A 57,671-nucleotide genomic window follows, 5' to 3' on the forward strand; every position below is an offset into this window, starting at 1 on the left:
ACCGTTAGTCGCTTCTTTTAACATTTGATGGTACTGATCGATGGAAACACCAAGAGACTCGGCCACCTCAATGTCTTTCACATCACGACCAAGTGAAGACTCTAATTGAGATATTCTTTCAGCAACCATTCTAGAATTTCTATGGACCGACCTCGGTGTCCAATCGCCTCTTCGCATTTCATCAAGCATAGAACCCCTAATTCGAATACCCGCATAGGTTTCAAAACTAGCGCCTTTGCTATGATCAAAGTTTTTCGAAGCTTCGATTAGACCTATCATGCCAGCCTGAATCAAATCATCAACCAAAACACTATCAGGCAGTCGAGCTGCTAAATGGTGAGCAATCCTTTTTACCAATACAGAATGTTTTTCCACTACATTCGATAGTGTTTGTTGAGCTTCGTAGGCAGTTGCTACTTTATTGTTCAACAGAGACCTCTTAGTTGACCAGTTGCTCTAAAAAAAATTCCAAGTTACCCGACGCATGTGATGGCGTGGGCCACTTATTGATTTTAGCAGCCAACGTTTTAAACGCTACTGCTGAAGGAGAACGAGGAAATGCATCTACGATCGCTTTTTGACGTCGCACTGCTTTTCTTAAATTATCGTCAAATGGAATAATAGCTGTTAATTCCAAAGTTACATCTAAAAACCTATCTGTAACCATAGTCAATTTTTTGAATAAGTCCTGCCCTTCTTTAATTGTCCTTACCATATTGGCAACAACTTTAAAGCGGCTAACACCATGATCTCGATTCAAAATTTTAATTAAAGCGTAAGCATCAGTAATTGATGTAGGTTCGTCACATACAACGCAGAGAACTTCATGAGAAGCCCTAGAGAAAGATAACACCATGTCTGATATGCCGGCAGCTGTATCGACAATAAATACATCTACAGGTGTTCTCATTTCGCTAAACGCTCTAATGAGACCAGCATGTTGAGCCGGGGATAATTCAACCATATCAATAGAACCTGACGTTGCAGGCACTATTTTTATTCCACTTGGACCTTCTACCAGAATATCGTCTAGCTCGGCTTCACCTGACAACACATGGGAGAGGTTTTTGTGAACACGTAAGCCCAACATAACATCACAATTTGCTAAACCTAAGTCAGCATCAAGTACAAGTACGTTAAGTCCTGTTTGCGCCAAAGCAATTGCTGTATTTAGCGATACGCTGGTTTTACCCACTCCGCCCTTTCCACCTGTCACCGCAATAACTTTTGTTTTTTTGGCCATCGACATATTTCGTAAACCACTAGCTTGATCGGAAGTAATATTTTTAATCATACATGCCCACTGCTTTTGGCACTACCTTATTATTTTTATGAGAAACTTTTTCTTTAAGTTCAAATAGCTGATTAGCTTTTTGCACAATTTTCTGTGCATTTGCAACCCTTATGTCCTCAGGGACCCGTTGACCGTTGGTTAAATAACCAATTGGCAAACGATTATGGATTGCAACACTAATTAACTCACCTAAGCTTAAAGACTCATCTATTTTAGTAAAGATACAGCCAGACAGTGGAATTGTTTTAAAATGTTGCACACTTTCGTGCAAAACACTCATTTGAGACGTTGCAGAAAGTACTAAATAATTCTTAATATTAACTCTTGATTTTGTTAATAAATGATTCAAACGTTCCGTCAATTTAATATCTCTTTGACTCATGCCGGCTGTATCTATTAACAATAGCTTTTTATCTCGTAATTGGTAGATAGCTTCTGAAAGTTCTTCAGTATTTTTTGCTTGCTTTAGTGGGCAACCCAAAATTTTTGCATACGTACCAAGTTGCTCAAGAGCTCCAATTCTGAACGTGTCGGTCGTTATAAGACCAACTTTGTCAGCACCATGAATTTGTGCAAATCGCGCTGCTAACTTAGCAATCGTCGTTGTTTTACCGACGCCGGTAGGACCAACAAGAGAATAAACACCACCACGTTTAATGATTTCATTATCTGTTGTGTTTAGCTGCTCGGTTAGTAATTCAAGCATTTTAGGCCAAGCTTGCTGAGCTTCTAAGTCATCACTAATAAAGTGAGATAGATGTTCTGCTACTTTTGAAGACAACCCCATGTTATTTAATTTTTTAATTAACATAGATTTTACCGGTGTTTTACGATCTGCATCTTGTAACATTAGCGCTGAAACTTGATGTTTCAGTAATTCTTTAATTGAATTCATTTCGCTTTTTAAGTCAGATAATTGCTGATCAAATTGCCCCTGCACTACATTAGAATTTGAATGAACTTGTGCTTGCGTTTGTTGGTTAACATCATTGTTAAAAGATGGATTAACGTTCAGTGGCGAACTGTGAATTTCTTGTGATTGGTCTTGTACGGTATTGCGAGCACGGTTTAACCATTGTTCAAACTCTGATTCTGCTTGCTGGGATAATGCTTGTGTTGCCAGCTCTGACTTTTGTTGGTTAGACAAATCAGTGCCTTGAGATAACCTTGCTGGTGTTTGAGCCTGCTGTTGAAAGTGAGGCTGAGATTGTATTGAAGGTTGGGCTGGCTGGTAAGTATCAGGCTTACCAGCGTTATCAGCCCTTTGACGCTTAAGTAACTCTTCAAGTGAACTCGCGATTTTAGCTGCACCTTCTGCATTCGGGCCATCGAATCGACTAGTAGAATCAGTACTGTTAGGCATCTGAGCAGTCGTAGTAGCTGTCGACGGAACGGCAGGCTTAGCGTCGGCATCAATCGCAGCGACGATTTCAACACCGGTAGCGGTTTTTTTATTCGACATAATTACAGCATCAGGACCTAGCTCTTCTTTCACTTGAGTAAGTGCCGTTCTCATATCTTTTGCAAAATAACGCTTAATTTTCACTTTAAACCTCCGTCAAACAGCTCTAACCAACTGAACTGACAATCTTAATTTGTTTTTCTTCCGGTATTTCTTGATAAGACAAGATAACCATGCCTGGTAAGCTATGTTTAACAAAACGTGATAACACACTTCGTAACATTCCCGAGGTCAATAAAATTGACGGCTCACCTGATAATTCTTGAGTCCTGTGGGCGTCTGCAAGAGATGTTTGAATTCGCTCTGCAAGACCAGGTTCAATGCCAGCGCCTTCATTTCCAGCTGACTGCAGGGACTGTTGCAACATCTGTTCCAACTCAGGCGCCAAGGTTATGACAGGGATTTCATTAGTCGAACCGGCGATATCTTGAACGATAAATCTTCTTAGTGAAATTCGGCATGCTGCTGTTAAAACATCAGGATCTTGGCTCTTAGGTGCGTATTCAACCAAGGTTTGGATGATTGAGCGCATATCGCGAATCGTCACGTTTTCGCTTAAAAGGTTTTGCAGTACCTTGGTTAATACCGACAACGACAACATCTCTGGAACCAAACCATCGACTAATTTTGGATAGTTTTTCTGGATCATTTCTAAAAGATTCTGTGTTTCTTCGTGGCCTAATAATTGAGCTGCGTTATTAGTTAACAGTTGGCTTATATGCGTAGCAACTACAGTTGCAGCGTCAACCACTGTGTAGCCTAAGCTCTGAGCTTTGTCTCTATTAGTGTTTTCAATCCACACGGCTTCTAGACCAAAGGCTGGATCCACCGTTTCAATACCTTCGACTTTTCCAAACACTTGCCCTGGGTTAATTGCCAAGTCACGGTCATGACGAATTTCCGCTTCCCCTATCGTTACGCCCATTAACGTGATTCTATAAACATTCGGATCTAAGTCTAAATTATCGCGAATATGAACGGCCGGAACTAAAAAGCCAAATTCTTGACTCAGCTTACGACGCACACCTTTAATTCTTGATAACAACTCACCACCTTGGCCCTTGTCTACTAACGGGATAAGACGGTAGCCAACTTCTAAGCCGATAGTGTCAACATGATTAACGTCATCCCAGCTTACATCTTTGTTTTCAGCGGCTTCATGAGGTGATTCAAGTGGCGTTTCTGATTCGGCTTTTTCAGCTTGTTTGGCGGCTTCTGTCGCTTTTTTATTCACAAAATAAGCGGTCGCAACTAACATTGCACCAAAACCTAAAAAGGTAAGATGCGGCATGCCAGGCACTAATCCCATAGATAACAACACCCCGCCTGCAACATAAAGAACTTTTTCTGTACCAAGCTGAGTTGAGAATTGCTGCCCCATTTCTTGGTCAGTATTTTGACGAGTAACGACAATAGCAGTACCGATTGATAATAACAGACCTGGTATTTGAGCAACCAAACCATCACCAATCGTTAAAATTGTATAAATCTCTACCGCTTCGCCAAACAACAAGTCATGCTGGATCATACCGATGAATAAACCACCGATAATGTTAATGAAAAGAATAATGATACCTGCAATCGCATCACCTTTAACAAACTTTGACGCACCATCCATTGAGCCGTAGAAGTCTGCTTCTTTGCCTATTTCTTCTCGTCGCGCCTTTGCTTGTTCTGGGGTGATAAAGCCTGCATTTAAGTCGGCATCTATCGCCATTTGTTTACCTGGCATTGCGTCTAAGGTAAAACGCGCAGTAACCTCAGAAATACGACCTGCACCTTTGGTAACTACAACAAAGTTTATAATAACCAGAATAGCGAACACTACTAAACCAACGGCATAGTTTCCGCCGATTACGACACTACCAAAAGCTTCTATAACTTTACCTGCGGCATCACCACCCTGGTGGCCTTCTAACAAGACAATTCGAGTTGAAGCGACGTTCAAAGCAAGTCGTAATACAGTCGCGATTAATATAACCGAGGGAAAAGCACCAAAATCAAGTGGTTTAAGGGTGTAGACAGTAACGAGCAGAATTACGAGAGCTAACGCGATATTAAACGAGAATAAGATGTCGAGCATCAAAGCTGGTAGCGGTAATATTACCATAGCCAACGCCGCCAAAATAAAAATCGGCGCACCTAAACCATTAATATATTTAGTATTTTCTTTATTAAAAAGCTGATTAAATTTTGCAGTTAATTCCATCACAACAACCAAAAAACACCTAAGTTATAGTGCTTTCAGCAATGTTTAGGCCAAATTGTATGTCAACAAAATGACTGAGTGTTAATAACGCAATTCAGGTGGGATATCTGGATTTTGATCAATTGGTTGCGGTTTGCTGCCTTTACCCTGTTCATACATGTCTAATTGATAAACGTAGGCAAGCACTTGCGCCACAGCTACAAATAGTTGTTCTGGTATTTCTTGGTTAATATCAGTGGTGTAATAAATAGAACGCGTTAGCATTGGTGTTTCAATCATTGGCACTTCACGTTCTTTTGCTATTTTTCTAATATGCATGGCTATTAAGTCTGCGCCTTTTGCAACAACAAACGGTGCATTTGATTTTTCTGTATCGTACTTAATAGCAACAGAATAGTGCGTTGGGTTTGTTACTACGACATCAGCCGTAGGTACTTCAGCCATCATACGGCGTTGCGATATTTCCCGTTGGGTTTGACGGATTCGACCTTTTATTTCAGGGTTACCCTCAGTACTTTTGTATTCGTCTTTGATTTCTTGTTTGGTCATTTTTAATTGCTTGTTGTGATTCCACTTTTGAAACGGTACATCAACAATAGAAATAACAATTGTAGAACAACACAAGCCTAAAAATATCCATGCTAACAGTTCACTGGCATCGTACGTGTTTCCTGGCAAGTCTTCTAAACTCAAATACAATATATCGAGCAAAAAAGTATTAATGAGTAAAATTGCCACAGACGCTACAACAGCAACTTTTAATATCGACTTTATTAACTCAACAGCTGCTTGCGGACCAAACATGCGCTTAAAGCCTTTTAATGGCGACATCTTAGAGAGCTTGGGAGCCATAGCTTCCCAACTAAAATTAATGCCCCCCAACAGACTATTTGAAACAAATGCCGCAACTAAAATAAGTGCAAATATACCAACTAGTGGCCCAGCAATATGCATGATCACATCGCCAAATACGGTAAACATCTTAGTTGGATCAAAAGCATCGTCTCTGTCTAACGAAAATTGGCTAGACATAACTTCAAGTAGCTTTTTCCCCAGCGTGTCACCAAACATCAACATAGCCGCAGCACTTGCCACCAGCACACCTGTTGTACCTAGCTCTTTAGAACGCGCAATTTGACCTTTTTTTCGAGCGTCTTCGAGACGCTTGGCCGTGGGTTCTTCTGTTTTTTCTTGATCTGATTCTTCTGCCATATTGCTCTACTTTAACAGCCAATCAAGGTACACATCATTTCAATAGACCGCTGCCAATTTTTATCAAAATGAAAGACAAAATTCTCTAATGTTAACCACATTACAATCAAACCAGACATCATGGTGAATGGGAAACCAATTGAAAATATATTAAGTTGCGGCGCAGCACGAGTCATAATGCCAAAACTTAAATTGATCACCAGCATAGCGATTAAAGGCGCTAATGCCAGTATTAATGCAGCTGCAAACATCCAGCCGCCAAATAACACCAAATCATAGAATTTACCTGTAGCAAACCAAACATCTGAAATGGGTAACACGTAGAAACTCTTAACAACCATTTGCATCATGGCTAAATGACCATCAATGGACCAAAACATTAAAGTAGATAGTATCAAATAGAATTGACCAACGGCGGGAACACTCAAACCGTTTGTAGGGTCAACCATAGATGCAAAACCTAAACCTGACTGCATCGCGATTGCTTGACCCGCAACAACAAAAACCTGGAGAAACACGACGGAAACAAATCCAATTGCACTACCAATCATGATTTGTTGAAAAACTCTAATGCCCATTTCAAATGAAAATAAATTTGTAAACGTAGACGGAGGCAACACTGGCATTACCATGATCGTAAACGCGACTGCATAAGCGGTTTTTATTGGACCAGGTATTGTCTTACCACCAATGGCTATCATTATCATCATCATGGCTGAGATACGAGCAAATGGGAGCAGTAAGTCTGCCTGGTATTGCATGATTTGTTGCAGCAAGGCATCCATGATGTTGGTTAGCCTATAATCGACGGTATTCGTTCAACGAGTTGCCAAGTAAAGTCCATAATCATCGCCGTTATCCAATGCCCAGCCATCATCAAGGCAAGCAAAGTAACAATAAGTCGTGGCAAAAAACTAAGCGTTTGTTCATTGATTGATGTAGCAGCCTGAAATACCGCCACGATCAAACCAACAATTAAACCTGGTACAACCATTATGGCGACCAAAATAATGATTAACCAAAGAGCTTCCCTAAGAATGTCTACAAATACTTCAGGTGTCATAAGTATTCCCCCTAAGTTCCAAGACCAAAGCTTTTTGCCAAGGTGCCCATAACTAAGGTCCAGCCATCTACTAAAACAAACATCATGAGCTTAAATGGTAACGACACTATCATTGGCGATAGCATCATCATACCCATCGCCATCAGTACCGATGCAACAACTAAGTCTATTATCAAAAATGGTATAAAAAACATAAAGCCTATTTGAAAGGCCGTTTTTAATTCAGATGTTACAAAAGAAGGAATAATTACCGTTAAAGGTAGATCATCGGGGCTATCAACTTCTGTGTAACCGGCAATTTCAGCAAAGGTTTCAAGGTCAGATATTCGAGTTTGAGCTAACATAAACTCTCGCATTGGCACTTTAGCTATATCATAGGCCTGTAATGAGGTAATTTCTTCGTTAAGGTAAGGTTCTACTGCATTTTGGTGGATTTCATCAAATACCGGCGCCATGATAAAAAAGCTCAGAAATAAAGACATGCCGACAAGCAACTGACTGTTTGGTGTTTGCTGCAAGCCTAAGGCTTGACGAAGAATAGCTAAAACAACAATGATACGAGTAAATGAGGTCATTAACATGACGATGGCAGGGATAAAACTCAACGCCGTCATCATAGCTAAGACTTGCAAAGTTATGCTGTACTCTTTGCTACCGTCGGGGTTGTCAGTGACGGTCACAGCAGAAATTGCCCCACTATCAGCCATTACATCTGGTACAAACGCCAATAGAAAGATAACAAAAATTGAGGCGAATACTTTCATAGACTCTGCAGGTCCTTTAAATAATTAGTTTTTTTTAGCTTTTGGAAGTCCATTGTTCAGCAATTCAGTTAATTTGTTAAGTAATTTATTATCGGGAACCGAAAAGCTAGTTGGCGTTATATTTTCATCGAGCTTAAATAAAGTGTTCACACTATTAGGTGTAACCCCAATAGCATACTGTTGATTTTGAATTTCAATAATGACAATACGCTCTCTTCCGCCCAGTGATAGGCTGGTAATCGTTTTCATGTGATTACTTTGATGAGGCGTTAGATTAAACTTTTTAGCAACCCAAGCCGTTAGATAGATAACAACAACAATGGCTATTAATGCCATTAACATAGGAAGCAAGGCACCGTCAGTGGGCGAACTTAAGTTTGGATTAGAGGCCACGGAGGACTTACCTGTGGTAGCTGCGGTGGCAGACCAACAACTACTAACAAGCAGTCCCGTTAGGACTTTATTAGCGGAGCTTTTTAATTCTTTCAATTTGGCTGATCACATCTGTTAAACGAATACCAAATTTATCATTGACCACAACCACTTCACCATGTGCGATTAGCGTACCATTTACTAGTACATCTAGCGGCTCACCGGCAACGCGATCAAGCTCAACAACAGAGCCTTGGTTTAGCTGTAATAAATTACGAATGCTGATTTTACTGCGACCCACTTCCATCGAAATGTTTACAGGAATATCAAGTATCGTTTCTAATTTACCCGACTCTTCTTCATTCAATTTACCACTTGTATCGGTAAGCTCATCGAGTTCGGCAGGCTGAACATCATCACCTTCAGCTTCAGCTAACGCTGCTGCCCATTCGTCCATAGTATCTTGGTCTTCACTCATAACTTATGCCCTTGTGTTTTTCTGCTACCACTTAAAGCTCTAAATCGTCTTCAAGTGCTAATAATTCTGAGTCGTCATCTAAGCGACGGCCACCTTTAGTCAATACGTTCATTTCTGACTTAGCCGATTCTGGTCGTTTTATTTTTTCTGCAATTTGCAGTGCTACATTATCTCTACAGCGACCTAACTTAGCGCGATAGGTTGGTAACTCTTCAATGAATACGGTAATGAACTCTGGCATTTCAATAGGAATAATATCGCCATCTTTAAGATCCATTACTTGATGAAGAGGCAGTTGCATTTCGAGTAATTGCGTATGCAAGTCAACATGAACATCCATTATTTCATCGCGCAGCGCTTTACTCCAACGATAATCAGTATCTTCACGGTCACTTTGAACACCAGCATCGAGTAATTCTCTAATCGGCTCTAACATTGAATATGGTAAAGCAACATGGAAGTCACCGCCGCCACCATCTAGCTCAATATGAAACGAGCTAATGACAATAACTTCTGTTGGCGACACTATGTTTGCCATTGCCGGGTTTACTTCTGAATCCAAATATTCAAAAGATACATCCATTACTGGGGACCAGGCTTCTTTATAATCTTCAAAAATCAACTTGAGGAGCATTTGTATAATACGACGCTCGGTAGGCGTAAATTCGCGTCCTTCAATTTTTGCATGGTAACGACCATCACCACCAAAGAAGTTGTCCACTAAAATGAAGACAAGTCGCGCCTCCATTGTAATTAACCCAGTTCCCTTTAAAGGACGAAAACGAACCATATTTAAGCTTGTTGGTACAAATAGCGTATGTATGTACTCACCAAACTTGATCATTTGTACACCATTTATTGACACTTCTGCAGTGCGGCGCATCATGTTGAACAGACTGATTCGCATATGTCGAGCAAAGCGTTCGTTAACCAACTCAAGTGTTGGCATACGACCTCGGACAATTCTATCTTGCGAAGAAAAGTCATAGTCGGACATGCCACGGCCACCGCCGCTATCCTCATCTATCTCTTCTTCTTCAACGTCATCGACACCGTGGAGTAGCGCGTCAATTTCGTCTTGTGACAGTAAATCAGTCATAGTTTTCTCTTAATTAAATTAGCTTTGTTTCGCTATTGCATAACAAAACCGGTGAATAATACTTCTTCAACAATTTTTGAACCGGCAACATCAATAACAGACTTCTGCACTTCTTGTGCCGCTTTTAACTTTAATGCATCTTTTCCGGCAGCCGTAGCAAGTGCATCAGCATTGCCTGTACTAAATGCTTTTAGTAACGCACCTTCAATTAATGGAATATGCTTTTGGGCAAGTTCTTCATTATTGTCGCCACGTACCATTAACTGAACTTTTATTTGAACAAGTCTATCTCGCGATGTGCCCGGTACGTTAAACGTGAATGGACGAGGCATAGTGACATATTTTGCCGTTCCTACTTCAACAGGTTTCTCTTCTTTTGGCGTACCTTCAGTTTGCTCGGTTGCAGCTTCATCAACAGGGGCATCATCCCCACCTAACAGAAAAAAAGCAGCTGCAGCGCCAACAACTATCACAACAACAGCAATAATGATTAATTTCATTTTGCCGCCTTTACCACCTTCCTCTTCTAGCGTTAACTCTTCGTTTTCATCTGCCATTGTTAAGTTCCAACTGTAATTGTTTCCGACCTTTATATGTTATTGTCGATTGCCTGTTTTAGCAAACAATATGCTTGTCACAGTCAAAATTACACAAATAAATTTCGCTAATCGATGTATTTACATACAACAAAAGTTCTAATACCTAATTATGCGTAGTAGTCCACCTTCCAAGGTGAGGCGATATTGTAATTCTGTTGGTTAGTTTTATCGTCGGATACGTCTTCTTCACCGTCAGAACCTGCGCTATTGGCTTGACCTAATTCTGCTGATTGAGCGTCCGTTTCGGTGTCATTTTGGCCATTGGAGTTGTCTTTTTTTACATTACTATCCGCTAATTGCATGCCTTGTTGTTCAAGGAGCTCTCGTAACCTAGGTATACTATTTTCCAGTGCATCTTTAGCTTGTTGGTTAGACACAACAAAACTCACCGACGCTTGCTCGGTTCCTAAGCTTAATTTGATTTGCATGCTTCCAAGTTCAGGTGGGTCAAGTCGAATATCAATAGACTTCATATTTCTCGCCATCATTAAGCCAACTTGTTGCTGAATATTGGATGCTAATTCTTGTTTGTTAAATAAGATATTCTCTTTGATCATTAATTCGCTTTTAGCTTGCGCAACGCTCTCTAACTTTGGTGCCTGAAGTGTTTTATCGAGCTGTACACCTAACACATCTACCAGGTCAGCTTTTGCTCTTACGTCAGTAACTTGTGACGAAACCAAACTAGGTTCGCTAGCTGCGATCATTTTTGAAAAGCGAGACTGTTCAAAGTCTAATTCATTAAGCTGCCCTAATTCGCTAGCCACTGATAAAGCTTGTAATTGATTTGGATCCGCTTGAAGTTGTGCAAAACTTGCATTAATTGCGTGGCCATTAGTAAATTGAGCGCTGGTTGCTGTATTTAATAATGCATTAACCTGGCTTGCTTTAAATGGTGTATTAATTGCAGTTTGCAATGCCCCTTTTGTAACACTGTCAGGTGCGATATTCATCGTCATTACTGCAGCTTGTTGCAATTGCTCTTGATCTAGTGATGTATTTAAATTAGTTACATTAACGCCATCTAATAAAGCCTGCGCCTTTGCAATAAGTGCTGCGTCCATGGCTTTTTGATCTTTTAACGTAGCACCCATAACTGTACTTGGTTGAAGCTCGGTTGTGTCTGTATCTGTATCTGCGTTGTTTTGGTTATCAGATTTAACTTGCGACATTAAGTTGTTTAACCAATTTAATGGTTGCATAGTTTCACTTTCAACTTCGCCTTGGTCCGTCGACTTTGATAGTGTTTCATTGCCTAAAATAAGCTTCTTTAAAAAGTCTCCTAACCGATCTTGTGCCGAGTTAAATTCAAGACCTTGGGCTGTGTCATTGACGCTCTGTGGAGTCTTTAATTCAGTACTCTCAAAAATAGCGTCTGTCGCCTCTAGTGTGGTTTTATCAATTTGGTTTGATGTATCTTCGCTATTAATAATGTCAGAGAAACGGGCAAGTAATTGCTTAAGTTGTAGTTGTAGATCCTGTGATAACTGTTCGATATCAGGTAATGCTTGCAATTGTTTAACTAGGGTTGCGAGCTCAGAATTACTTGATTGAGTAAGCAACTTATCAAACAACTCAGAGTCTTTAGCAACTAATGGATCAGATGTTGATTGAGAAGCTTCGTCGCCAGTCCCTTGAATCAAAGAATTCAATAGCTGATTTAGTTTTTGTACAAGCTCTTTGCCAGAATATTTAGTAGCCAATTCCTGTAAAACTTCATTTGCTTTTTCGTCTTTTTGTAACGATGACATTGCTACCGTAAGCTTATCTTTGTCACCTTCATTTAAGTGTTTTTTGCTATTTGACGAACGAGTCTCACCAGGCTCGATGCCCGAATTCGCTCGCTTATCATTATCTGCAATATTTCGATCTTTGTTTGCTGTAACTTTGTCATTATTTGAATAGTCGGTTTTAGCGTTAGCTGAGACATCATTGTCCCGTGAGTTTCGATCTCTCACATTCTCAACTTGATTCTGCTCTCTTTTATAAGCTTGATGTTCTTCTAATTGGCGTTGCTTTTGCCGCCTATTAATTGCCACCATGGCACTATCAAAATCTTGCCTCGTATCGTTAGATTTAGACTCATACTGATTTCTTTTAACACTCACGTCTCGCTCTACAGGCTTTGTAGGTAAAGGCTCTGGTAAAATTCTGTGTTGTTGTAGCATGATTGCTCCTAACCAATATTCGGCATCAAAGTCACTTAATTATTGATTTACTATTCAAGGATCGTTCCAATCTGGAAGAAAGCCATTTTATTTAATTGAACATGAGGGTGGTAAAGGAAGTGCTAAATCGCCAACTTACGGCGTATATATTGCTGAGATGCGAACTCATCTGACTGATTTTGTTCGTACTTATCAATACGCTGCTGTCTTTCTAGGGCTTTTTTTGTAAGTAAAGTATCTACGGCTTTTACTTTATTTTTTTGCGCAAACCATTCTTGTTTACGTTGTTCAACCACTTGCTTTGCGATATCTACAACGTTCGCTTGCGCGCTAATGCCTTGGTCTAATTGCACTATAAAGCGCTGATAATGTTGATAGCTAGCGCCACCAATACCCGTTACACCTCGTTCTTGCATACGCTTCAAATAATCTAATTTATAAGATTGTACTTCTCGAAGTTTAGCTTCATTCGATTGCAAGTAAGACTGAGCCGACTGCATCGCTGTTATAGCTTGCTGTTCTTTATCAGATTCTATTTTTTTTAAAACTAAAAGTTGGTTATCGTCTTTGCTCATACATAAACTCCATTATGGCATTTCATTAGTTAGCGCTTGAAGCTGCATTAACGATTGATCATAAGGATATATATCAGACATTTTTTGCTGTAAATAAGCATCTATGACGGGCTTGAGTTGAATTGCTTTATCAACAACTGGATTGCTACCAGATGCATAAGCCCCGATTGAAATGAGATCTTTATTTTGCTCGTAAGCTGATAGGTATTTTTTAAAGCGAAGCGCCATTTGCAAATGTTCAGGTGATGTTACCTGTGGCATCACACGGCTTATGGATTTAGTTACATCTATTGCCGGATAGTGCCCTGCATCGGCTAAGTCTCGAGACAACACAATATGACCATCTAAAATCGCACGAGAGGCGTCGGCAATCGGATCTTGTAGATCATCTCCCTCTGATAACACAGTATAAAATGCCGTTATTGAACCTTGTCCGTCACCGCCGTTACCTGCTCGCTCTACCAATGCCGGTAACTTGGCAAATACCGATGCCGGGTAACCTTTTGTTGCAGGTGGCTCACCAATTGCCAAAGCAATTTCTCGCTGGGCTTGAGCATATCGAGTGATTGAGTCGATAAGCAGTAGTACATTTAAACCCTGATCTCTAAAGTACTCAGCCACCTGAGTTGCAGTTTCACAACCCTTTAACCGACGAATAGGTGCCATATCCGCAGGTGCAGCGACAACGACGGCTCTTTGCCTGCCTTCTTCACCTAAAATTTCATCAATGAATTCTTTTACTTCTCGACCACGCTCGCCTATCAAACCGACGACCACTACATCAGCAGTTGTCCCCTTTGTCATCATGCCTAGCAATACGGACTTACCTACACCAGAGCCTGCAAATAAACCCATACGCTGGCCTTGACCAACCGTCAAAATACCATTAATTGCTTTTACTCCGACATCGATAGAAGATTTAATCGGTCGTCTGGATAATGGGTTAATTGGCTTAGATTTATGATTTGCATCTGCATCAGCTTCTATTGGGCCTAAACCGTCAAGTGGCTGACCTGCCGGATCTATAACACGTCCAAGCAACGATAAAGACAATGGTAACTTTTGACTGCGACTGGATGTAGTAACTCGACCTCGTGGGACGATGCCTTCAACTTGGTCTGTTGGCATTAAGAATATTTTATCGTTTTCAAAACCGACAACCTCCGCGTCCACTTCGCCAGTCATCGTCTGAATTCGACAATGTCCGCCTAATGGCACGGATACGCCAACCGCTTCGAGTGTTAAACCATTAACCTTAGTTAATCGTCCTGATACCTCAGGGACCGCATCTTTAACACGTCGCTGGGCTTTAATGATTTTCTCTGAAAGTGATGTCATTATGAGTCCTGCTGTGGATCAATTGCATCTGCGTTGTCAGAATCATTTTGCTTTTGCTGTTCGGCCTGATGTGTTGGCTCTGTTTCTGGAATATTTGTATCAAGGTTGTTTTCATCTAAACTTACGGCCTGACCCACAGATGGACCTTTGTTCGTTTCAGATTGCAAGCCCATGTCTTCAATAAAATCATCGAACGTCTGTTTAATGCGTTGTTCCAGTGTTCGATCTATCAAAGAGTTCGGGGTTGCAACAATCACATCACCAATGTTGAAATGTGCTTCAGGCTTAAGAATCCACTTTTGTTCTGCTAACTCGGCTTCTGAATACTGCTCTTGAATCAACGCTAAATCATCCGGATGCATGTGTATTTCAGCAAATTCGGTATTAAAAGGTAAAGCTGCAACAGATTCGTGTAACGCCGCTAAAAGGCTGTCTTTGTTCGACTTGATTTCGGTTCTAAGTACTGACTCGGCGAGCATGACAGCCAAATTTAATAATTGCTGTTCAGTAGACTTATCAACACGCTCAATTGGATTATATAACTGCTGAAGTAAACTTTCCCAACGAGCTAACTGCTGTTTAATATCTTCTGAACCCTCTTCTTTACCCGCTTCAAAACCGTCTTTATGACCTAATTCAAGACCTTCCTCTTTACCTTGAGCCAAGCCTTCTTCATAACCTTTTTCTATACCTGCCTGACGCCCTTCTGCAAATCCCTCTTCAAACGCTTGTTGGCGAATGGTTTCAATTTCAGCCGCAGTAAGTTGTGGCACTTCTTCTGCTTCAGGTTCAATTAATTGAGGCTTAGCTTTATATAGCTCCTCAATAGGTACGCCTAAAAAATTTGTTTTACCTACCACGGTTGCTTTTTTTGACGCACTAACATCAGGCGCGGCCCATTCCTCAAGGATTTCTAACATTTCTCGAGTTGGCGTTATCGGTTTATTAGTCAATTTTTCAGTCACAATTTACTCACTTAGACTTTTTAAAATGAAGACTTACAAGAAGTCTTCACCACCACCACCGCCTAACATAATTTCACCCGCGTCTGCTAAACGACGAGCGATAGCTAAGATTTCTTTCTGCGCTGTTTCAACTTCCGAAACTCGAATTGGTGGCATCGCCTCCAAATCATCTGCCATCATATCGGCAGCACGTTTCGACATGTTCTTTAAGATCTTCTCTTTTAATGCGTCGTCCGCACCTTTAATTGCTTTCATTAATGAGTCTTGTTGTACTTCACGAAGTATTGCCTGAATCGCTCGGTCATCTACATCAATTAAGTTATCAAATACAAACATAAGATCTTGAATTTGTTGTGCCATTTCTTCGTCATGCTCACGCATAGCATCCATCAATTGACCTTCGATATTGGTATCTAAGAAGTTCATGATTTCTGCTGCCGCTTTTAAGCCGCCCATTTTCGCTGCTTGAGCACCTGCTTGTCCGGCAAACTGTTTCTCCATGATTTCATTTAATTCTTGAAGTGCTGCTGGTTGAACTTCTTCAAGGTTGGCAATTCGCATAGTTAAATCAATTCGAACCTTGTCAGAGAATTGACTCAATATCTCCGCCGATTGATCTGGTGCTAAATAAGCCAAAACAATGGTTTGGATTTGAGGGTGTTCGTTTCGAATAATGTTCGCAACTTGCTTGGAGTCCATCCACTTTAAGGAATCAAGACCTTTCGCTCCGCCACCTAAGATTATTTGATCTAGAAGCGTTGCAGCTTTATCTTCACCTAATGCGGCAGTTAACGCTTTCTTAATAAAGTCTTCAGATTGGAAGCCAATCGTACTGTAATCCTGAATTTGTTCGATAAACAAACTATGAACGGCGGATATCTTGTCTTGGCTTAAATCATCTAGCTGCGCCATTGCGATACCCACTTTTTGTACCTGTTTAGGTTCTAAGTGTTTAAGTATCTGTGCGGCGTCTTCTTCTGATAAGCTTAATAAAAGGATGGCGGCTTTCTCAACGCCTTCAAGCTTCTCTACATCAAACGCCGGTTTACCAGCTGGTTTTGTGTTTTCTGCTGCTACGACATCATTCATCTTCTAATAACCACCCTTTAACTACTTGCGACGACAATTCTGGTTCATTTGCTACTAATGCTCTAACTGCTTTCAGCAAGTCTTCATCACCATGTAAGTCTGGTAATTGTAGCGTTCCGTCGGCCGCAAAGCCTATGTCTTTCTCATCAAATTCTGTATTAAGCATATCTAATGCTTCATCACCTAAGTCTACACCACCGAGAGCATCTTCTTCATATTTATCGGTTGTATCTTCTGGACTAATCAACTTGTTCAATAATGGACGAACTAAGAAGATAATAAGAACAATGATAACAAGCATAGCCGCAACCGTTTTTATCATTGGCTGGAACCACTCTTGTAAATAAATAGGCACATCTTCTGTTGACAGTGCATCGACCTTATTAAATGGAATTGTTACTACCTCAAGCGTATCACCGCGGTTTAGGTCAAAGCCGATACCGCCTTGCAGTAATCGACGAATGTTAACCAGTGCCTGTTGTGAACGAGGCGTTTTTTGAATCGTACCGTCTTCTGCTGTTGTAACAATGTAATCGACAGCAACCGATACGCTCAGTCTACGTACCACGCCTGTTTGATTTTGCTTGTGGCTAATTGTCTGATCTAATTCGTAATTTCTTGTTTGTTCTTTGTGAGAACGGCCAGTTGCACCACGATTTCTCGCATTACCAGCTTCTTCTGGAATATCAGACTCTAATGGTGGCTGATTTGATAATGCACCTGGAATGCCAACAGGCCCGCTACCAGTTTGGTTTTCTTCAATCAAAAATTCACTTCTAATCGCTGGTAAGTCAGGGTTGTAAGTTTTTTGTGTTTCTTGAACCTGCGTGAAGTCCATTGTTACATCAACCTGCGCGGTATAGTTTTCCATCCCGATGACAGGAGATAAAATTGAATTGATTTTTTGTAAGTATTCATCTTCACGTTTTTGCTCAATTTCAAATTGTTTACGTGAAAGAGCAGAAAGTGAATTTTGTGAACCAGAGTTTAGTAGACGTCCATTTTGGTCGGTCACTGTGACACGCGATGTAGATAAACCTTGAACCGCTGATGCAACTATATCCACGATACTGTCTATTTCTTCGGTCTTTAACATGCGTCCGCGCTGTAAAGTTACAACAACGGTGGCCGAAGGCTGTTTAGTGTGACGAGCAAAGATGTTTTCTTTTGGTATTGCCAGTAACACTCGAGCACGTCCTACTGAGTTTAGCTCTTCAATCGTTCTCGCCAATTGCTGCTCTCGGCTATGCTTAAGTCGCTCTGTTTCCATACGCTGACTAACACCAAACCCAGTGTCTTGCATTAAAATTTCAGAACCTTCTGACGGCGCTTGAGAAAGACCACCACGGGCCAAAGACAATTTAATATCTTGATAAGCATCAGCTGGCACTAAAATAGTATTTTGCTCTAATTTATATTCAACTTTTTGAGCATCAAGGAAATCTAGTGTTTCGATAAGTTGTTCAGTATTAAACTGACCAAGCGGGCGAAGCTCAGGCTCTCGAGACCACATAAAAATGAAAATCGTAATCGCAATACAAATTACTAACGCTAATATCAACGCACCTTGGCGTAATAAGTCGGCGCTTGATGCTGCGCTTAAAAAACCAGACTTTTGCTCTTCAACGTTATCCATATCGCCGTTTAGCGATACCATATCGTTAGAGACATCTTGTCCTGGTGTTGTCATTTGAGTAGTTAGTTCGTCTGCCACGTTAAACCCTTAATTCTATATTTAACTGCTGAATAAAGCCTAAACAGGCATGCTCATTATTGTTTTGTAGGCTTCAACAAGTTTGTTACGAACTTGAACCGTTGCTTCAAAAGCAATGCCTGCTTTTTGCGATGCAATCATTGTTTCAGCAAGAGAAACTGAGCGGTCGCCCATTTCTAATCGATTTTTTAACTCGCCCGATGTTTTTTGTAAGTCATTAACGTTATTAACGGCTTGCTCTAATAGCTCACCAAAATTAGCTGACGACGGGTTATTGACTTTTTGCGCCTGAGCAAAAGGATTGATCTCATTATTTGGACGAATTGTTTGGCTTGACGCTTGTGACGCCATGCTTTGTAACTCTGCATATAAGTTGTTAGCTTGAATGTTCATTATCGAGTCCTCTATTCAGGAGCATTTCTTTACTGAACTAGATAAAGCACGAATAATGCCAATTTATTATTATTAAAAATCAACAACTTAAATATTGTTTTGACGAGGATTCTATAGCTAGATAGTGACGGAGTTTTGACTATCACTGTTTTTTAGTGATTTTATGGCCTGATATCAAAGCATAAATTGAGACTACAACGTAAAAAAGCCCGCTAAACATTCATCATGTTAAGTAGCGGGCAAACTTAGATAGTCGGTTACGCAGGTACTTCAATACCTTGCTCACGCATTTTTGCAAGTTTGTAGCGTAAGGTTCTAGGACTAATGCCTAACTTTTCAGCTACGTCTTTTCGTTTACCATGGCAGGCTTGCAATGCATCAAGAATAATTCGGTTCTCTTGATCGCGGATTTCCATTTTGAAGTCGCCACTGTCGTCAATTTGAGTTGTCGCCTGAATATTGGCTGCAATGTTATCAACAGCAAACTCTTCCACAAGTATATGCTCAGCTTCAATGGTATTGGCTGTACAAAGAATAAGTGCTCGTTGAATCACATTATCCAGCTCGCGAACATTACCAGGCCAATTATGTTGCATTAATTTATGCATAGCTCCGGCCCCAATTACCGGAATTTCTCTACCGGTTTCAATGCAGTAACGACTTAAAAGATGTTCTGCGATTGGTAGTAAGTCATCTTTGCGGGCGCTAAGTGGTAGCCACTTAATCGGAAATACGTTTAGGCGATAAAATAAATCTTCTCTAAACTTTCCTTCTTTAACGGCCGTCGCTAAATCTCGATTTGATGTTGCAAGCACTCGCACATCGAGTTTTACCGTTTTACGGCTGCCCAAACGTTCCACTTCACGCTCTTGTAAAACTCGAAGAAGTTTAGCCTGAAGGTTCAAGTCCATTTCAGTAATTTCATCGAGCAAAATAGTACCGTGTTGCGCTTGTTCAAACTTTCCAGGGCAAGCTTGTATTGCGCCGGTAAAGGCACCTTTTTCATAACCAAACAATGTTGCTTCAAGCATATTATCCGGAATAGCCGCACAGTTTATCGCAATAAAATCATGCTCTGAACGTGGCGATTGGTCATGTATATATCGCGCCATCACTTCTTTACCAGAGCCGCTAGGACCCGTGATCATTACCGATGCATCTGAAGCTGCAACTTTTGCGGCCAACTTTAAAAGCTCAATACTCTTTTTATCTGCCACAACTGGATCATGTCTATCGGTCTGTTTGACCGGAGCATAGCGACCGACCATATTTAACAGTACTTCTGGCGCAAATGGTTTAGCCATATAGTCGATAGCACCATATTTCATCGCTTCAACAGCATGGTCAATAGTTGCGTAAGCCGTCATCAATAAAAATGGTGTATTAGGGTATAGTTTTTTAACCGACTTCAATAAGTCTAAACCTGATAACCCGCCCATTTGAACGTCTGAAACGATTAAATCAATGACAGTTTCTTTTAGTTTTACCAAAGCTGTTTCCGCCGACTCGGCTTCCACAACAGAGTAACCTGCGATAGAGAGTGTATCGACTAACGCTTCTCGTAAACCTGAGTCGTCTTCAACAACTAATATTTGTGACTGGTTCATGCGATAACCTCCTGAGATACAGTTTCAACTGAATGCATTTCGTTTTGTGGTGCTAGTTTAATTGGCAAATAAATAGAGAATACGGCTCCGCCTGATAGTTTATTCTTCACAGCCACTTTGCCTTGATGAGCTTGCGCTACTGTTTTCACAACAGATAAGCCTAAACCGGTGCCCTGAGAGCGAGTTGTATAAAACGGCTCAAATATTTTATCAATTAAGCTAGCATCAATTCCTGGACCGTTGTCTTCAACAGAAATACATACTTGATTTGGGTTGTTTTCTACTCGACGCGCAGCTAAGTGAATATGAACGCCTTCCCCGACGACCTGTACAGCATTGTGAACTAAATTGGTAATAGCGCTGGCAAGACTTGTTTTATTAGCAAGCAATAAAATATCTGGCTCAGGTAATTCAACCGTCATTGTACCTACTGGCTGCACCATAGCTTCAGAGCTTTGATGAACATTAGTTAGTAGTTGTTGCAATGAGACTTGCTCTAGCACTTGATTTTCACCACTCTTAGCAAACATCAACATATCGTTAACCTGCTTCTCAAGGTCGGAAAGTCGAGATGACAATTTATTGACGAAGTTACTGCGCTGTTCTGATTTTAATCGATTGTTTGCTAAATTTGCCGAGTACAACATAGCGGCTGATAAAGGTGTACGTATTTGGTGCGCTAAACTTGCGACCATTCGTCCTAAGGCAGAAACGCGCTGTAAATGGCTGATACGTTCTTGTAATTGTCTGGTTTCCGTTAAGTCGGTCATTACAATAAGTTGGCCCGACTTAAGTGGCATAATTTCTAATTTAACGCGACGGCCATTAACTAAAGATACTTCGTGACCATCATCTTCGCGAGGTTTAAATGAACGCGCTATAACAGTACGCCATTTCTCGCCTTCGAGAGGTTCACCTAAAAGGGCTATTGCAAACTTATTCGCTTGTTGAACCATACCTTTATTGTCTAAAACGACGACACCATTTGGTAACACATCAACTAGGTGACTTAGATCGTCGTTTTGCTGGCGAAGTTCTTCGATTTGTTGTGTTGTTAACTTGTCAGTTGGTTTAGCCGCTGACACGTTTGGAGAATTAGCCGCCTCAGGCTCGGCAAAGCTGCGAAATTTAGACGTAAATGATGCTAATTTAATATTGGCATCGATAACGCGCTGCTCTGTAATTGCTGTAGATAATCTGGCTGACATAATACTGCCTCACTTGTGTTAATACACAGTGAATCAAACAACTATTATGCCAACTTTTTATCCTTTAAATTTCAATAACTTATAGTGCATTTTCGCAATAAAAATGGATTTACAATTTTTTGACAAAGATTATTCATCTTTATTTAAATCGTACTTTCTCATTTTTTCTACTAGTGTGGTGCGTCGCAGGGATAATTGCTCTGCAGCACGAGATACAACGTAATCACAGCTTTGCAGCGCCTGCTCAATAAGGTTCACTTCCAACTCTGCTAAAAACTCTTTCAGGTCAATACCCTCTTCTGGAAGCATCACTGTGGTTGGATCCGCTAATGAGGTTGCAGACATTACAAAGTCATCAGAATCGTCTTCATCTGATTCATCGTTAAACGCAAAAATATCATTTAATGCCTGACGTTCCATAATTTCATCTGGATACTCAGGAACAAATGGTGCTTCGTCGGTATAGCAGTATCTCTGCGGTAAGTCGTGCACATCAACCATTTGATTTGGAAACATAATTAATAAACGTTCAACTAAATTACCTAACTCGCGAACATTCCCTGGCCAAGCGTGTTGCTTTAAAGACTCTAATGCACGTTCGGTAAGGTTAAAACGGGCTTGATGCTGTTTTTCAAAACGAGCAATAAACTCTTGTATAAGTACTTCTAAGTCATCACGTCTGTCTTTTAATGATGGTGATTCAATTGGGAATACATTTAGTCTGTAGTACAAGTCTTCTCTAAACCGGTTTTCCTCGATCATCGTTTCCAAATTACGATGAGTCGCCGCAATAATTCTAACGTCAGCCTTAATAGGTTTGTTCCCACCGACTCTTTCGTAGGTGCGCTCTTGTATCACTCGCAGTAACTTAACTTGCATCTGCAGTGGCATATCACCTATTTCATCTAGAAATAATGTACCGCCTTGAGCTAATTCAAAACGACCTTTACGAGAGCTAATTGCTCCAGTAAACGCGCCTTTTTCATGACCAAACAATTCACTTTCAAGTAATTCACCTGGTATCGCACCACAGTTAACCGGAACGAATGGACCCTTAGCACGATTAGACAGCAAGTGAACATTTCTTGCGATGACTTCTTTACCAGTTCCTGAGTCGCCCAGGATAAGTACGTTGGCCTCTTTTTCAGCAACCTGTTTTATCAAAAAACGAATCGTTTGCATGGCATTTGTTTGGCCAATTAAACCATCAAACATGGAGCCGTCAGTTGAAGCATTTCTTTTTGGAATTAAACGCTTATATTCTTGGCAATCTCGAATTTGTTGAATAACGACTGGATATGCCAGTGGCTCGCTTAATAGGCCAATGACATTTTTCTTATCGAATAAGTATTTAAGTGTGTCGCCTAAGACGAGGAATGGCACCGCTGGCTGGGAGGCAACAATGCGCTCATGATCGCCTGATGATAAGGCACCTAAAACACAAGCTAAAACTGATTCTTCAGGCTGGCAGGCGTCTGATAAATTACTTTCCGTGACAAGCTCACAAGGTTCGCCAATAAAGTTGAGTAAGTTCGCAATCAATTGCGCCCTTTTCTCATTCTCATCGAGGATAATAATTTTACCTAGTCCGCCTTTCGCGACACTGTACTGTTCTTTAGCCATGTTCTATGAATACTATCTTATTGATTTTATACATTGATTGTAACCGTGAAGATCGGACTTGCAAGCACTTCCGACAATAAATTGACGAAAGCACTCGTTTTGACTAATTTTTGACAGGCTAACAGTAGTATTTAGTAATTAACGCCATGCCCATCAAGTAACTCAAGCAATCCCGCTTCATCTAATACAGGAACATTCAAATCTTGTGCCTTTGTGAGTTTTGAACCTGCTTTTTCACCGGCAACAAGATAATCTGTTTTAGCTGACACACTACCAGCAACTTTAGCTCCTAAACCTGTCAGAAGTGCTTTTGCATCATTTCGGCTTACTACGCTCAATGAGCCAGTGATTACATAGGTCAAGCCTGCTAACGGTTGTTCATCTTCAGATTTTTTCTCGATGTTAGGCCAGTTTACGCCAGCGGTTTTAAGTTTATCGATAATGTCGAGGTTATGTTGTTCTCTGAAAAACGAAAATACATGTTGAGCAACAATATTGCCCACATCATTTACTTCAATTAACTCTTCAACACTTGCCGATTGTATTGCCTCTAACGTTAAAAAGTATGCCGCTAAGTTAGCTGCGGTGGCTTCACCGACTTCCCGGATTCCTAAAGAGTAAATAAACTTAGGTAAACTCGTTACTTTAGATGTTTCTAAAGCGTCAATAAGATTTGCAGCTGACTTTGGTCCCATTCGTTCAAGACTTTCAATTTGGGATTGTTCTAAATCGAATAAATCAGCAGGTGATTGAATTAGATCTGCGTCTACAAGTTGATCAACAATTTTGTCACCCAAACCGTCGATATCAAACGCCTTCCGAGACGCAAAATGTTTGATGGCTTGTTTACGTTGCGCACCACACACTAAGCCCCCCGTACAACGAGTTACCGCTTCGCCTTCCAGTTTTTCGACATGTGATTGACAAACCGGACACTCATTAGGAAACGTGATCGTTTGCGCATTGTCCGGTCTTCTATCTAAAACAACGCCTGCCACTTGTGGAATAACGTCACCGGCACGTCGAATAATGACGGTATCACCAATTTTTATCCCCAAGCGCTCAATTTCTTCACTATTATGTAATGTCGCATTTGATACTGTGACACCACCAACAAAAACCGGTTCAAGCTTAGCGACTGGAGTAATTGCACCTGTGCGTCCGACTTGAAATTCAACATCATTTAAAACGGTAAGCTCTTCTTGAGCGGGAAATTTATAAGCAATGGCCCAACGCGGCGCTCTCGCCACAAAACCCAGTTGTTCTTGTAAGTCGATACTATTTACTTTAAGAACGGTACCATCAATTTCATAATTTAAACTGCTACGCTTTTCTTGGATATCTTGGTAAAAGTCGAGTACACCGTCGACACCTGTAACGACGGTTACTTCAGGACAAAGCGGTAGCCCCCAAGAATTAACTAGTTTCAGTCGTTCATAATGGGTCTGTGGCAAGTTTATTTCATCGCTTACAACACCTAAGCTATATGCATAAAAACCCAATGGTCGAGACGCTGTAATTTTTGAATCTAATTGACGTAAACTACCCGCTGCGCCATTTCTAGGGTTAACCATAGGTTTAGTATTTTCTTTGAGCGCTTTTTCGTTATACGCGTTAAAGCCATCTAGCCATAAAAATACCTCACCACGCACTTCTACACGCTTCGGAATGGCCTCCCCAGATAAACGCAGTGGAATTGATTTTATCGTCTTTACATTGGCCGTAATATTCTCGCCAACGCTACCATCGCCCCGTGTTGCAGCTTGAGTTAAAACACCATCAACATAAAGTAAGCTAACCGCTAATCCATCTAACTTTGGCTCACAGCAAAACTCTAATTCATCTATCGATTTAACACGTTCACTGATACGTTTGTTAAACGCGACAAACTCTTCCTCTACCATCGCATTATCAAGCGACAGCATAGGTACTTCGTGGCTAACTTGTTCAAATTTATCTAGCGCTTTTCCGCCCACTTTTTGCGTTGGTGAGTCTGCAAGTTTCAGTTCAGGGTTGGACTGTTCAAGCGCTTGCAACTCCCTAAATACGCGATCATATTCAGCGTCAGGAATCGTTGGTTGGTCTAAAACATAATATTCATGGTTATATTTGTGGAGTAGATTGGCTAATGCAGAAATCTGCTCTTTAATGTCACTAGATAAAGTCATATTAGATATCGTTTTTTTTTAATTAGAGCTATTTTATAGGTATTTAATGCTATTTTTAAATTTAATTAAAACACTTTATTTTTATACTGATATTTTATGCACAAAAGAGGTGATTTTTATGCAGTTTTATGTCATTTTACGCTTGTACTTTTTTAGAAACATTTGTTTACATTAGGACTTTTTAGACAGCCTATGCGAATTCTTATAATCCTTATTTTCTTTCTCTCGATTGGCAAGGTGCTAGCAGAACCTTCAAATGAAGTGGAGTTTAAGAAACAATTGGACGTAATGGCTGTGGATTACGCATCAACGCCAAAACAACAATTAGAGCAATTAGAAGCTTTAATTTTATTAGCCGAAGCCGAAGACTGGCGTCATTCAGAAATACGAGCTCAAGTTTATAAAGCCGAGTTATTATTAGCGCTTGAACAAATTCAATCCGCCCAACAAATAGTAGATGTATACTTTCCAAGAACCACTGCGGCTCACTTACTCGAGTCAAGAACTCGCTTTCAATTAATTCAACTCACCATCAATACAATACAAAATAAACCCGTTTCATCACTCGTCGCAGACATCGAAGAGAATTTATTGCTTATTGAAGATGAAAACGTTGTAGCTGGTATTATAAATGCGCTAGGAATTAATGCTTATAACAACCGCAAAACTGAACAAGCGTTAAATTACTTTAAAAAGTCGCAAGCACTTTACGAAAAGCTCGGCGATGAAGTTGGCCTTTCCAGTACACTCAACGGCTTAGCAAATATCTTCTCACAAAGAGCTGAATACGATATCGCCATAAAATATTTAGAAGAAGTGAGACAGATTTCGATTAAAAGCAACGACAAATACAGTGAGTCTGTAACACTTTTTAATTTAGCTGGTAACTACATCGCCAAGAATGACTACGCTAAAGCTCAAGAAACATTAACTCAAACATTAGCGTTAAATCGCGAGATAGACGACTTAGCTGGCGTTGCATGGACAAACCAAGCGTTTGGTGAGCTATTTGAAAAACAAAAGAACTTTGAAAAGGCGTTGTTGTATTACGAGCAAGCATTAGCTTTTTTTAAAGAAAATAACGACAAGAACAATATTGTATCTACCTCTATTGGTAAAATTAACTGTCTAATTGAATTAGAAAAGTCAGATGAAGTAAATCAAGAACTGCTCGCGTTAAAACCTATCATTGACGAATATGCAGATGACAGATGGGATGTTAGTTATACAAGAATGGAAGCTAAGCTGGCGGCATTGCAAAAAGACTTTAAAGTCGCCTATGAATTGCAAGTAGATGTAACCAAGCAATATATCGAACAGTTCGAAAAACAAAATAACAAACAGATTCAAGAGTTGTTAGTAGCTTACGATAGTCAGAAGAAGGAGACCGACAACCGTATTTTGCAACAAGAAAATGAACTTCAAGAGTTGCGATTAAAGCAAGAGCAAAAAGAAACAACAATATGGCGATTAGCGTTGGCGTTTGCAGTTGTGTTAATGGTTATTATCGGCTATTTACTTCGTCGCATACTTGTAAATAAAAACCATTTCCAAGAAATGGCCCTTAAAGATCACCTAACTGGTTCCCCTAACAGGCGTGCTATTTTAGAATTTGCTGAGCGACAATATCAATTGTCGAAACGCAATCGTACACCTTTAACAATTGCTATTATTGACATTGATTTTTTCAAAACGATTAACGACAATTTTGGTCATGATGTAGGTGATGACGTATTAAAAGCCTTTTCAGCGGCGCTTAATAGCTCTATTCGTAATCAAGATAGATTTGGACGATATGGCGGTGAAGAGTGGTTATTAGTCCTAACTAACACGACCGTTGAAGATGTAAATCTAATTTTTGAGCGCGTTACTAAAAACTTGAACGCCATCGAGCTATCAAGTATTCCAAGTGATTACAAAATCACATTTAGTCTAGGCGCGACACAAGTAGATAAAAAAGATGTAAACCTTAATAAAGCCATCAATCGCGCAGATGAAAACCTATACAAAGCGAAAGAATCAGGGCGAAACAAAGCTATATTTTAATCACTCATCAACGTGTATCCAATGGTTACACGTTAACTTTGCTCACCCTTTAATTCATATACATGTTTAACCAAAGCCTTTAAACTACCCAGATTGGAAACACATTTAAAGGATTAAACATGACGGACGCTCATTGGCCCTACCGATATGACTTGCTTCTTCGATTAAGGCTTATTGAAATTGTGGCGCTATGGGAAGGTCGATTAACTACCAAACATTTATGTGACTACTTTGGTATTCGTCGCCAACAAGCTTCAAAAGATATAAAAAAGTATCTTGAAGAAATAGCACCAGAGAACCTTGTTTATGATTCCTCACAAAAAGGTTATTTGCCAAGCCCTGCATTTTCGCCTCGTTTAACTCAAGGTACCGCAGAAGAGTATTTGCATCTATTAGAGCGTAATAGTGACTTAAACCTTCACTTTGAACGACTCGATTTAGGGTTTGGTCATTGCCACCAGCTTCCACTTCCAAACCGTTCAATTAGCGCCGATATTCTGCGACCGATAATAAAAGCCTGCCACAATAATTTACGCCTTGAAGTTGACTACCGTTCTATCAACGATCCTAAGCCTGACGGTCGAGTTATTGCCCCGCATTCATTAGTATTCGCTGCAAACCGCTGGCATGTAAGAGCATATTGTGAAAAAAATCAGTCGTTTAGAGACTTCGTTTTAACGCGATTTTTCGAGACTCCAGAAATCGAAGATGCTAAAAGTACAAAAACAGAGTCAGACGATATAAATTGGAATCAACATATTACCGTCATTCTTACCGCAGACCCTCGCCTTACCCTCGAACAACAGGCTGTCATAGAGTGTGACTACGGTATGGATAATGGAAAATTAGAAATTACCATAAGAGCAAGTTTAATCGCTTATTTACTTCGTTCACTGAACATTGATATTCACACAATAAATGCAGACCCTAAAGCTCAACAAATAGTAATTGATAATTTAGACCAAATTCGGCCGTGGGTATTTGACTAACCACCTCAGTTTTGTACAAAGAGTATTATTTAGTGTTATAAATTGTTCATCGCATATTAAATTTACAGGATGTCGTATGACTAACACTAATATCATCAAATATAGTCGCATTTTTTTTATGGGAGTTCTTATCTCTGTAAGTACTCACATAAATGCGATGAATGCAGAATACGACGTTAAAAGTAGAATTGATGAGAGCACAACAAAAGAGTTCTCTACCCGTATAAACGGCTCAAAGTTGACTTACACTGCGACTATCGGTAACCAACCTGTATGGAATAAAAACGGCGAGCCTACTGCGACTCTCTTTTATACCTATTACAAACGTACTGGTGTTAACAACTCAGAAACACGCCCACTTATTATATCTTTTAATGGCGGTCCAGGGTCAGCATCTGTGTGGATGCATATGGCCTATACAGGTCCAAAAATATTAAACGTCGATGATGAAGGTTATCCTCTTCAACCTTACGGCACAAAATCCAACCCCTATTCTATTTTAGATGTTGCAGATATTGTTTATGTGAATCCTGTAAATACCGGCTACTCGAGAGTACTACCAAATAAAGAAGGTAAAATGCCTTCTAAACCTGAACAGAACGAGATGTTTTTTGGCGTAAATACTGACATCGCTTATTTAGCTGATTGGATTTCTACCTTTGTAACTCGGAACAATCGGTGGAGGTCACCAAAGTATTTAATTGGTGAAAGTTATGGTACAACTCGCGTGGCAGGATTAGCACATGAGCTTCAAAACAGCCAGTGGATGTATTTAAATGGCGTTATACTTGTTTCCCCTACTGACATGGGTATGAAACGAGATGGACCTGTTAAAGCGGCTAATAGACTTCCTTATTTTGCAGCAGCAGCCTGGTACCACAACAAGCTACGTGGTGATTTACAAACACAAGACTTAATGAACGTTTTAAACGAGGTAGAGACGTTTACCATTTCACAATATCTGCCAGCACTTGCACAAGGTGGCTTTATATCAAACGAAGTAAAAACCAACATCGCTGAAAAAGTAGCTGCATATTCAGGTTTAACAAAGGAAGAAGTATTACAAAACAACCTTGATATTAGCACGTCATATTTTTGGAAGTCATTGTTACGAAATGAAGGCCAAACTGTTGGTCGACTGGACTCTAGATACATAGGAATAGACGAAAAAGAATCAGGTACTCGCCCAGATTACAACGCAGAATTAACCTCTTGGTTGCATAGTTTTACTCCTGCAATAAACTACTATCTGCGCGAAGAACTCGGCTATATCACTGATCTTAAATACAATATGTTTGGTAACGTTTATCCTTGGGATAGAAGCAATAACAATACTGGTAAAGACCTGCGCTTAGCCATGGCTCAAAACCCATATTTAAATGTCATGATTCAAGCTGGGTATTATGATGGCGCCACTAATTATTTCGATGCAAAGTATTCTATGTGGCAACTAGACCAAAGTGGAAAAATGAAAGATCGCCTGTCTTTTAAAGGTTATAGAAGTGGCCACATGATGTATCTTCGAAAAGAGGACTTAAAACAGTCAAATCAAGACATTCGTGAATTTATCAAAAACACGATACCAAATAGCAACACGCCAGCAAAATATTAATTCGAGGCTTTTAATTTGAAATCAAATCGAGTCAGCTCTATTAAACGAAATCGTAATTGGTATATAACTGCGCTTTTTGCACTCGCCGGTCCAACAATGGTAAGTGCACAAAGCCAAGAATTACTCATTGAAGTATCTGCACAACAAATTTCAACCGGCAACCGTTTTCAAGCTGTTAAAATTGTTAATGATAAAGCGATTTTTGTTAGTGGCACAAACTCCAGCATTTACAAAAGCGAAGATGCTGGCTTAACCTGGCGACCTTTGAACGCCCCCGCAAAACAAGACAAACTCCAATTTAGAGATGTATACGCAGATACGAAAAGCCTTGTTTTAATGTCAGCCGGTGAAGGAGTCATGTCGCGAGTTTATGTATCAAAAGACAATGGCTTGTCATGGCAACTTACTTTACAAGGCAATAAACCAACCGACTTTTATAACTGTATCACTGAAGCAAACCAAACATATTGGTTATACGGAGATTCTGTTGACTCAAACTTGACTGTATTCAAATCAATGGACAACGCTAATAGTTGGCAACCTGAACGCCTTCCTTTTGATGCAAGAGCATTAGAAGGCGGTTTTGCATCTAGCGGTACTTGCATTAACTCAAGTAAAAACGGTGACATCGTTATTGCAACCGGCAACACCTCAATCCCCCGTATATTGTTAAAAACGACTGAGAGTAGTTGGAAAAGCATTGACTCGCCATTTAAAGGTGGTGAAGCCGCGGGTATTTTTTCTGTGCAACTGAGCGATAATATTGTTTATGCGTTCGGTGGTACTTTAAAAACTAAAGACAATCCGGCACTTGCTTATCAATACAACCTCAAGCAAGAAAGCTGGGCTGCCCTACCTAACCTACCAATTAATGGCGCTGTTTACGGCTCATCGATAAGCCAAGGGCATATTTTTGCAACAAGCCCAGATGGCATTGCAATGCTGAAACCTAATAGCCCAAACTGGCAACTTATTTCATCTCTTGATATGTGGGCCATTGACTGCACCAGCAACTACTGTATTGCTGTTGGTGGTGATGACACTGTCGTAAAAATCACTTTTTAGTCTGACAAAAGGCTGTTTATGATTGGTACAAAGTAAATTGTTAAATCGGAACTTGGTTTTGAATTAGGTTCAATGGATAAAAAAAATGGAGCCGACTTAGACTCCATTTTTGTAGGTGTTACAACTCACTACTACGGGTTGTAATAAGTTGCTGCGCCCGGCCCTACTGGCATGCCCAGTAAGAATACCCAGACATAAAAGAATACGGTCCAAACTACAAAAAACACCATTGAATATGGCAACATCATAGCGATTAGCGTACCTAAGCCTAAGTCTTTTTTGTATTTCGCCGCCATTGCGAGTATTAATCCAAAATAACTCATCATTGGCGTGATCAAATTCGAGATAGAGTCACCAATACGATATGCAGCTTGAATAACTTCTGGGGCATAACCAATCAGCATAAGCATAGGAACAAAAATCGGTGCGGTAATTGCCCACTGCGCCGATGCACTACCTAGACTTAAATTTACAATCGCACACATGATAATGAATAAGATAAACACTTCTGGTCCATCTAGCCCTAAGTATTGCAATAACGCAGCGCCTTTTACCGCCAAAACAGTTCCTAAATTAGTCCACTTAAAAAAGGCAACAAATTGTGCAGCAAAGAAAACTAACGTTATGTACAAACCAAGACTGCCAATGCTTTTAGACATTGCATCAATGACGTCTCGATCGTTTTTCATTGTTCCAGCTACGCGTCCATAAACAAATCCCACAAAGCCAAACACAATAAAAATAATAACAACAATACTTTTTAAAAACGGAGAGCCTGTTATGTTGCCCGTTTCAGGGTTTAACAATGCTCCAAAACCCGGCACGTCTATTGGTATGATAGTAATACTTAATAGTGCAGTAACAGCTAACAAGGCTAATCCTGCAGCTTTTAAGCCTTTTCGCTCATCATCTGACGGCGTATCCATTTTTTGTTCGCCCAAATCGATAGACGCTTCTTTTGGGTTATATGGACCTAAACGTGGCTCAACGATTTTTTCAGTTACAAATGCACCTGCGGCTGATATTACAAAAGTACTAACAAACATGAAGTACCAGTTTACTTCCGGCCCAACAACGTAATTTGGGTTTATTAGATGCGCAGCACTTTCGGTAAAACCAGCTAATAACGGATCAACCGTACCTAAAAAAATGTTTGCAGAATAACCACCCGACACACCTGCGAATGCGGCGGCTAAACCTGCTAAAGGGTGGCGTCCTAATGAATGGAAAATCATCGCAGCTAATGGAATTAATACCACATAGCCAAGTTCTGAAGCTGTATTTGAAACAATACCAGCAAACACTATCGTTACTGTGACCGCTCGTTTTGACGCATTCATAACCAACGCTCGCATTGCGGCTGATAACAGCCCCGAATGTTCAGCAACAGCGACACCTAACATTGCCACAAGCACGGTTCCCAAAGGCGCAAAACCTGTGAAATTCGTCACTAAGCCTGTAAATATTCTTTGCAAGCCTTCTGCGTTCATTAACGAAACGACTTCGATTAACCCGTTCGATGCTCGACCTGCGGCTCCCTCTGGACGCGGGTCGGCAACATTAACATCGAAGAATCCCAATATACCACTGAGTACTACAACCCCCGCCGCAAACAAGGCAAATAAAGTAACTGGGTGTGGTAATAGATTCCCCAGCCATTCGACTGTGGCTAAAAAGCGATTAAACCAATTTCGATTTTCAACTGCTCCCTGTGAGCCTGGTGAAATATTAGACAAAACAATAACCTCAATAAAATATCCAGTCCTTAGTCTATTGAAAAAAGAGGAATAGCTCAAAGAAAGTTTAATGCCTAATTTAAATATGTGATCCTAATCGCGCAAAAACCACCTAGGTTGACCTAGCTTCTCGGCTCAAAATCCAAAACGGTGGCATTTATACAATAACGTTTACTGCCATTAGGTCCGTCATCAAATACATGACCTAAATGGATACCCGATACTTTTGCTTTTACTTCCGTGCGACGCATACCAAATGAGTTATCTTGATGATAAGTGACGGCGCCTTCGACTGGTTGTGTAAACGAGAGCCACCCTGAACCAGAGTCAAATCTGTCTTTTGTATCGAATAACGCTTTTCCCGATAGACTGTCAATAAACTGGCCTGGAGGGGTGTTTTGAAACTTTTCGTAGGCTTTACAAAAGCGATTATCTGTTCCTTTGTTGAACGCGACTTGAAATGCTTCTGTATCACCAAGTTTAAACGCACCCAGAGCTTGATAAAATTCTTTAGGAGATAGATAGCCCATATGACCTAAGCGCTCTACCCCGTTTTCTAAAAATAAGATGGTTGGCGTACCAAAAGTCGCCGACTTTATTGTTAACTGATTGAGTTGATTAGCTAATCGAAAATGCAAAGGAACATCTCCTTGATATTCATTCGTGACGTCTTCTTTGAATTTTTCACAGTATGGGCAATTTGGCGCATCAACCACCACGATATGTTTACCGGTTAATAATGGTAAGTTATCCACCTCTTTTGAAGGCTCTACATTCATATATTTTGCTAATAATGGTTCTGGGCCAAACGTCACCCCCGTACTGTGGTCTGGACAATAACCATTTGGGTTTTTAGCTATGTAATCCTGGTGATAATCCTCTGCCGTATAAAACTTATCGAGCGGCTTTATAACCGTTTGGATGTCTCCTCGTCCTTTTTCATTCAGACGTTGTTGAAATTGTTCTGCCACCTTTTGAGCAAGTGATGCTTGTTCGTCAGACTGAACAAGGATAGTGGAGCGATATTGAGTACCAACATCGTTACCTTGTTTATTTTTTTGCGTTGGGTCATGCATCTCAAAAAATATTTTAAGTAACGTTGTTGTATCTATTAGACTTTGGTTGTATTCGACACGGATAACTTCAGCAAAGTTGTTGGGATTAAAACGATTTTTCCACTTTACAATTTCATCATACTTAGGCTCTAAACCTCGCCCGTCGGCATAACCAGACTCTACATTTATTACGCCAGGTAAGGCTTCAAAACGTTTTTCTGCACCCCAAAAACAACCAAGACCTAGCACTAGACTCTGACGCTGCATTGTTTGCGCTATTGGTGATTCTTTGTAAGCTAAAAGCGGCCCACTCATTAAATAAGAGCCTATAAATATCAATATAGCTAATCCAATTTTTACAGCAAATTTCATCATCACCCCACCTCTAAAGTAGTAAACCGTGGTTTCTACTAAAAACTTTCAAAATATCTGTTTATTTAACGCAATGATGAATTGGAACGATCAGTTGTATAGTTCCTTTAAAATAATTATTCTTTAACGCATTTAATACATCAATTTAACGCTAGGCGCGGTTTAACCATGACAAAACCTTTTAAAGTCCCACATACGCTTGTTCTTTTATTATCAATGATGCTTGTCGCTTACATAGCGACATGGATAGTACCGCAAGGCTATTTTGAAACAGTAACCTTAGAGAACGGTCGAAGTACTGTGGTGCCTGGCACTTTCGAATTGGCTGAAGAGCAAATACGGCTAACACCAATGGACTTTTTAGTTGCACTTCCAAGAGCCTTAGCTGCTGCTCAAGATATTATTTTCTTTGTATTTATCGTCGGTGGTGTTTTAGCAATTGCTAGAGCAACAGGCACAATAGATGCGCTAATCGGACGTTTACTCGAACGCTTCGGTCAGAAACCTAATTTATTGATATTCATGGTTGTATTTTGTTTTGCTTTAGCATCGGGTGCTATTGGTATGGCGGGTGAGTACATTCCTTTCGTATTAATACTTGTTGGCTTATGTAAAGCGATGCGACTTGATGCAATGACAGCAGTAGGCATGATCGTTACTGGCTATGGTATTGGTTATGGCGTTTCAGCATTTAACCCTTTTACCGTCATGGTTGCACAAAATGTTGCAGATATTCCAGTTTACTCAGGGATTGAATTGCGTTTAGCTATTTTTATTCCGTTTGTTCTAATTGGTTTTCATCATGTATGGACTTACGCAACTAAGGTTCTTAAAGATCCTGCTTCATCCATGACTGCATCATTACCCTGCCCGCTCGGTGGAAAAGAAATAACACAATACCCACAACTTGAATTACGCCACAAGTTAATCCTATTTGGGTTAGTTGCAACTATCATTACCGCTGTGTGGGGTATATCTCAAAAAGGTTGGTATCTATACGAACTTGGTGCTTTATTTATTTTATGGGGATTATTCACTTCGATTGTAGGTAAACTTAATGCCGACGTTGCTGCTAATAACTTTATTGAAGGTGTTAAAGATTTAGCTTCAACAGCAATGTTAATTGGCGTCGCTCGTGGTGTTGCTCTTATTATGGAAGATGGTCAGATTTTACACTCATTAGTCCACGGCATGTCGTATCCATTGTCTATGTTAGGTTCCGAACTTGCCGCTGTGGGTATGTTTGTGATGCAAACCTTGCTGAATTTATTTATCCCATCGGGCAGCGGGCAGGCATACGTCACTATTCCATTATTAACGCCGGTTGGTGATTTGGTGGGAGTAAATCGTCAAATTGTTGTTCTCGCGTATCAATTCGGTGATGGCTTTTCAAATATGATAATTCCAACCAATGCTGTTTTAATGGGTATAATTGGTATGGCCGGCGTTCCTTATCACCTGTGGTTTCGATTCTGCATCCCATTAATCTTAAAGTTAATGGTTGCTGCGTCGCTTGTATTGGTTTTAGCTGTAGTGTTTGATTATGGCAGTGATGTGCAACCACTATTGGAAGTGATGAATTAAATCCAAGAGGCATCTGTGCTTGAGGGATCTCTGTTTGAGGGATCTCTGGTTATTTTGGGTATTTTAAGACTCAGAGGAACATGAAGATAAGAATTGGTCGGACTGACTGGATTTACAAAAAACTTCCTGTTTTTTGCCCGACAGGCCGTCATGAATGACGTTCTGGATTGTTCCTGACAATCCAGTGAACCGCTTCGCTGGTTCTAAATCCAGATGGTTCTCTGGTTATTTTTGAGTATTTGAGTACTCAGAGGAACATGAAGATAAGAATTGGTCGGACTGGCCAGATTTGAACTGGCGACCCCTGACACCCCATGACAGTGCGCTACCAAGCTGCGCTACAGTCCGACTAACAAGCTTGATAATATAAAACTATGATTTTAATGCAAGATTATTATTTATATAGTTTACTCAACTGCTGGTTTATCCAACACTAGGTCACGATTAACTTTATAAATTTCTTGCATCCAACGCATATGTTCAATAAAAGGTTTTGGCTTTGAATATAGGTAACCTTGACCTACCGGACATCCAAACGACCTCAGTAGTTCAGCAACACGCTCATTTTCTATTCCTTCCGCTACCGCATTTACTCCCAGTCGCTTGGCTAATGAGAGCGTCACTTCTGTAATTGTTCTATTCCGTTCAGAAATGTCAATGTCCATAAAACAGCGGTCGATTTTTAGTTCATGGAATGGTAACTGACTCAAATAATCGAGACTTGAATATCCAGTACCAAAATCATCAATCGCAATTTTAAATCCTTGATTATAAAGCTCCGTTAGTACTTCTTTCGCTTGTTCTGGATCATCTGCGGTTGCCGACTCAGTTACTTCAAACGTCACGGTACTGTTATCTACTTCTAGCCGAGCACTAGTTGTGAGGATATGCGCAACTAAGCCATTATCATTAAAATCTTTTCCGGATATATTAATTGAAGTATTTGTGCCTAACCCTAGCTTACATAATTTAGCGTGTTGTTCTAACCCTCTCTCAATAACCCATTCTGTTAATTGATGAATGACGCCAGTTTCTTCAGCTATTTCAATCACAAGTGCAGGGTTAATGAACCCTTCAACAGGATGATGCCAACGTAGTAATAATTCACTGCCGTAAACTCTATTGTGGACCATATCGATTTGAGGTTGGTGGTATAACTCAAGGTCATCCTGCTCTATCGCTTTTTGCAGATCTGCAGCTAGCCTAAACCTTTGCTGAACATCAATATTTCTTTGCTCATCAAAACGAGCCCACTTCTTATCCGATTTTCTTCCTGCTATAAGCGCTTGAATCGCGGTACTTAGTAACCCTTCAGGCTCAGCGACATCTTTTGGATAACATGCGATACCTGCGATGCTGCTTACCGACATTGTCACACCATTAAGGTTCACAATAATTGCCACAGCTTCCTGTATCGCGGTAACATTTTGTGCTAACTCTTGTTCGTCAAATTCACCAACAAACATCACAGCAAAACGTGATTCATCAATACGAACAATATGATAGCGTTTGTCATTACTGTCTTTAGCAAACGCAAATGTTCCCCGCATTGTTGCGGCATACATTTCAATGTTATTAAATAATTGATTAAAAAAGATATTCGCGGTTTCGATACCAAGTGACGGTATAAGATCTTTCGCTTGCGGAATATCAAATACCATTAGCGACATAGGTTTGCGACTTTGACCAACTTTTTTGATGGCGGTTTCAAGTAACACTTGATTCGGTAAGCCTGTCGCTAAATCATGATTAATTCTATACTCACGATCAATTTGGTTTGCTCTAAATCTATCTAACAACGCAATCGCCATAATGCATATTTCAGCAACAACACCTATGAGAGAACCATTTCTGGTGAGAAAATTGTAATTTACAACACCATTGAAGGCAGCAATAGTAAGCATGGCACCTGCTAATAGCGGTACCCAAGAGGCCAGATAATATTGAACCCAAACTAATCGTGTTGAAAAAACCGTAGCGATGACGGCTAATGCCGGAATGTAAATCACAGCGAGCACGACTATGTATAAAGGTAACATAGCGCTTTCATCTAAAAATAGAGCTACTACTGCTAGTAAAAGGACAACGTTTGAGTAGGCTAAAGCTATTTTTGCAAACAGAGGTCTTATCGTTTCAAATCTTAAAAATTTGATCCCAAAACGAATGGCAAAGGCGGCCGATAAAAAATGAACTGTAACTATTAAGTTTTTATTCGCCCAAATCGCAATATCTTCAGGCAAAATTAAAAAAGTAAAACCATTAATCATTGATATCGCTAAGACTGTCGTCGCCACATACCAAATGTAATCAAGAAACGAGCGTTCACCTACACCTCGGTACATAAAATAATTATAAATAATCATGATCAAACCGATGCCAAATAACGCACCTAATAAAACAAGTTGAGAGCTACTGCGAAACTGTGAGCTTGTTACTGACTCAATCAATACAGGCGTAGCGGGTGAGCCCTTCGATTTAATTCTGATATAAATTTCTGTTTCGGTAGATAATCCACCAAACAAGGTAACCTTCGGCGAGACGTGATCTATTGCGTATTGAGTTGGATGTTGATCACCTAATACTTTTTCAAAGCCGACCTCCCCTTTATACAAAACATAAAAATGAATGGTATCTAACGTCGGGTTATCGAGGCTTATACTAATGGGCTCTTCGTAGCCAGTTTCAATGTTGGTTTTGATTCTGTACCACAAGGCGAAATCTAATGAATCTGGCGAATGAACTTTTAACTTTTCAGATTCAAATAGACTGTCTGGTAAGTTTTTAACTTGGTTAATATTCAACGGATTTGCTGAATCATCTAAATAAGAAACATCAAAAAAGTCGTATATGCCGGTATCGTGCTTATCTGGAGAATAGTGAATCGCGTAAATTAATGTCGCGACTAACAGCGTCAGCCACGACAATATCACTACCATATAACTTGGCTTGGTATAAGGCACCTATAAACTCCGGTCTTTATTTAACAATTAGCATCGTAAGTATTAATCTTGAGTATCATGATTAATTCGACTGCCATCAGCGCCATCTTGATTTTTATACTTGGCATCAGCGCGTGACGTATAAGGTCTTGCGGCTGGGCCTGTCATAGTCTCAAAGCTTAATGCGCCAATTTTCATATGTGGTTTTAACGCTAAAGGAAGTTTACCTGAATTGTAAAATTCGAGAACGATATTGCCTGACCAACCTGGGTCAATTCGATGAGCCGTTACATGCACCATAAGGCCAAGTCTAGCCAATGATGAACGTCCGTCCAGCCAGCCAACTAAATCATTTGGTAGCGTGATTGACTCATGTGTAATTGCCAAGGCTAATTCACCAGGGTGAAGAAAAAACGCTTGCTCTGGATTTAAAACAATCTCATCACCCATAACCGATTCAAGTGCTCTTTGAGTCTCTTCTTTAGGACCACTCAAATCAATAAAAGGCGCTTGGTGATCTTGAAATACCCGAAACTTATTCCCCAAAGTTAAATCGACGGTAATGCCAGAAATAAACTCATTAGATGGGCGAGGTAAAATAGTAATATCACCTTGGTCAAGTTTAGCAATAATATCTGTGTCGCAAAGGCGCATGATTGAGTCCGTTTTTAATTAAATTGTAGGAATTAGCTGTTGTGTCTGTTTTGACATATGCATAATAAGAGAAAATGCCAATTTCTGATACTCAAAGTTTTTATCTTTAAGAGAAAATGGTAACCCTAAGTCTCCATGCTCTCTTGTCTCTGTATTTAACGTTAACTGAGCTAACAAAGGGACATTATGCTTCGTCGCACAACGCTCTCCTCCCCCTGCACCAAATAAATGATGAGAAACACCACAATTTGAACATACAAATTGACTCATGTTCTCTACGACACCTAATACCGGGGTATTAACCTTTTGAAACATTTGAATGCCCTTTTCGGCATCTGCTAAGGCTACATTCTGTGGTGTTGTAACAATTACGGCTGCATGACATTTAATTTGTTCAGATAGAGTCAATTGTATGTCTCCCGTGCCAGGAGGCATATCAACAAACAAAATATCTAGTTCTGGCCAGTTGGTTTCATTTATTAACTGCATAAGCGCTCTAGATGCCATTGGCCCACGCCAAATTGTCGCTTTATCTTCCGGTACTAAAAATCCTATCGAATTTAATGCAACATCATATTGATAAAACGGTTCCATTGTTTTTTCGTCACGGCTAGTAATATGGCGACCTTGTAACCCAAACATTAGAGGCATTGATGGTCCGTAAATGTCCGCATCAATTACGCCAACTTTATGGCCCAACTGCGCGGCAGCAGCTGCTAAATTGGCAGTCACTGTACTTTTCCCAACTCCACCTTTACCCGACGCCACGGCTATAACTAGTTTAGCCTGCTTGGGTAATGAGGCTGGCGGCTGACTTGGTTGATAATTAAAAATTATTTCAACTGGACGAGAGAGTGTATCTAAAAGTGCATCACGAAGTTCTTGATCTACAGCATGCGTATGAAACGGCAGACTAATGAGAGCCTTGTGCTCACTATGCTCATTTTTACTAATCTGAATACTGACTTGCCCAAACACCCCTATTGGAAAATGTATTGTTGAAATGTTTTTCAAGCCGTTAAAAAGTTGCTGTTTTAATTCTTGTTCCGTAAAGGATACTTGTGGCTCTTTTTTGCTATTTTTTAGGCTGCTCTGGGCCGGCTTTTTACCGAACCAATTAGAAAACTTCATTTAATCGACCTATCAACATTTAGGATGGTGCATATTTGTTGCAAATTATGTAACATCACGACCTTAAATAGTAGTGTTTTACTATCGATTCTAATAAAGGTTTCTTGAGATATGACAGCACCCCGCAAAATTCTTGTTACTAGCGCCCTTCCATACGCGAATGGGTCGTTGCATTTAGGCCATCTAATGGAGTATATCCAGACAGATATTTGGGTTCGTTTCCAAAAAGCACAAGGTAACGAATGTTATTACGTTTGTGCCGACGATGCGCATGGAACCCCAATCATGCTTAAAGCTCAGCAACAAGGGATTAGCCCAGAAGAAATGGTGGCGGCGGTTAGAGAAGAACGCATCATAGACTTTGCTGATTTTCATATCGAATTTGAAAACTATCACAGCACGCACAGCGAAGAAAACCGTGACTTATCTGCCATGATTTATAATCGTTTAAATGATGCAGGTTACATAGCTAAGCGCTCAATTAGTCAGTTATTTGATCCTGAAAAAAATATGTTTTTGCCAGATCGCTTTGTTACTGGCACTTGCCCTAAGTGCGGTGCATTAGATCAAAACGGTGATAGTTGTGATAAATGTGGCGCGACTTATAGCCCGGTTGATTTAAAAGATCCTAAATCAGTTATTTCCGGCGCTACACCTGTATTAAAAGACTCAGAACATTACTTCTTCGACTTACCTAAGTTCGAGCCAATGCTTAAGGAATGGTTGCGTTCAGGTAGTATTCAAACTGAAATGGCCAATAAATTGGAAGAATGGTTTGAGCAAGGTCTACAGCAATGGGATATTAGTCGCGATGCTCCATATTTTGGATTTGAAATTCCAAATGCTCCTGGAAAATACTTTTACGTATGGCTAGATGCGCCTATTGGTTACATGGCGAGTTTCAAAAACTATTGTGATAATGCTAACACTAACGTGAACTTTGATGAGTTTTGGAGTGAAGGTAGTGACACTGAGCTATATCACTTTATCGGTAAAGATATCATTTACTTCCACAGCCTATTTTGGCCGGCGATGTTAGATGGTGCTAACCTGCGTAAACCAACGAACGTCTTTGCACACGGTTTTGTTACCGTTAACGGTGAAAAGATGTCTAAGTCTCGTGGCACATTCATTAAAGCTCGTACTTATCTAGAGCATTTAAATCCAGAATATCTTCGTTATTACTTTGCCTCAAAACTAAACAGCGGTATTACCGATTTAGATTTGAATCTGGAAGACTTTAGCCAAAAGGTTAATAGTGACTTAATTGGTAAAGTAGTAAATATTGCCAGCCGCTGTGCCGGCTTTATTAAAAAGCGCTTTGATGGCAAGTTATCAGATAACATTGATAACCCAGAATTATTAACCACGTTCCAAACGGCCAAACCGGCAATAATTGAACTTTTTGAGAACCGCGAATTTGCAAAAGCCATCCGCGAAATCATGGCATTGGCTGATCTTGCAAATAAATACATTGATGACAAAGCACCTTGGGTTTCTGTAAAAGACGATGCATTACAGCAACAAACTCATGACGTATGCTCAATGGGTATCAATCTATTCCGAATTCTTATGGCTTATTTAAAGCCAGTGCTACCTGCAATGGCGAAAGAAGTTGAACTATTTTTGAATGACTCACTTAGCTTTGATGCAATTGATCATCCGCTTGTAGGACATGAAATCAACAAATTTAAAGCGCTAATGCAACGTGTAGATATGGATAAAGTAGAGAAAATGGTAGAAGACTCTAAAGAAAATTTAGTCGCTACTAAACCGAATAACAGTGCTAATGGCAAATCTGAAAAAGCGTCTAACATTAGTAAAGATGATATGACCGAAACGCCAGTTGAGGCTATTGCCGATGAGATTGAGTTTGACGATTTTGCTAAAGTCGATATGCGCATTGCAAAAATTGTTTCTGCAGAACATGTTGAAGGCGCGGAAAAGTTACTCAAATTTCAACTTGATATTGGAGCAGGTGAAACTCGCCAAATATTCTCAGGCATAAAAGCGGCTTACGCCCCAGAAGACTTAATCGATAAGCTTACCGTTGTTGTTGTAAACTTAAAGCCACGAAAAATGCGTTTTGGTATGTCTGAAGGAATGATACTAGCTGCCGGACCTGGCGGTAAAAACCTTTGGATTTTAGAGCCACACGAAGGTGCACAGCCAGGAATGCGAGTAATGTAATTAACGCTACTTAGTTCTAAGTTATGCGGTAAAAATACTAAAGCCAATCCTTACGATTGGCTTTTTTTATCGTCACTTATTTACATTTATGTTTTTTATTCGCGCAATTGACAACATTTAAGTTGGCTAATCAATGTAATTTTATACATAATAAAGTCATAAAAATTCACTAATTACACAAACGCTGAATTAATAACTCGGTTGTCAGTTCGGTTAGTAGCTTAGTTAACAATAATAAAAATAAGAAATATCAGCAGAAGGAATCAATTATGGACACCTCTTTATTCAGTCCGGTTCACTGGTTAAATCATTGGGCTTCAGAAACGCCAGAAAAAATATTTTTACATCAACCTAAAAATCGTCAAATTGAAACGCACAATTGGGCTCAAATTAAACAACAAGTTGAAGGGATTGCTGCGGGTCTTCATCACCTCGGTTTAGCTAAAGGCGATAAAGTGGCTATTCTTGCAAAAAACTGTGCTGAGTGGTTTATTACCGATTTAGCCATCATGCGTGCAGGTATGATCAGTGTTCCTATTTATCCTTCGGCAAACGCAGATACTATTCAATATGTATTGAATCACTCTGAAGCTAAAGCGGTTTTTGTTGGTAAGCTGGATAAAGAAGAGTTGGCTGATAAAGGTGTTAGCGGCAATATCATTCGTTTAGGTATGAGCTATCAAACAATTCCTGTTCAATATGATTGGCAACAACTCCAGTCGCTTGGCGCACCAATAGAAGAGTTTTTACCTGAGATGAATGATCTTATGTCGATCATTTACACATCAGGTAGTACTGGCAATCCAAAAGGCGCAATGATTAGCTACAGAGCTTATAACTGGGCAAACAATAAAATTGTAAATGTTCTTGGATTTGATCAAAAAGCTCGCTTTTTGTCGTATCTACCTTTGGCGCATATTACAGAACGTTGCCTAGTAGAAGGCGCAGCATATCACTGTAATATGACAATTTACTTTACTGAGTCACTTGAGCATTTTGTTGCAGATTTAAACTATGCAAAACCGACTATTTTCTTCTCTGTTCCTCGTTTGTGGAGCCTATTTCAAAAAAATATCATTGATAAAATTGGTCATAAAAAATTAGAGTTTTTGTTAAAAGTTCCTATCGTATCAGGATTAATTAAAACCAAAATTCAAAAAGGCTTAGGGCTTGAACATGCAAAAATTGCTGCTTCAGGATCAGCACCTATCTCTCCTGCATTGATTGAGTGGTATCAAAAAATTGATATCAATATTTGTGAAGCATGGGGCATGACTGAAAACTGCATTTATGCTATTGGTAACTTTCCATTCAATCAAGATATGATCGGCACCATTGGGCCTGTATTAGACGGATGTGAAATAAAAATTGCTGACAATGATGAGCTTTTATTCAAAAGTGGTGGCTTGTTCGATGGTTATTATAAAAACCCTGAAGCAACCAAAGAGGCTTTTGACGAAGATGGATTCTTTAAAACAGGTGACTTAGCCAAAATTGAAGACAACGGCGCCGTTCGACTTATAGGTCGAGTAAAGGATAACTTTAAGACGGCTAAAGGTAAGTTTGTTCAACCGGTGCCAATTGAAAAGCGCCTTGCACAAGACCCGTATATTGAACTGTTATGTGTGGTTGGTGCTGGTATGGCGGCTCCAGTGACTCTGGTACAACTTTCTGAAGGTGCAATGGCAATGCCTAGAGCACAAGTAGAACGTTCGTTAAAAGAGACGTTAACGTCTGTGAACGCCCACTTGGAGTCTCATGAAAAGGTCGGCGCTATTGTTGTTGTAGAAGAGCAATGGACACCAGAAAATGACATTTTGACCCCTACTTTAAAAATCAAACGTCACGTACTTCACGAAAAATATGCATCTCGTGTCGAAGAGTTAAAAGGCCAAGTTATTTTGTGGGAGTCTGAGCTTTAGCTCGATTTCTTGTTCAACTTAAATGTCTATGTTGTAGTAAAATACCCGAATTTAGATGAGCAATGACTTCTAAAACAAAAGCCAGCTGAAACAAAGCTGGCTTTTTTGTGCTAATTTTTCAGCTAAGCATTTATGAGTTTTTAATTAGCTGTTCTTGTAACTTTTGCACCTGATCTCTCAGTTCCGCCGCTTTTTCAAACTCTAAGTTCTTAGCAGCCGCCATCATCTGTGCTTCCACGGCTTTTATTTCTTTTGAAATTTCTACTGGTGTTTTTAACTGATATTCAGCTAGCCCTTCTGCAACCAGAATTCTTTGTGCTGCATTTTGGGGCTTAGTCGCATCACCTACATCCATGATATCGCCGATACGTTTTACGATTCCTTTCGGCGTAATACCATGTTTAATATTGTGTGCTTCTTGTATCGCCCTGCGACGCTCCGTTTCATCAATCGCTTTACGCATCGATTTAGTAATACGATCGCCATACAAGATGGCTCTACCTCTTACGTTTCGGGCTGCTCGACCAATTGTTTGAATAAGTGAGCGATCGCTTCGTAAAAAGCCCTCTTTATCTGCATCTAAAATGGCAACTAAAGAAACTTCTGGCATGTCTAAGCCTTCTCGCAATAAGTTAATGCCTACTAACACGTCAAACTTACCAGCTCTTAAATCCCTAATAATTTCGATACGTTCTACGGTATCAATATCACTATGTAAATATCGCACTTTAATATCATGATCGGACAAGTAGTCCGTTAAATCTTCAGACATACGTTTAGTTAATGTCGTGACTAGCACTCTCTCATTCACCGCAACACGCTTGTGGATCTCTGACATTAGATCATCAACTTGGGTCGCTATCGGTCTGACTTCTATTTCTGGATCGAGTAACCCGGTTGGGCGGATAACTTGCTCTGCTATTTCACCATCACTACGTTCAAGTTCATGATTGCCTGGTGTAGCTGAGATATAGATGGTCTGAGGCGCTAAACGTTCAAACTCTTCAAAACGAAGTGGTCTATTGTCCATTGCAGATGGCAAACGAAAGCCGTATTCGACTAAGTTTGATTTTCTAGACCTATCACCTTTATACATGGCACCAATTTGAGAAACGGTAACATGTGATTCGTCGATAATAAGCAAACCGTCGGCAGGAAAATAATCAATCAAGGTTGGTGGTGGCGCGCCAGGCTCACGATTTGATAAATACCTCGAATAGTTCTCTATACCAGAGCAATACCCAAGCTCCTGCATCATTTCGATATCAAACAATGTTCTTTGACTGATCCGTTGCTCTTCAATTAACTTATTATTGTCCTTAAGCTGCTTTTTGCGCTCTCGAAGCTCGTCTTTGATGTGGTCAATCGCCTTCAGAATTTTCTCGCGAGGCGTAACATAGTGTGTTTTAGGGAAAATAGTCGCGCGAGTAATTTTTCGCTCTAATGCGCCTGTAAGCGGATCAAACTCAGTAATACGTTCAATCTCTTCATCAAATAGCTCAACCCTTACGGCGAACTTATCTGAATCCGCTGGGTAAATGTCAATTACATCACCTCGAACACGGTAACAGCCGCGCTGGAAGTCAACGTCGTTGCGCTTATATTGTAATTCAGCGAGACGCCTTAATATTTGACGTTGGTCAACCATGTCGCCTTCACGAAGATGTAAAAGCATTTTCATGTATGACTCTGGATCACCTAAACCATAAATAGCGGATACGGATGCGATAATAATTACGTCACGACGCTCCATTAGCGCTTTTGTAGCCGACAATCGCATTTGTTCTATATGTTCATTTATCGAAGCATCTTTTTCAATAAACGTATCGGTAGATGCAACATAGGCTTCTGGCTGATAATAATCATAGTAAGAAACAAAGTATTCTACGGCATTGTTTGGAAAAAACTCTTTCATCTCTCCATATAGTTGCGCCGCGAGTGTTTTGTTGTGGGCCATAATTAAGGTCGGCCTTGATACTTCTTGAATGACATTGGCCATTGTAAACGTCTTACCGGTGCCGGTTGCACCAAGCAATGTCTGATAAGCAAGACCGTCATTAAGTCCTTCAATTAGCTTCTTAATTGCAGTAGGTTGGTCACCACTAGGTTTGTATTCACTAACTAACGTAAATGGCTTTTCTAACTTTTCCACTATATTTGCTCCAAATTAATCTTGCCATTTTCTATTGAACTCTCAACGGTACGCACAAACCAGCGGTATGCGATCAGTGCTGTAAATATATTGCCTATTACACCTCCGACGAATAATCCAGGTAATCCATAAAAATACGAACCTAAATAAGCAAACGGAACAAAAAACACAAACAGTCTAACTACCGATAGCACAAGTGCATACATAGGTTTATGTAGAGCATTAAAGGATGAATTAGTCAGTATAATAATACCCTGAAGACCGTATCCTATAGGCATTGTCCAAATAAAAAGTTTAATAACATACATAACTTCCGGATCATCTTTGCCAAATGCAAACGCAATTAAACCAGCAGCCAAGCAAAGAACTAGGTAAACAATTAATTGCCAAATCATGACGAATTTAGTGGTTTGTTTGTATGCATCAAAAACCCGTTGCCATTGATTAGCACCAAAGTTCTGTGAAATAAACGGAGGTAACGTCATTGACAGAGCGAGAACAACTAAACTTGCAATACTTTCTATTCGAGAACCTACACCAAAACCAGCTACTGCCGCGGTACCATAACTAGCAATTATTGCCGTTAGCACAGCCATTGCGATAGGCGTTAACATATTAGCTCCAGCCGCCGGCAAACCAATTTTCAAAATCTTTTTTGCTATTACAATTAGCTCTTTAAAATTAATGAGCTGTGTTGAGATCAATCTTTTACGGACGGTTAATATGTAAATAATAATTAATAGACCGACTCCCCAAGAAACAACACTTGCAATTGCAGCTCCCATTATCCCAAACGCTGGAACCGGGCCTAAACCAAAAATTAAAATAGGATCCAGAATCGCATTTATTAACCCTGTTCCTCCCATTAATATGCTTGGTGTTTTAGTATCGCCGTTTGCTCTTAAAATTGCGTTTCCTATCATTGGCAACATCAGGAATACCGAGCCGATATACCAAACATCCATATAACTGTGGATTAACGGCATTAATTCTTGTGATGCACCTAATGCTGAAAATATGATGTCGGTTAAGTTATACATAACAATAGCTAGCAATATGACTAGTAAAAACGAAAGTATGAGTGCGCCTTGACCATCCTCTTTTGATTCTTCTTTATTACCGCTGCCATTTGCTTTTGCGACAATTGCCGATGTGCCAATGCCTAAACCAATGGCCAAACTTATAATGGTAAACGTAACCGGGAAAGTAAAACTGATTGCAGCAAGGGGTTCTGTCCCTAATAACCCGATAAAAAAAGTATCCACTAGGTTAAAAGACATCAGCATAATCATGCCGTACATAACCTGTTTTGTCATTTTAGTAAGTGTTGGAGCTATTGGGCCAGTGAGAAGATCTTGAGAAGAAGACATAGGTTCCATATAAACAGGTTGTAAAAAAGCTATTCTAAAGAATGTTTCTGTTCTGTTCACCCTTCATTTTAACTATTTTTGATCTTTAAACTTAGGGACAACAAAAGAAAACCATTTTTTAACTAATTTCAAGAATTATTTTTGTTTTTCTGTAAAAAATACTGACATTGTACACAGGTCTAATCCAGAACCTTAGCAGGCCGCTCAAAAATCAAACCAAGACAACAAAAAAAACACAATACCTACGGTAACACCATGATTTTATTGAAATAGTTAAAAATTTAACAAAAACAACACTGATCCTATTGACACACGGTTCTATTGGCCTCAGAGATTATATTACAATATAACTCACAGAGTTATCCACAGAAACAGTGGATAACAAGCTACAGACCTTGAATTTGTTAAGTTAAGGATCATCGGACCAAGCTCGGTTCAATTTTTGTACCAAAACGAGCTACTTTTCGAACAACCATAAAGCCATCCTTTTACAACTGCTCAATCCGTGAACAAACAGACAAAAATGTTAAACTTCACAACAAAATAAGGTTGACAGTACAGAGTCCTGTAATTAACATTGCGCCCCGTTGTTGAGCACTATTACTCAATAACATGTAGTTCCCCCTTAGCTCAGTTGGTTAGAGCGACGGACTGTTAATCCGCAGGTCCCCCGTTCGAGTCGGGGAGGGGGAGCCACTTTAAGTGGTAATAACTTACTACTACACTACGAAATTCCCCCTTAGCTCAGTTGGTTAGAGCGACGGACTGTTAATCCGCAGGTCCCCCGTTCGAGTCGGGGAGGGGGAGCCATTTCGTAAATCAATTTTATTGTTCCCCCTTAGCTCAGTTGGTTAGAGCGACGGACTGTTAATCCGCAGGTCCCCCGTTCGAGTCGGGGAGGGGGAGCCAATAAAACTCCAAATCCAATTCCATATTTCCTTAATCTTTATCATCTCTAAATTGTTTATTTAACTAATTTTTTCTGATTTAATACGACAATATAAAGATCTTTGAATTTCATCATTATTTCGGCTAGCCATTTTTGCAGCCTAAATTGCGTTTTTCAACCGAGGAGCAAACATGAATAAGCTGAGAAATCTGCTTGTTATTCAGTTCGTTAGTGGAATATTTATTGGACTAATTGTTGTTATTGTTGGACTATTCATGACGTCCGCTTTGATTGAACAGCAACAAATTGAAAATACTAAGTTGGTGCAGGTACTTGCTGATAATAATATTACTGGCGATGCAAAAGTACTTTCGAAACAACTAAAGGATGCAATTGATTTAGAATCATTGTTGATCAAAGATCGCGAAGGTAACCAGCTATACAGTTTTGATGACACGTCTGCCATTCGCCCTACCCTAGCTACACTGTTAGTTGAGATCGACTTGTATACTAAACCCCGTACTGTCGCAACAAACAGTGGCAATCTAATTATAAAATTTCACTCTAGTTACGCTGCAGTATTAACGCCATTATTCGATGTCTTTTTGGGGCTGTTTTTTCTTCCTGTTATCGTTATATTAGTGAGCTTTGGTTTATTTAAATCGTTTGTAAAAGTAACGTTCACCCAAACTTCAGAGCGTATCGCTGAAGTTATTACCAAAATTTCTAAAAATAAACCTATCGACAATAGTGATACTTTCAAAAAATTTCCGCTGCAGTTTGGTGCAACAATTTCAGCACTTAAACGTCTAGGCAAATTTGTAAACAACACTTTAAGTGAATTTGAAAAATCATCGTCTGAATTAAAAATAGAAGCCTTTAAAGATAGTTTAACTAACCTGCCAAATCGTACTCGTTTTGTAGAATACTTTGAATCAGAGGTAATAAACTCTGACAAGCAGGCTCCGTTTGGCGTATTAGCCTTACTTAGGGCCACTGAGTTGCAACATATTAATCAATCTAAAGGCTATCAAGAAGGCGACAAATACATAAAAGGTCTGTCTGAGATCCTTTCTAAAGTTATTCATACTTATAACGGCGCGACTATTTATCGGTTAAATGGCTCAGATTTTGGCATGATAATTCCTAACATAACTATCAAAGAAGCCGACTCTATGGCGCAAAACATTCACTCGAGATTAAATGAGTTCATGCGCGCATCTGAGCTATCAGCGATTGGTAGTACGGGCATTGTTAGTTATGGAAAAGATAAGCCTTTGGGCGAATTGCTTGCGGCTGCAGATACTGCCATTAGTCTTGCTCAAACTAAACACGTTAACGCCTGGCATATTCAAAAAGACTCTAATTTACAACAAAGCTCAACATCTGCATTTGGTAATCAAAACTGGCGTAATATTATTGATGAGGTCATTCAAAAAGCTAACGTCACGCTTTTGTTTCAACCAATTAATGCAGCGAATCGTAGTAGTAAAGCCTACACAGAGGTGTACTCAAGATTTAAGCTTGATGATGGTCAAATGCTACCAACCGCTTCATTTTTAGCAATGGCGGAAAAGTTGAATCGCGTTGTTGATATTGATCGTATGATTGTTGAGAAAGTCTTTGAAATTATTAAAACAAAGAACATGGCTGATAAGTTTTTTGGTATTAACATTTCTCCAGCATCGGCACACAACGATCAGTTTATGATCTGGTTAGAAAGGCGATTATTAAAAGAGGCGAATTTAGCCACTAAACTAATTTTTGAAATATCTGAGTTTGGTTTACAACAAAATGTAAATTCATCTCGTCGTTTTATAGACATGCTTCACAGAGCTGGTTCGCGAGTAACCGTTGAAAAATTTGGTGTCGGGATCACTTCATTTAAATTTTTCCAAGAGTTGAAGCCTGATTTTATTAAGCTAGACGGAAGCTACACGCGAGATATCGCTGATGAAAAGAATAATCAATACTTCATTCGAATGATTGTCGATTTATCTCACCGCATTGGCGTAAATGTCTTAGCTGAATGTGTCGAAACACAAGAAGAAAAACACGTGTTGGAAAAACTATTTGTTGATGGTTGCCAAGGTTATTACATAGGTAAACCAGCCCCATTATAATAAAAATAGAGCTTATTGATTTAAAAGCGTCAAATACGGCGCTTTTTTTTATGTAATCGAAATATCCTTACAATTCGTATGTTGTTAAAAGCCACATAAAAAAGGATAATATCCGTATTATTATTTTATAGCTGAATCTAATGACTGAATACTTTTTACTACTCGTCAGTACCGTGCTCGTCAATAATTTTGTGCTCGTTAAGTTCTTAGGGCTATGTCCTTTTATGGGTGTGTCTAGCAAAATAGAAACGGCATTAGGAATGGCGATGGCAACAACGTTTGTGTTGACCCTTGCCTCTATGACTAGCTATTTAATCAATAGTTATATTTTGCAGCCTTTAGAGTTAGAGTTTCTTCGTACCATCGCATTTATTTTAGTGATTGCTGTAGTCGTTCAATTTACTGAAATGGTTGTACACAAAACCAGTCCTAAACTATATCGCTTACTCGGCATATTTTTACCGTTAATTACCACCAACTGCGCAGTACTTGGTGTTGCGTTGCTTAATGTAAACGCAGAGCATAACTTCACTCAATCGATTGTTTATGGTTTTGGTGCGGCGGCCGGCTTTTCATTAGTATTAATATTATTCGCCGCAATGCGTGAGCGCTTAGCGGCCGCTGATGTCCCAAGTCCTTTTAAAGGTTCGGCCATTGCAATGATTACGGCAGGATTAATGTCGTTAGCGTTTTTAGGCTTTGCTGGCTTGGTGTCGTTCTAATGAATATTCTTATATTTTCCCTTGTTGCCTTAGTTGTTTTAGCAATCATTTTTGGTGCCCTACTCGGCTACGCTTCAGAGCGATTCAAAGTTGAAGCTGATCCATTAGTCGACCAACTTAACGATTTACTGCCACAAACTCAATGTGGCCAATGTGGTTACCCTGGCTGTAAACCATATGCTGAAGCGATCGCAAATGGTGATGAAATAAATAAATGCCCTCCAGGTGGTGAAGCTACGATAAAAAATATAGCCGAATTAATGGGCGTCGATCCAAAACCGCTTGATGAAGCACATGGTGAAGAAGACGTTAAAAAAGTCGCCTATATTCGAGAAGATGAATGTATCGGCTGTACTAAATGTATTCAAGCCTGCCCTGTTGATGCAATTGTTGGCGCATCAAAAGTTATGCATACCGTAATAGTCGACGAGTGCACTGGCTGTGACTTATGTGTCGAGCCTTGTCCCGTAGATTGTATTGATATGGTGCCCGTTCAGTCACCGTTGACTCATTGGAAGTGGAATGATCCATTAATTCCAATCAAAAACGTAGAATGATTTTCAACCCATTTTTAGACGCCAAAGGTTAGATTTTGCAATCAGAATTAAGTTTGTTAGAACAAATTAAACTTCAGAAAATCTGGACATTTCCCGGTGGAATTCATCCGCCTGAACAAAAAGAACTGTCTAACCAAACGCCAATTATAAACTTGCCGTTAAGCCAAAAGTACTATGTACCGGTAAAACAGCACATAGGCTCTGTTGACGACGTTATCGTTACCGTCGGCGAACAAGTTTTAGCAAATCAGCCTTTAACCGCCGCAAATTTAACGATGACGGTACCGGTCCACGCTCCGGTAGCAGGAAGAGTCATCGCAATAGCACCGCATGTATCTGCCCATCCATCAGCAAAACCAGAGCTTTCGGTTATTATAGAAGCCGATGAATTACAGCAAGCTGTGGAACCACAAAAAATAGATAACTGGCAAACAGTAGAAAAATTTGAGCTTGTTGAGCAGATTAAGAGAATGGGCATCAGTGGTATGGGTGGTGCCGGATTTCCAACTCACATCAAAATGCACCCGACTCAAGATATAGACGTGCTTATTCTAAACGGTGTGGAATGTGAGCCATATATAACCGCTGACGATACGCTAATGAAGCAATATAGTGCCGAAATTATCGAAGGTGCGTTAATTCTTCAACATGTATTGCAAAGTAAAGTTTGTATTATCGCTATCGAAGACAACAAACCTGACGCTGTTGATGCTATGAAAAAAGCAGCCAAAGAATTTGAAAATATTGAAATACGAGTTGTACCAACAAAATACCCTTCTGGCGGCGAAAAACAATTAATACAACTGTTAACTGGCATGCAAGTACCTAGTGGCAAGATACCGGCTGACTTAGGTATCGTTATGCAAAACGTTGGAACTGCATTCGCGGTAAAGGAAGCAATAATAGATGGCCTCCCACTAACTCAGCGAGTTGTTACTATTACTGGCGAAACGCTTAACAAACCTCAAAATGTTTGGGCCAAACTTGGCACTCCCGTACAAGATCTATTAACGTTTGCTGACTTTAAAGCAGAAAAACAGCAACGCATCATTATGGGTGGCCCTATGATGGGTTTTGCCATACTTGATACCAGTATGCCTGTGGTTAAAACGACAAACTGTATTCTAGCGCCATCAGCTAAAAAGTTGCCACCGCAAGGCGACGAGCAAGCATGTATTCGTTGTGGCTTGTGTGCTGATGCTTGTCCAGCTGAACTTCTACCTCAGCAACTTCAGTGGTTTGCTAAAGCCAAAGATCATGACAAACTCTCCGAATATAATCTCTTTGATTGTATCGAGTGCGGCGCTTGTGCTTATGTTTGCCCAAGTCAAATCCCGTTAGTTCAGTATTATCGAACCAGCAAAGCTGAAATTAGAGAAGCAGAACAGGAAAAAATAAAGTCTGAAAAAGCGCGAGTTCGATTTGAACAACGCCAGGAACGTTTAGAGCGTGAAAAGCAAGAGCGACTCGAGAAACATAAAGCGTCTGCAGAAAAACGCGCTAAAGCTCTAGAAAAAGACACAAGTGCGAAAGATAAAATTGCTGCCGCGCTAGCAAGAGCGAAAGCAAAAAAACAAAGCCAAAATGACTCCACCGCAAACGTTTCGGATTCAGACGCTAGCGTCGTACCTAACACTAATAAAGATAAAGTAGCGGAAGCTATCGCTAGAGCGAAAGCTAAAAAAGCAGCAAAACAAGAACAAGCTAGCCAAGAACCAATTGAGCAAGCATCCGAGGAACAACAGCGTAAAGCAAAAGTTGCGGCGGCTATTGCGCGAGCTAAACAGAAAAAGCAAGAAAGTCTCGCCCCTGAGCCTAAGAAAGTATCGACTACTAACACTGTTAGTTTAGAAACTGAAAACAAAACGACAGAATCAAGCGACGTTCAGCAAGACACCTCGCCAGAGACATTAACACCTGAACAAATACGAAAGCAAAAAGTTGCAGCTGCTATAGCCAAAGCTAAAGCAAAAAAATCGAAAAGTGATACTTAATGACTATATTTTCTAGCATGTTTAAAAGCTCACCACACGGTGCCATGGGAATGACAACAAACCAGGTAATGCGAATGGTTAGTTATGCCACGATTCCAGGGTTTATCGCTCAATTATATTTTTATGGCTGGGGATCACTTGTTCAACTTGTACTGTGTATTGTGGTAGCCGTACTTAGTGAAGCTATTGTTTTAAGCCTACGAGAAAAAAGAATTCGTCGTACACTATCCGATGGTTCAGCAGTATTAACAGGCGTGTTACTAGCACTTAGTATTCCGCCTTTAGCACCTTGGTGGATAAGTGTGATTGGTGTCGCCTTCGCTATTATCATTGTAAAACAACTATATGGCGGATTAGGCTTTAATCTTTTCAACCCTGCGATGGCGGGCTATGTTGTGCTGCTTATCTCTTTTCCTGTTGCTATGACGAGTTGGCAACCTATTCAGCCACTGTTAATGCATTCGTTGTCTCTTGCTGATACTGCTTGGGTCATCTTTACCGGCTTTAGTATTGAAGGATATAACCTCCAGCAACTTAGCATGTTGGCAGATGGCACCACAATGGCTACACCACTTGATCAATTTAAAACGTCATTGGCACAGCAACAAACCGTATCTGAGGCGTTAGCATTACCAATTTATGGTGAGTATGGAGGAATAGGATCACAGTGGGTAAACGCCGGTTATTTATTAGGTGGGTTATTGCTCCTTAAACAAGGCGTTATTCGTTGGCATATTCCACTTTCCATTATAACTACGCTGTTTTTGCTCTCTTTTATTTCATCTGCCGTTGGCGCAGACAGCACCTACCCGCCTGTACAGCAGTTATTTACTGGCGCAACTATGTTGGGCGCATTTTTTATTGCAACAGATCCTGTTTCAGCTTCTACCACAGCTAAAGGTCGACTTGTTTTTGGCGCTGTAATTGGCGCGCTTATATTTATTATCCGTCAATGGGGAGGATACCCAGATGGCGTGGCCTTTGCCGTTTTGCTTGCAAACATGTGTGTACCGTTAATCGATCATTACACGCAACCGACGGTTTACGGCCATAAGAGGTAAATAACATGACAGAAACTAATATTGCTCTTATAAAAAGTAAAAAAAATGCTTTGCTTCTCACTGCTTTTGCTGCCGTGTGTACGTTATTTGTTGCTGCTACTCACATCATTACGGCACCGGTAATAGAAGAACAAAAACAACAAGATATTCTGCGAAAGTTGACCCAAGTTTTAAACCAAGACAAGTTTGATAATAACCCATTAGAAAACTGTACTTCAGTAAGCGACGTGAGTATTACTGGGACAGATAAAACATCTAAAATATATCGAGCGACATTAAATAACGAGCCTTACGCGATTATATTTCAAACGCAAACAAAACAAGGTTACAACGGCCGTATTGAAATGATGGTCGCAATAAATGCCAAAGGCGAAGTACAAGGCGTCCGTTCTATCGCACACCAAGAAACACCTGGGCTTGGCGATAAAATTGAATTAGAAAAATCAGACTGGGTGCTCGACTTTAATGGAAAAACCGTCAAAAGCGACTCTGACTCAAAATGGTTCGTTAAAAAAGATGGTGGTCAGTTTGATCAATTTACTGGTGCGACAATTACTCCGAGGGCAATAGTCAATCAGTTACGTCAAAGCATATTTAGTGCATCAAAACACTTTGATGATATATTTTTGATGCCAAATGAATGCGAAACCTTCGAGGTGAAAGACTAGTATGACAAGTGAATGGAAAGATATCGTCCGCAATGGCCTTTGGACAAATAACCCAGCACTGGTTCAGCTATTAGGGTTATGTCCATTATTAGCCGTTACTAATACGTTCATCAATGCGCTTGGCCTTGGCATAGCAACGCTACTGGTTTTAGTTGTTTCAAACTTAACTATTTCCCTTGTTAAACAATGGGTAACAAAAGAAATACGAATTCCCGTATTCATTATGATCATTGCGTCATTCGTTACCATCATTCAATTATTAATGAATGCCTACACCTTTGGCTTGTACGTTTCGTTAGGCATTTTCATCCCATTAATTGTTACCAACTGTGCCATTATTGGTCGAGCAGAAGCCTTTGCCTCTAAAAATGGTCCCGTAGAGTCATCTCTAGATGGCTTAATGATGGGACTCGGTTTTACTGCGATTTTGTTGCTTCTAGGTGGAGCTCGTGAAGTTTTAGGACAAGGCACGCTATTTGACGGTGCTCACCTGCTATTTGGTGAATGGGCGAGAGGCATGACGGTGCAAATCTTTGAGTTTGAGCAGCAGTTTTTACTTGCAATTCTGCCGCCTGGAGCATTTATTGGTATGGGACTTATTATTGCCCTAAAAAATATTATTGATGCTAAACAAGCCAAAAAGAAAGTTAAAAACGTGAAGTCGGTTGAACGAGCGCGTGTGACGACCGTTAATTAAAGCAAAAAGTAATTTAATATTATGAATAAAGAAAAACGCTTAGAGATACTGACTCGGTTAAGAGACGACAACCCTCATCCAACAACTGAGCTAGAATTTACCACGCCGTTTGAGCTGCTCATTGCAGTCTTATTAAGTGCGCAAGCCACCGATGTAAGTGTAAATAAGGCGACACGTAAACTTTATCCTGTCGCAAATACACCTCAAGCTATCCTTGATTTAGGCGTTGATGGATTAAAAGAATATATAAAAACAATTGGCTTATTTAATTCAAAAGCCGAAAACACCATAAAAACCTGTCGCATGTTGGTTGAACTCCACAACTCCGTTGTACCAGAAGACAGAGCCGCGCTAGAAGCCCTTCCTGGGGTTGGACGTAAAACCGCAAACGTAGTACTGAATACAGCGTTCGGCTGGCCGACAATAGCAGTAGATACGCATATTTACCGTGTTTCCAATCGTACTAAGCTTGCCATGGGCAAAACCGTCGACGATGTCGAACAAAAACTACTTAAAGTCGTTCCAAAGGAATTCAAGTTAGACGTACACCACTGGCTAATACTTCATGGCCGTTATACTTGCGTAGCCCGTAAACCAAAATGCGGCGCGTGTATCATAGAAGACCTTTGTGAGTTTAAGGATAAGACAGATTAACACTCTTAATTTGTAAAATTAATAATCCAAATTTATCGCTGTTACCCGTTGGTTTTAAATTTTAATGATTAAACTATTTGGGGCTACAG

At 40.0% G+C, this 57,671-nt stretch carries 46 protein-coding genes and 4 tRNA genes (2 of these 50 only partly in view); 18 read left to right on the plus strand and 32 right to left on the minus strand.

Annotated features, from left to right (window positions below; all coding sequences use genetic code 11):
- The 23 genes from ACZ1GV_RS08765 to ligA all read right to left on the minus strand — a co-directional run.
- Positions 1-429 carry the 5' portion of an RNA polymerase sigma factor FliA gene (locus ACZ1GV_RS08765; RefSeq protein WP_472673835.1) on the minus strand. The gene continues 297 nt to the left of window position 1, outside the view, so 429 of the gene's 726 nt are visible here — the first part of the coding sequence; its start codon is at positions 427-429; the stop codon falls past the left edge of the window.
- A 10-nt stretch (positions 430-439) separates the two neighbouring features.
- Complete coding sequence (locus ACZ1GV_RS08770) at positions 440-1,294, minus strand: MinD/ParA family ATP-binding protein (RefSeq protein WP_210562113.1); 855 nt, start codon at positions 1,292-1,294, stop codon at positions 440-442.
- Positions 1,287-2,840 carry a flagellar biosynthesis protein FlhF gene (gene flhF, locus ACZ1GV_RS08775; RefSeq protein WP_472673836.1) on the minus strand — a complete coding sequence of 518 codons (1,554 nt, stop codon included), beginning with the start codon at positions 2,838-2,840 and terminating at the stop codon, positions 1,287-1,289. Before flhF ends, ACZ1GV_RS08770 begins: the two co-directional genes overlap by 8 nt.
- A gap of 22 nt (positions 2,841-2,862) precedes the next feature.
- The gene (gene flhA / locus ACZ1GV_RS08780; RefSeq protein WP_472673837.1) at positions 2,863-4,965 is read right to left on the minus strand and encodes a flagellar biosynthesis protein FlhA; all 2,103 of its coding nucleotides are present in this window, start codon (positions 4,963-4,965) and stop codon (positions 2,863-2,865) included.
- Positions 4,966-5,046: 81 nt separating this feature from the next.
- Positions 5,047-6,177, minus strand: a complete 1,131-nt coding sequence (gene flhB, locus ACZ1GV_RS08785) for a flagellar biosynthesis protein FlhB (RefSeq protein ID WP_472673838.1) — start codon at positions 6,175-6,177, stop codon at positions 5,047-5,049.
- Positions 6,178-6,188: 11 nt separating this feature from the next.
- Positions 6,189-6,962: a flagellar biosynthetic protein FliR gene (gene fliR, locus ACZ1GV_RS08790; protein ID WP_210562109.1), complete on the minus strand. Its 774-nt coding sequence runs from the start codon at positions 6,960-6,962 to the stop codon at positions 6,189-6,191.
- A gap of 8 nt (positions 6,963-6,970) precedes the next feature.
- Positions 6,971-7,240 (minus strand): flagellar biosynthesis protein FliQ, encoded by a 270-nt coding sequence (gene fliQ, locus ACZ1GV_RS08795; RefSeq protein ID WP_210562108.1) that lies wholly within the window; start codon positions 7,238-7,240, stop codon positions 6,971-6,973.
- An 11-nt stretch (positions 7,241-7,251) separates the two neighbouring features.
- Complete coding sequence (fliP, locus tag ACZ1GV_RS08800) at positions 7,252-8,004, minus strand: flagellar type III secretion system pore protein FliP (RefSeq protein WP_472673839.1); 753 nt, start codon at positions 8,002-8,004, stop codon at positions 7,252-7,254.
- Between the two features lie 24 nt (positions 8,005-8,028).
- Complete coding sequence (gene fliO / locus ACZ1GV_RS08805) at positions 8,029-8,397, minus strand: flagellar biosynthetic protein FliO (RefSeq protein ID WP_210562106.1); 369 nt, start codon at positions 8,395-8,397, stop codon at positions 8,029-8,031.
- 70 nt (positions 8,398-8,467) lie between these two features.
- A complete protein-coding gene (fliN, locus tag ACZ1GV_RS08810; protein WP_210562105.1) occupies positions 8,468-8,854 on the minus strand; it encodes a flagellar motor switch protein FliN in 387 nt (128 codons plus the stop codon).
- 31 nt (positions 8,855-8,885) lie between these two features.
- The gene (gene fliM / locus ACZ1GV_RS08815) at positions 8,886-9,953 is read right to left on the minus strand and encodes a flagellar motor switch protein FliM (RefSeq protein WP_472673840.1); all 1,068 of its coding nucleotides are present in this window, start codon (positions 9,951-9,953) and stop codon (positions 8,886-8,888) included.
- Positions 9,954-9,985: 32 nt separating this feature from the next.
- Entirely contained in the window at positions 9,986-10,510 is a 525-nt protein-coding gene (gene fliL, locus ACZ1GV_RS08820) for a flagellar basal body-associated protein FliL (RefSeq protein WP_472673841.1), read from the minus strand.
- A 149-nt stretch (positions 10,511-10,659) separates the two neighbouring features.
- Positions 10,660-12,720: a flagellar hook-length control protein FliK gene (locus tag ACZ1GV_RS08825; protein ID WP_472673842.1), complete on the minus strand. Its 2,061-nt coding sequence runs from the start codon at positions 12,718-12,720 to the stop codon at positions 10,660-10,662.
- A 122-nt stretch (positions 12,721-12,842) separates the two neighbouring features.
- On the minus strand, positions 12,843-13,295 hold the full coding sequence (fliJ, locus tag ACZ1GV_RS08830; RefSeq protein WP_472673843.1) for a flagellar export protein FliJ: 453 nt from the start codon (positions 13,293-13,295) through the stop codon (positions 12,843-12,845).
- A gap of 12 nt (positions 13,296-13,307) precedes the next feature.
- Entirely contained in the window at positions 13,308-14,633 is a 1,326-nt protein-coding gene (gene fliI / locus ACZ1GV_RS08835; RefSeq protein ID WP_472673844.1) for a flagellar protein export ATPase FliI, read from the minus strand.
- Positions 14,633-15,598, minus strand: a complete 966-nt coding sequence (gene fliH, locus ACZ1GV_RS08840) for a flagellar assembly protein FliH (protein WP_472673845.1) — start codon at positions 15,596-15,598, stop codon at positions 14,633-14,635. The genes fliI and fliH overlap by 1 nt, the downstream gene beginning before the upstream one ends.
- 33 nt (positions 15,599-15,631) lie before the next feature.
- A complete protein-coding gene (fliG, locus tag ACZ1GV_RS08845; protein ID WP_210562098.1) occupies positions 15,632-16,687 on the minus strand; it encodes a flagellar motor switch protein FliG in 1,056 nt (351 codons plus the stop codon).
- Positions 16,680-18,344, minus strand: coding sequence for a flagellar basal-body MS-ring/collar protein FliF (gene fliF / locus ACZ1GV_RS08850; RefSeq protein ID WP_472675880.1), 1,665 nt, complete (start codon positions 18,342-18,344; stop codon positions 16,680-16,682). Before fliF ends, fliG begins: the two co-directional genes overlap by 8 nt.
- A 96-nt stretch (positions 18,345-18,440) precedes the next feature.
- The gene (gene fliE / locus ACZ1GV_RS08855; protein ID WP_210562097.1) at positions 18,441-18,794 is read right to left on the minus strand and encodes a flagellar hook-basal body complex protein FliE; all 354 of its coding nucleotides are present in this window, start codon (positions 18,792-18,794) and stop codon (positions 18,441-18,443) included.
- A gap of 257 nt (positions 18,795-19,051) precedes the next feature.
- A complete protein-coding gene (locus ACZ1GV_RS08860) occupies positions 19,052-20,401 on the minus strand; it encodes a sigma-54-dependent transcriptional regulator (protein ID WP_472673846.1) in 1,350 nt (449 codons plus the stop codon).
- Positions 20,398-21,609: a sensor histidine kinase gene (locus tag ACZ1GV_RS08865; protein WP_472673847.1), complete on the minus strand. Its 1,212-nt coding sequence runs from the start codon at positions 21,607-21,609 to the stop codon at positions 20,398-20,400. The genes ACZ1GV_RS08860 and ACZ1GV_RS08865 overlap by 4 nt, the downstream gene beginning before the upstream one ends.
- A gap of 129 nt (positions 21,610-21,738) precedes the next feature.
- Positions 21,739-23,232: a sigma-54 interaction domain-containing protein gene (locus ACZ1GV_RS08870; protein WP_472673848.1), complete on the minus strand. Its 1,494-nt coding sequence runs from the start codon at positions 23,230-23,232 to the stop codon at positions 21,739-21,741.
- 131 nt (positions 23,233-23,363) lie between these two features.
- Positions 23,364-25,400, minus strand: a complete 2,037-nt coding sequence (gene ligA / locus ACZ1GV_RS08875; protein ID WP_210562093.1) for an NAD-dependent DNA ligase LigA — start codon at positions 25,398-25,400, stop codon at positions 23,364-23,366.
- A gap of 192 nt (positions 25,401-25,592) precedes the next feature.
- Here ligA and ACZ1GV_RS08880 point away from each other — a divergent pair, with 192 nt between their 5' ends.
- The 4 genes from ACZ1GV_RS08880 (at position 25,593) to ACZ1GV_RS08895 (ending at position 31,112) form a co-directional block, all read left to right on the plus strand.
- Entirely contained in the window at positions 25,593-27,446 is a 1,854-nt protein-coding gene (locus ACZ1GV_RS08880) for a tetratricopeptide repeat-containing diguanylate cyclase (protein WP_472673849.1), read from the plus strand.
- A 119-nt stretch (positions 27,447-27,565) separates the two neighbouring features.
- The gene (locus ACZ1GV_RS08885; RefSeq protein ID WP_472673850.1) at positions 27,566-28,435 is read left to right on the plus strand and encodes a helix-turn-helix transcriptional regulator; all 870 of its coding nucleotides are present in this window, start codon (positions 27,566-27,568) and stop codon (positions 28,433-28,435) included.
- A 76-nt stretch (positions 28,436-28,511) separates the two neighbouring features.
- Positions 28,512-30,047, plus strand: coding sequence for a S10 family peptidase (locus ACZ1GV_RS08890; protein ID WP_472673851.1), 1,536 nt, complete (start codon positions 28,512-28,514; stop codon positions 30,045-30,047).
- A 15-nt stretch (positions 30,048-30,062) separates the two neighbouring features.
- On the plus strand, positions 30,063-31,112 hold the full coding sequence (locus ACZ1GV_RS08895; protein WP_472673852.1) for a WD40/YVTN/BNR-like repeat-containing protein: 1,050 nt from the start codon (positions 30,063-30,065) through the stop codon (positions 31,110-31,112).
- Positions 31,113-31,243: 131 nt separating this feature from the next.
- On the opposite strand, the gene ACZ1GV_RS08900 is transcribed toward ACZ1GV_RS08895, so the two are convergent.
- On the minus strand, positions 31,244-32,848 hold the full coding sequence (locus ACZ1GV_RS08900; RefSeq protein WP_472673853.1) for an AbgT family transporter: 1,605 nt from the start codon (positions 32,846-32,848) through the stop codon (positions 31,244-31,246).
- 122 nt (positions 32,849-32,970) lie between these two features.
- Positions 32,971-34,278, minus strand: coding sequence for a peptide-methionine (S)-S-oxide reductase MsrA (gene msrA / locus ACZ1GV_RS08905; RefSeq protein ID WP_472673854.1), 1,308 nt, complete (start codon positions 34,276-34,278; stop codon positions 32,971-32,973).
- A gap of 165 nt (positions 34,279-34,443) precedes the next feature.
- Here msrA and ACZ1GV_RS08910 point away from each other — a divergent pair, with 165 nt between their 5' ends.
- A complete protein-coding gene (locus ACZ1GV_RS08910) occupies positions 34,444-35,859 on the plus strand; it encodes a YfcC family protein (protein ID WP_472673855.1) in 1,416 nt (471 codons plus the stop codon).
- 271 nt (positions 35,860-36,130) lie between these two features.
- Here ACZ1GV_RS08910 and ACZ1GV_RS08915 read toward each other — a convergent pair.
- The 4 genes from ACZ1GV_RS08915 to ACZ1GV_RS08930 form a co-directional block, all read right to left on the minus strand.
- Positions 36,131-36,207 (minus strand) — tRNA-Pro (locus ACZ1GV_RS08915).
- Positions 36,208-36,266: 59 nt separating this feature from the next.
- On the minus strand, positions 36,267-38,819 hold the full coding sequence (locus ACZ1GV_RS08920) for an EAL domain-containing protein (RefSeq protein ID WP_472673856.1): 2,553 nt from the start codon (positions 38,817-38,819) through the stop codon (positions 36,267-36,269).
- A 42-nt stretch (positions 38,820-38,861) separates the two neighbouring features.
- Entirely contained in the window at positions 38,862-39,452 is a 591-nt protein-coding gene (gene dcd, locus ACZ1GV_RS08925; RefSeq protein WP_210562086.1) for a dCTP deaminase, read from the minus strand.
- Positions 39,453-39,470: 18 nt separating this feature from the next.
- Complete coding sequence (locus ACZ1GV_RS08930; protein ID WP_472673857.1) at positions 39,471-40,583, minus strand: Mrp/NBP35 family ATP-binding protein; 1,113 nt, start codon at positions 40,581-40,583, stop codon at positions 39,471-39,473.
- 111 nt (positions 40,584-40,694) lie between these two features.
- Between ACZ1GV_RS08930 and metG the strand changes: the two genes are divergently transcribed.
- Both metG and ACZ1GV_RS08940 read left to right on the plus strand, forming a co-directional pair.
- Entirely contained in the window at positions 40,695-42,773 is a 2,079-nt protein-coding gene (gene metG / locus ACZ1GV_RS08935; protein WP_472673858.1) for a methionine--tRNA ligase, read from the plus strand.
- A 269-nt stretch (positions 42,774-43,042) separates the two neighbouring features.
- Complete coding sequence (locus tag ACZ1GV_RS08940; protein WP_472673859.1) at positions 43,043-44,695, plus strand: AMP-binding protein; 1,653 nt, start codon at positions 43,043-43,045, stop codon at positions 44,693-44,695.
- Positions 44,696-44,825: 130 nt separating this feature from the next.
- On the opposite strand, the gene uvrB is transcribed toward ACZ1GV_RS08940, so the two are convergent.
- Together uvrB and ACZ1GV_RS08950 are read right to left on the minus strand one after the other, a co-directional pair.
- Positions 44,826-46,847 (minus strand): excinuclease ABC subunit UvrB, encoded by a 2,022-nt coding sequence (gene uvrB / locus ACZ1GV_RS08945; protein WP_472673860.1) that lies wholly within the window; start codon positions 46,845-46,847, stop codon positions 44,826-44,828.
- Positions 46,847-48,226, minus strand: a complete 1,380-nt coding sequence (locus ACZ1GV_RS08950; protein ID WP_472675881.1) for an MATE family efflux transporter — start codon at positions 48,224-48,226, stop codon at positions 46,847-46,849. Before ACZ1GV_RS08950 ends, uvrB begins: the two co-directional genes overlap by 1 nt.
- Before the next feature lie 610 nt (positions 48,227-48,836).
- Here ACZ1GV_RS08950 and ACZ1GV_RS08955 point away from each other — a divergent pair.
- The 11 genes from ACZ1GV_RS08955 (at position 48,837) to nth (ending at position 57,582) form a co-directional block, all read left to right on the plus strand.
- Positions 48,837-48,913, plus strand: a tRNA-Asn gene (locus ACZ1GV_RS08955).
- Positions 48,914-48,950: 37 nt separating this feature from the next.
- Positions 48,951-49,027: transfer RNA gene (locus ACZ1GV_RS08960), tRNA-Asn, on the plus strand.
- A gap of 22 nt (positions 49,028-49,049) precedes the next feature.
- A tRNA-Asn gene (locus ACZ1GV_RS08965) sits at positions 49,050-49,126 on the plus strand.
- 171 nt (positions 49,127-49,297) lie between these two features.
- The gene (locus tag ACZ1GV_RS08970) at positions 49,298-51,229 is read left to right on the plus strand and encodes an EAL domain-containing protein (RefSeq protein ID WP_472673861.1); all 1,932 of its coding nucleotides are present in this window, start codon (positions 49,298-49,300) and stop codon (positions 51,227-51,229) included.
- A gap of 140 nt (positions 51,230-51,369) precedes the next feature.
- Positions 51,370-51,951 (plus strand): electron transport complex subunit RsxA, encoded by a 582-nt coding sequence (gene rsxA, locus ACZ1GV_RS08975; RefSeq protein ID WP_210562080.1) that lies wholly within the window; start codon positions 51,370-51,372, stop codon positions 51,949-51,951.
- Positions 51,951-52,508, plus strand: a complete 558-nt coding sequence (gene rsxB, locus ACZ1GV_RS08980) for an electron transport complex subunit RsxB (RefSeq protein ID WP_210562079.1) — start codon at positions 51,951-51,953, stop codon at positions 52,506-52,508. Before rsxA ends, rsxB begins: the two co-directional genes overlap by 1 nt.
- A 35-nt stretch (positions 52,509-52,543) precedes the next feature.
- Positions 52,544-54,502: an electron transport complex subunit RsxC gene (rsxC, locus tag ACZ1GV_RS08985; protein ID WP_472673862.1), complete on the plus strand. Its 1,959-nt coding sequence runs from the start codon at positions 52,544-52,546 to the stop codon at positions 54,500-54,502.
- Positions 54,502-55,563 (plus strand): electron transport complex subunit RsxD, encoded by a 1,062-nt coding sequence (gene rsxD / locus ACZ1GV_RS08990; RefSeq protein WP_472673863.1) that lies wholly within the window; start codon positions 54,502-54,504, stop codon positions 55,561-55,563. The genes rsxC and rsxD overlap by 1 nt, the downstream gene beginning before the upstream one ends.
- Positions 55,564-55,568: 5 nt before the next feature.
- Complete coding sequence (rsxG, locus tag ACZ1GV_RS08995) at positions 55,569-56,231, plus strand: electron transport complex subunit RsxG (RefSeq protein WP_472673864.1); 663 nt, start codon at positions 55,569-55,571, stop codon at positions 56,229-56,231.
- A gap of 1 nt (position 56,232) precedes the next feature.
- Positions 56,233-56,928 carry an electron transport complex subunit E gene (locus ACZ1GV_RS09000; protein WP_472673865.1) on the plus strand — a complete coding sequence of 232 codons (696 nt, stop codon included), beginning with the start codon at positions 56,233-56,235 and terminating at the stop codon, positions 56,926-56,928.
- A 21-nt stretch (positions 56,929-56,949) separates the two neighbouring features.
- Positions 56,950-57,582 carry an endonuclease III gene (gene nth / locus ACZ1GV_RS09005; RefSeq protein ID WP_472673866.1) on the plus strand — a complete coding sequence of 211 codons (633 nt, stop codon included), beginning with the start codon at positions 56,950-56,952 and terminating at the stop codon, positions 57,580-57,582.
- Positions 57,583-57,665: 83 nt separating this feature from the next.
- Here nth and ACZ1GV_RS09010 read toward each other — a convergent pair whose 3' ends face one another.
- Positions 57,666-57,671: the end of a CocE/NonD family hydrolase gene (locus ACZ1GV_RS09010; protein WP_472673867.1), read on the minus strand. Its footprint extends 2,277 nt past the window's final position; the window shows 6 of its 2,283 coding nt (coding positions 2,278-2,283); its start codon lies beyond the right edge, outside the window — the gene reads right to left on this strand; the stop codon is at positions 57,666-57,668.

The organism is Psychrosphaera sp. HA2-10, from assembly GCF_055693745.1.

Coding starts and splice junctions, on each gene's coding strand:
- ACZ1GV_RS08770 (WP_210562113.1), bottom strand. CDS start 1,294: ATGATTAAAAATATTACTTCCGATCAAGCTAGTGGTTTACGAAATATG.
- flhA (WP_472673837.1), bottom strand. CDS start 4,965: ATGGAATTAACTGCAAAATTTAATCAGCTTTTTAATAAAGAAAATACT.
- flhB (WP_472673838.1), bottom strand. CDS start 6,177: ATGGCAGAAGAATCAGATCAAGAAAAAACAGAAGAACCCACGGCCAAG.
- fliR (WP_210562109.1), bottom strand. CDS start 6,962: ATGGATGCCTTGCTGCAACAAATCATGCAATACCAGGCAGACTTACTG.
- fliQ (WP_210562108.1), bottom strand. CDS start 7,240: ATGACACCTGAAGTATTTGTAGACATTCTTAGGGAAGCTCTTTGGTTA.
- fliP (WP_472673839.1), bottom strand. CDS start 8,004: ATGAAAGTATTCGCCTCAATTTTTGTTATCTTTCTATTGGCGTTTGTA.
- fliN (WP_210562105.1), bottom strand. CDS start 8,854: ATGAGTGAAGACCAAGATACTATGGACGAATGGGCAGCAGCGTTAGCT.
- fliM (WP_472673840.1), bottom strand. CDS start 9,953: ATGACTGATTTACTGTCACAAGACGAAATTGACGCGCTACTCCACGGT.
- fliL (WP_472673841.1), bottom strand. CDS start 10,510: ATGGCAGATGAAAACGAAGAGTTAACGCTAGAAGAGGAAGGTGGTAAA.
- ACZ1GV_RS08825 (WP_472673842.1), bottom strand. CDS start 12,720: ATGCTACAACAACACAGAATTTTACCAGAGCCTTTACCTACAAAGCCT.
- fliJ (WP_472673843.1), bottom strand. CDS start 13,295: ATGAGCAAAGACGATAACCAACTTTTAGTTTTAAAAAAAATAGAATCT.
- fliI (WP_472673844.1), bottom strand. CDS start 14,633: ATGACATCACTTTCAGAGAAAATCATTAAAGCCCAGCGACGTGTTAAA.
- fliG (WP_210562098.1), bottom strand. CDS start 16,687: ATGAATGATGTCGTAGCAGCAGAAAACACAAAACCAGCTGGTAAACCG.
- fliF (WP_472675880.1), bottom strand. CDS start 18,344: ATGGTATCGCTAAACGGCGATATGGATAACGTTGAAGAGCAAAAGTCT.
- fliE (WP_210562097.1), bottom strand. CDS start 18,794: ATGAACATTCAAGCTAACAACTTATATGCAGAGTTACAAAGCATGGCG.
- ACZ1GV_RS08860 (WP_472673846.1), bottom strand. CDS start 20,401: ATGAACCAGTCACAAATATTAGTTGTTGAAGACGACTCAGGTTTACGA.
- ACZ1GV_RS08865 (WP_472673847.1), bottom strand. CDS start 21,609: ATGTCAGCCAGATTATCTACAGCAATTACAGAGCAGCGCGTTATCGAT.
- ACZ1GV_RS08870 (WP_472673848.1), bottom strand. CDS start 23,232: ATGGCTAAAGAACAGTACAGTGTCGCGAAAGGCGGACTAGGTAAAATT.
- ligA (WP_210562093.1), bottom strand. CDS start 25,400: ATGACTTTATCTAGTGACATTAAAGAGCAGATTTCTGCATTAGCCAAT.
- ACZ1GV_RS08880 (WP_472673849.1), top strand. CDS start 25,593: ATGCGAATTCTTATAATCCTTATTTTCTTTCTCTCGATTGGCAAGGTG.
- ACZ1GV_RS08885 (WP_472673850.1), top strand. CDS start 27,566: ATGACGGACGCTCATTGGCCCTACCGATATGACTTGCTTCTTCGATTA.
- ACZ1GV_RS08890 (WP_472673851.1), top strand. CDS start 28,512: ATGACTAACACTAATATCATCAAATATAGTCGCATTTTTTTTATGGGA.
- msrA (WP_472673854.1), bottom strand. CDS start 34,278: ATGATGAAATTTGCTGTAAAAATTGGATTAGCTATATTGATATTTATA.
- ACZ1GV_RS08910 (WP_472673855.1), top strand. CDS start 34,444: ATGACAAAACCTTTTAAAGTCCCACATACGCTTGTTCTTTTATTATCA.
- dcd (WP_210562086.1), bottom strand. CDS start 39,452: ATGCGCCTTTGCGACACAGATATTATTGCTAAACTTGACCAAGGTGAT.
- ACZ1GV_RS08930 (WP_472673857.1), bottom strand. CDS start 40,583: ATGAAGTTTTCTAATTGGTTCGGTAAAAAGCCGGCCCAGAGCAGCCTA.
- metG (WP_472673858.1), top strand. CDS start 40,695: ATGACAGCACCCCGCAAAATTCTTGTTACTAGCGCCCTTCCATACGCG.
- ACZ1GV_RS08940 (WP_472673859.1), top strand. CDS start 43,043: ATGGACACCTCTTTATTCAGTCCGGTTCACTGGTTAAATCATTGGGCT.
- ACZ1GV_RS08950 (WP_472675881.1), bottom strand. CDS start 48,226: ATGGAACCTATGTCTTCTTCTCAAGATCTTCTCACTGGCCCAATAGCT.
- ACZ1GV_RS08970 (WP_472673861.1), top strand. CDS start 49,298: ATGAATAAGCTGAGAAATCTGCTTGTTATTCAGTTCGTTAGTGGAATA.
- rsxA (WP_210562080.1), top strand. CDS start 51,370: ATGACTGAATACTTTTTACTACTCGTCAGTACCGTGCTCGTCAATAAT.
- rsxB (WP_210562079.1), top strand. CDS start 51,951: ATGAATATTCTTATATTTTCCCTTGTTGCCTTAGTTGTTTTAGCAATC.
- rsxD (WP_472673863.1), top strand. CDS start 54,502: ATGACTATATTTTCTAGCATGTTTAAAAGCTCACCACACGGTGCCATG.
- rsxG (WP_472673864.1), top strand. CDS start 55,569: ATGACAGAAACTAATATTGCTCTTATAAAAAGTAAAAAAAATGCTTTG.
- ACZ1GV_RS09000 (WP_472673865.1), top strand. CDS start 56,233: ATGACAAGTGAATGGAAAGATATCGTCCGCAATGGCCTTTGGACAAAT.
- nth (WP_472673866.1), top strand. CDS start 56,950: ATGAATAAAGAAAAACGCTTAGAGATACTGACTCGGTTAAGAGACGAC.